This is a genomic window from Breznakia sp. PF5-3 (assembly GCF_029504745.1).
Taxonomy (GTDB): Bacteria; Bacillota_I; Bacilli_A; order Erysipelotrichales; family Erysipelotrichaceae; genus Breznakia.
Window position 1 is genome coordinate 1 of the sequence record NZ_JAQFIQ010000017.1, and the last position, 45,599, is coordinate 45,599.

At 33.4% G+C, this 45,599-nt stretch carries 42 protein-coding genes, 1 rRNA gene, 1 other RNA gene and 1 pseudogene; 42 read left to right on the forward strand and 3 right to left on the reverse strand.

All coding sequences use genetic code 11. The annotated features are described in order from the left end of the window. From rrf to M2475_RS05485, 9 genes are all read left to right on the forward strand, one after another. Positions 1 to 98, forward strand: a 5S ribosomal RNA gene (gene rrf, locus M2475_RS05445); the annotation flags it as partial. Positions 99 to 231: 133 nt separating this feature from the next. Beyond that, positions 232 to 1,608, forward strand: a complete 1,377-nt coding sequence (murF, locus tag M2475_RS05450) for a UDP-N-acetylmuramoyl-tripeptide--D-alanyl-D-alanine ligase (protein WP_277490121.1) — start codon at positions 232 to 234, stop codon at positions 1,606 to 1,608. Between the two features lie 4 nt (positions 1,609 to 1,612). Further along, complete coding sequence (locus M2475_RS05455) at positions 1,613 to 2,668, forward strand: D-alanine--D-alanine ligase family protein (RefSeq protein ID WP_277490122.1); 1,056 nt, start codon at positions 1,613 to 1,615, stop codon at positions 2,666 to 2,668. A 4-nt stretch (positions 2,669 to 2,672) separates the two neighbouring features. Continuing rightward, positions 2,673 to 3,821, forward strand: a complete 1,149-nt coding sequence (alr, locus tag M2475_RS05460) for an alanine racemase (protein ID WP_277490123.1) — start codon at positions 2,673 to 2,675, stop codon at positions 3,819 to 3,821. A gap of 21 nt (positions 3,822 to 3,842) precedes the next feature. Next, positions 3,843 to 4,880, forward strand: coding sequence for an acyltransferase (locus M2475_RS05465; protein ID WP_277490124.1), 1,038 nt, complete (start codon positions 3,843 to 3,845; stop codon positions 4,878 to 4,880). Then, positions 4,880 to 6,466 carry an FAD-dependent protein gene (locus tag M2475_RS05470; RefSeq protein WP_277490125.1) on the forward strand — a complete coding sequence of 529 codons (1,587 nt, stop codon included), beginning with the start codon at positions 4,880 to 4,882 and terminating at the stop codon, positions 6,464 to 6,466. The genes M2475_RS05465 and M2475_RS05470 overlap by 1 nt, the downstream gene beginning before the upstream one ends. A 150-nt stretch (positions 6,467 to 6,616) precedes the next feature. Beyond that, positions 6,617 to 7,534 (forward strand): aspartate carbamoyltransferase, encoded by a 918-nt coding sequence (gene pyrB / locus M2475_RS05475; protein WP_277490127.1) that lies wholly within the window; start codon positions 6,617 to 6,619, stop codon positions 7,532 to 7,534. 14 nt (positions 7,535 to 7,548) lie between these two features. Continuing rightward, positions 7,549 to 7,968, forward strand: coding sequence for an aspartate carbamoyltransferase regulatory subunit (locus tag M2475_RS05480; RefSeq protein WP_277490128.1), 420 nt, complete (start codon positions 7,549 to 7,551; stop codon positions 7,966 to 7,968). Positions 7,969 to 8,104: 136 nt separating this feature from the next. After that, positions 8,105 to 9,703 (forward strand): DEAD/DEAH box helicase, encoded by a 1,599-nt coding sequence (locus M2475_RS05485; protein WP_277490129.1) that lies wholly within the window; start codon positions 8,105 to 8,107, stop codon positions 9,701 to 9,703. A 44-nt stretch (positions 9,704 to 9,747) separates the two neighbouring features. Here the strand turns inward: M2475_RS05485 and M2475_RS05490 are convergent, their stop codons facing one another. Continuing rightward, complete coding sequence (locus M2475_RS05490; protein ID WP_277490132.1) at positions 9,748 to 10,713, reverse strand: helix-turn-helix transcriptional regulator; 966 nt, start codon at positions 10,711 to 10,713, stop codon at positions 9,748 to 9,750. Positions 10,714 to 11,090: 377 nt separating this feature from the next. Between M2475_RS05490 and ptcA the strand changes: the two genes are divergently transcribed. The 11 genes from ptcA (at position 11,091) to pyrE (ending at position 24,586) form a co-directional block, all read left to right on the forward strand. Further along, on the forward strand, positions 11,091 to 12,116 hold the full coding sequence (gene ptcA, locus M2475_RS05495; protein WP_277490133.1) for a putrescine carbamoyltransferase: 1,026 nt from the start codon (positions 11,091 to 11,093) through the stop codon (positions 12,114 to 12,116). Positions 12,117 to 12,331: 215 nt separating this feature from the next. Next, positions 12,332 to 13,708: an APC family permease gene (locus tag M2475_RS05500; protein ID WP_277490134.1), complete on the forward strand. Its 1,377-nt coding sequence runs from the start codon at positions 12,332 to 12,334 to the stop codon at positions 13,706 to 13,708. Next, positions 13,708 to 14,805 (forward strand): agmatine deiminase, encoded by a 1,098-nt coding sequence (gene aguA / locus M2475_RS05505; protein WP_277490135.1) that lies wholly within the window; start codon positions 13,708 to 13,710, stop codon positions 14,803 to 14,805. The genes M2475_RS05500 and aguA overlap by 1 nt, the downstream gene beginning before the upstream one ends. A 56-nt stretch (positions 14,806 to 14,861) precedes the next feature. Beyond that, entirely contained in the window at positions 14,862 to 15,800 is a 939-nt protein-coding gene (gene arcC / locus M2475_RS05510) for a carbamate kinase (protein WP_277490136.1), read from the forward strand. Positions 15,801 to 16,073: 273 nt separating this feature from the next. Further along, the gene (locus M2475_RS05515) at positions 16,074 to 17,357 is read left to right on the forward strand and encodes a dihydroorotase (protein ID WP_277490138.1); all 1,284 of its coding nucleotides are present in this window, start codon (positions 16,074 to 16,076) and stop codon (positions 17,355 to 17,357) included. Then, positions 17,347 to 18,438 (forward strand): carbamoyl phosphate synthase small subunit, encoded by a 1,092-nt coding sequence (locus tag M2475_RS05520; protein ID WP_277490139.1) that lies wholly within the window; start codon positions 17,347 to 17,349, stop codon positions 18,436 to 18,438. Before M2475_RS05515 ends, M2475_RS05520 begins: the two co-directional genes overlap by 11 nt. Then, positions 18,425 to 21,625 (forward strand): carbamoyl-phosphate synthase large subunit, encoded by a 3,201-nt coding sequence (gene carB / locus M2475_RS05525; protein WP_277490140.1) that lies wholly within the window; start codon positions 18,425 to 18,427, stop codon positions 21,623 to 21,625. The genes M2475_RS05520 and carB overlap by 14 nt, the downstream gene beginning before the upstream one ends. Then, entirely contained in the window at positions 21,615 to 22,364 is a 750-nt protein-coding gene (locus tag M2475_RS05530) for a dihydroorotate dehydrogenase electron transfer subunit (RefSeq protein ID WP_277490141.1), read from the forward strand. The genes carB and M2475_RS05530 overlap by 11 nt, the downstream gene beginning before the upstream one ends. Beyond that, the gene (locus M2475_RS05535) at positions 22,358 to 23,266 is read left to right on the forward strand and encodes a dihydroorotate dehydrogenase (RefSeq protein WP_277490142.1); all 909 of its coding nucleotides are present in this window, start codon (positions 22,358 to 22,360) and stop codon (positions 23,264 to 23,266) included. Before M2475_RS05530 ends, M2475_RS05535 begins: the two co-directional genes overlap by 7 nt. After that, the gene (gene pyrF, locus M2475_RS05540) at positions 23,259 to 23,954 is read left to right on the forward strand and encodes an orotidine-5'-phosphate decarboxylase (protein ID WP_277490143.1); all 696 of its coding nucleotides are present in this window, start codon (positions 23,259 to 23,261) and stop codon (positions 23,952 to 23,954) included. The genes M2475_RS05535 and pyrF overlap by 8 nt, the downstream gene beginning before the upstream one ends. Further along, positions 23,954 to 24,586 (forward strand): orotate phosphoribosyltransferase, encoded by a 633-nt coding sequence (gene pyrE, locus M2475_RS05545; RefSeq protein ID WP_277490144.1) that lies wholly within the window; start codon positions 23,954 to 23,956, stop codon positions 24,584 to 24,586. Before pyrF ends, pyrE begins: the two co-directional genes overlap by 1 nt. Before the next feature lie 37 nt (positions 24,587 to 24,623). Here the strand turns inward: pyrE and M2475_RS05550 are convergent, their stop codons facing one another. Both M2475_RS05550 and recU read right to left on the reverse strand, forming a co-directional pair. After that, the gene (locus tag M2475_RS05550) at positions 24,624 to 27,464 is read right to left on the reverse strand and encodes a transglycosylase domain-containing protein (protein ID WP_277490145.1); all 2,841 of its coding nucleotides are present in this window, start codon (positions 27,462 to 27,464) and stop codon (positions 24,624 to 24,626) included. Next, positions 27,454 to 28,041 carry a Holliday junction resolvase RecU gene (gene recU / locus M2475_RS05555; protein WP_277490146.1) on the reverse strand — a complete coding sequence of 196 codons (588 nt, stop codon included), beginning with the start codon at positions 28,039 to 28,041 and terminating at the stop codon, positions 27,454 to 27,456. Before recU ends, M2475_RS05550 begins: the two co-directional genes overlap by 11 nt. A gap of 111 nt (positions 28,042 to 28,152) precedes the next feature. On the opposite strand from recU, the gene M2475_RS05560 reads away from it, so the two are divergent. The 22 genes and pseudogenes from M2475_RS05560 to M2475_RS05665 all read left to right on the forward strand — a co-directional run bounded on the left by M2475_RS05560 (position 28,153) and on the right by M2475_RS05665 (position 45,479). Next, positions 28,153 to 28,467, forward strand: coding sequence for a DivIVA domain-containing protein (locus tag M2475_RS05560; RefSeq protein ID WP_277490147.1), 315 nt, complete (start codon positions 28,153 to 28,155; stop codon positions 28,465 to 28,467). Further along, an RNA gene (gene rnpB / locus M2475_RS05565) (RNase P RNA component class B) lies at positions 28,466 to 28,812 on the forward strand. Before M2475_RS05560 ends, rnpB begins: the two co-directional genes overlap by 2 nt. A 100-nt stretch (positions 28,813 to 28,912) precedes the next feature. Further along, the gene (locus M2475_RS05570) at positions 28,913 to 29,869 is read left to right on the forward strand and encodes a helix-turn-helix domain-containing protein (protein WP_277490148.1); all 957 of its coding nucleotides are present in this window, start codon (positions 28,913 to 28,915) and stop codon (positions 29,867 to 29,869) included. Between the two features lies 1 nt (position 29,870). Continuing rightward, entirely contained in the window at positions 29,871 to 30,464 is a 594-nt protein-coding gene (pgsA, locus tag M2475_RS05575; RefSeq protein WP_277490150.1) for a CDP-diacylglycerol--glycerol-3-phosphate 3-phosphatidyltransferase, read from the forward strand. Between the two features lie 2 nt (positions 30,465 to 30,466). Continuing rightward, positions 30,467 to 30,922, forward strand: coding sequence for a CinA family protein (locus M2475_RS05580; RefSeq protein WP_277490151.1), 456 nt, complete (start codon positions 30,467 to 30,469; stop codon positions 30,920 to 30,922). A 42-nt stretch (positions 30,923 to 30,964) separates the two neighbouring features. Continuing rightward, positions 30,965 to 31,993: a recombinase RecA gene (gene recA, locus M2475_RS05585; protein WP_277490152.1), complete on the forward strand. Its 1,029-nt coding sequence runs from the start codon at positions 30,965 to 30,967 to the stop codon at positions 31,991 to 31,993. 114 nt (positions 31,994 to 32,107) lie between these two features. Further along, positions 32,108 to 33,658, forward strand: coding sequence for a ribonuclease Y (rny, locus tag M2475_RS05590; RefSeq protein ID WP_277490153.1), 1,551 nt, complete (start codon positions 32,108 to 32,110; stop codon positions 33,656 to 33,658). Further along, complete coding sequence (locus M2475_RS05595) at positions 33,658 to 34,428, forward strand: TIGR00282 family metallophosphoesterase (RefSeq protein ID WP_277490154.1); 771 nt, start codon at positions 33,658 to 33,660, stop codon at positions 34,426 to 34,428. Before rny ends, M2475_RS05595 begins: the two co-directional genes overlap by 1 nt. 57 nt (positions 34,429 to 34,485) lie before the next feature. Then, positions 34,486 to 34,659, forward strand: coding sequence for a 4Fe-4S binding protein (locus M2475_RS05600; protein WP_277490155.1), 174 nt, complete (start codon positions 34,486 to 34,488; stop codon positions 34,657 to 34,659). Positions 34,660 to 34,702: 43 nt separating this feature from the next. Next, on the forward strand, positions 34,703 to 36,142 hold the full coding sequence (gene miaB / locus M2475_RS05605) for a tRNA (N6-isopentenyl adenosine(37)-C2)-methylthiotransferase MiaB (protein WP_277490156.1): 1,440 nt from the start codon (positions 34,703 to 34,705) through the stop codon (positions 36,140 to 36,142). 243 nt (positions 36,143 to 36,385) lie between these two features. Then, positions 36,386 to 37,006, forward strand: a pseudogene (locus tag M2475_RS05610) (polymer-forming cytoskeletal protein); the annotation flags it as partial. Between the two features lie 82 nt (positions 37,007 to 37,088). Then, positions 37,089 to 37,898: a pyrroline-5-carboxylate reductase gene (gene proC, locus M2475_RS05615; protein ID WP_277490157.1), complete on the forward strand. Its 810-nt coding sequence runs from the start codon at positions 37,089 to 37,091 to the stop codon at positions 37,896 to 37,898. Position 37,899: 1 nt separating this feature from the next. Then, positions 37,900 to 38,766 carry a YitT family protein gene (locus M2475_RS05620; protein WP_277490158.1) on the forward strand — a complete coding sequence of 289 codons (867 nt, stop codon included), beginning with the start codon at positions 37,900 to 37,902 and terminating at the stop codon, positions 38,764 to 38,766. A gap of 8 nt (positions 38,767 to 38,774) precedes the next feature. Further along, positions 38,775 to 40,541, forward strand: coding sequence for a DUF885 domain-containing protein (locus M2475_RS05625; protein ID WP_277490159.1), 1,767 nt, complete (start codon positions 38,775 to 38,777; stop codon positions 40,539 to 40,541). Between the two features lie 189 nt (positions 40,542 to 40,730). Beyond that, a complete protein-coding gene (locus M2475_RS05630; RefSeq protein ID WP_277490161.1) occupies positions 40,731 to 41,033 on the forward strand; it encodes a PTS sugar transporter subunit IIB in 303 nt (100 codons plus the stop codon). Positions 41,034 to 41,061: 28 nt separating this feature from the next. Continuing rightward, positions 41,062 to 42,396 carry a PTS transporter subunit EIIC gene (locus tag M2475_RS05635; RefSeq protein ID WP_277490162.1) on the forward strand — a complete coding sequence of 445 codons (1,335 nt, stop codon included), beginning with the start codon at positions 41,062 to 41,064 and terminating at the stop codon, positions 42,394 to 42,396. Positions 42,397 to 42,454: 58 nt separating this feature from the next. Continuing rightward, complete coding sequence (locus M2475_RS05640; RefSeq protein WP_277490163.1) at positions 42,455 to 42,763, forward strand: PTS lactose/cellobiose transporter subunit IIA; 309 nt, start codon at positions 42,455 to 42,457, stop codon at positions 42,761 to 42,763. A gap of 15 nt (positions 42,764 to 42,778) precedes the next feature. Next, positions 42,779 to 42,994: a hypothetical protein gene (locus M2475_RS05645; protein ID WP_277490164.1), complete on the forward strand. Its 216-nt coding sequence runs from the start codon at positions 42,779 to 42,781 to the stop codon at positions 42,992 to 42,994. 18 nt (positions 42,995 to 43,012) lie between these two features. Beyond that, the gene (locus tag M2475_RS05650) at positions 43,013 to 43,168 is read left to right on the forward strand and encodes a hypothetical protein (protein WP_277490165.1); all 156 of its coding nucleotides are present in this window, start codon (positions 43,013 to 43,015) and stop codon (positions 43,166 to 43,168) included. Position 43,169: 1 nt separating this feature from the next. After that, the gene (locus tag M2475_RS05655; protein WP_277490166.1) at positions 43,170 to 43,604 is read left to right on the forward strand and encodes a DUF3284 domain-containing protein; all 435 of its coding nucleotides are present in this window, start codon (positions 43,170 to 43,172) and stop codon (positions 43,602 to 43,604) included. Between the two features lie 44 nt (positions 43,605 to 43,648). After that, positions 43,649 to 44,737: a MupG family TIM beta-alpha barrel fold protein gene (locus tag M2475_RS05660; protein WP_277490167.1), complete on the forward strand. Its 1,089-nt coding sequence runs from the start codon at positions 43,649 to 43,651 to the stop codon at positions 44,735 to 44,737. Positions 44,738 to 44,807: 70 nt separating this feature from the next. After that, positions 44,808 to 45,479: a GntR family transcriptional regulator gene (locus M2475_RS05665; RefSeq protein ID WP_277490168.1), complete on the forward strand. Its 672-nt coding sequence runs from the start codon at positions 44,808 to 44,810 to the stop codon at positions 45,477 to 45,479. Positions 45,480 to 45,599 lie beyond the last annotated feature (120 nt).

The following is a 45,599-nucleotide window of genomic DNA, read 5'->3' on the forward strand; positions in this document are numbered from 1 at the left end:
AAGTGGTCACACCTGTTCCCATTTCGAACACAGAAGTTAAGCACTTTTACGGCGACAATAGCTAGGCTTGCTCTAGTGAAGATAGCAAATTGCCAATTTATTGACATTCCAATGGAATGTCTTTTTTTGTATTATAGAATTGTCTTATTTAATATCATCTTACTTAATCCTTTATTTAAATGAGAAGCTGATTGTGCTATAATTATAAAGATATTGGAGGCGAGAGCAAGTATGATATCAATGACAATTCAGGACATAATAGATATGATTGGCGGAGTGTTTACACACAATGGAGGAAATCTAGATGATAAAATAAAGGGAGTGAGCATTGATTCCCGTCAAATATCTTTGAGTAATATATATTTTGCAATTCGTGGTGCTAGAGTAGATGGCCATGATTACTTAGATGATGTAGCCAGAAATGGTGCTGCATTAGCAATTATTGATAATAAAGACTATTGTGATTCTAATCTACCAACGTTACTAGTAGAAGATTCAATAGTAGCATTACAAATGTTAGCGAAACAGTATCGCTTACAATCAAAAACGAAAGTATTTGCAATTACAGGTAGTAATGGAAAAACTTCATGTAAAGACCTATTGGCAGCAGTGTTGGGTTTTAAATATAAAGTGATTAAAACCTTAGGAAATCAGAATAATGAAATTGGTGTTCCCTTGACATTGCTTAGAATGGATAAAGATACAGATTATGTAATATTAGAAATGGGTATGGAAAATCTTGAGGATATTCATTTTTTAAATGCAATTGCTAAACCTGATTTAGGAATTGTGACCAATGTAGGGATTGCTCATTTAGAAAATTTAAAAACAATTGAAAATATAGGAAGAGCAAAGTTAGAGCTAATGGATGGTTTAGATGATAGGTCGTTATTCATCTATAATGGAGATGACCCGATTTTGTCTAAAGTAATACAAGAAAAAGATATGCATTCACTGAAAATAGAAACTTTTGGATTGAGTAAAAAGAATTCTATATATTTGACTTCTTTTGAACAAGAAATGGATGTTATATCATTTAAAACTAATGTATCTTCTCATACTTTTAGAGTTAAGACATTAGGAAGACATCAGGCATTGAATACTCTTCCAGTACTTCTTTGTGCTTATTATGTTGGGTTGGATGATGAAGTAATTCAAAAAGGTTTAAATTCGTATGTTAGCACAGGCATGCGTAATGAACTTTTACAAGTTTGTAAGATGACAATCTTAAATGATGCATATAAATCCAATCCTCAAAGTGCAAAAGCAGCATTGGATACATTTGAAGGCATAGCCTCAGAATATAAAATTATCGTCTTAGGAGATATGCTAGATTTGGGACCAAATATGAATGATTTTCACTATGATGTTGGTGAGTATTTAAATGCTATTACATATGATGAATTAATTTGTTTTGGAGAATTATCTAAATTTATCATAGATGGTGCTAAAGCAAAAAAACCGGATAAAAAATATTTTCATGCAAAAACGCATGATGAAATATTTGCATATTTAGAGAAATTTAAAGATAAGGATTGTGCAGTTTTATTTAAAGGTTCAAGGGGAATGAAATTAGATGAAATTGTAGATCGATTGATAGGAGATTAAGAAGATGAAAAAAATACAATTAGGTGTTATTTTTGGGGGGAACTCTAGTGAATATCCTGTATCACTGCATTCAGTAGGTAGTGTATTACACCATATTGATAAGGATCGCTATGAGATTACTTTGATTGGTATTACACAAGATGGAATTTGGTATTATTATAATGGTGATATTGATACCTTAGAGCATGACAAGTGGCTACAGCATGGAACAACAAGGCGTGCAGCATTATCACCTTCTCAAAAAGAAGGATTGTTTGTGTTTGAAGAAGATGGCTCTTTTAAAACAATTACACTGGATTGCGTATTGCCGGTTTTACATGGTAAAAATGGTGAGGATGGTACGTTACAAGGACTATTAGAAATGGCACAAATACCATATGTTGGTTGTAATCATGTGAGCAGTGCGATTGCAATGGATAAAGAATATACACATATTATCTGTGAAGCTGCAGGAATTCAGATGGCACCGTATTTGTCTATAACAAATCGTGATGTTATTGATTATCAACATTTGCAACAAGAGGTTCAAACAAAGCTTACACTACCTTTGTTTGTGAAACCAGCAAATGCTGGATCTAGTTTTGGAATATCTAAGGTTGATGATATTCACGACTTAGAGAAAGCCGTGAAATTCGCCTTAGAATATGATGATAAGGTTGTTGTTGAAAATGGTATTGATGGATTTGAGGTAGGTTGTGCAGTTTTGGGTAATCATGAATTAACAATTGGTGAACCAGATGAAATTGATACCCATAATAACTTTTTTGACTATGAGGCAAAATACGAATTGGTAAACACAGAAATTGTTTGTCCTGCAAGAGTTGATGAAAAAATAACCAATGAAATAAAAGAAAATGCTAAACATATTTATAAGATTCTAGGATGTAAGGGATTGGCAAGAGTAGATATGTTTGTAAGTACAGACCAACAAATTTATTTCAATGAAATTAATACTATTCCAGGATTTACATCTGCAAGTCGTTATCCGACTATGATGAAAGCAGTAGGTATTGATTTTACTACGTTGATTAATAAGCTAATTGATTTAGCTATGGAGTAAAATGATGTTAGAAAGTAAAAGTCGTTGTTGGGTTGAAATAGATTTGTCTAAAATTGCAGAAAATCTGAAGCGAATTCAACATCATATTGGAAAGCAAAAAATCATGGCAGTTGTAAAGGCGAATGCTTATGGACATGGGGATGTTCAAGTAGCAAAAGTACTACAAGATGAAGGAATTGATTTTTTTGCAGTTTCTAGCATTGATGAGGCAGTTCGTTTACGAGAAGCAAAAATCGAAGGAGATATTCTTATATTAGGGTATACACCAGAAGAACATTTTCATTATTTATGCGAATATCACATAACTCAATGTATTATGAGTCTTGCCTATGCTAAAAAGCTCGATACTTATGCAAAAGCTCATAATTGTGAGATAATGGGACATGTGAAAGTGGATACTGGTATGGGAAGACTAGGAATACCATGTCAAGATGATAACTATCTAATTGATGAAGTTATAGAAGTATATAAATTAAAGAATTTAAATGTTACTGGGATTTTTTCGCATTTTAGCGTGGCAGATACCTATGAAGATCCAAATGATGAGGCATATACTCAGCATCAAATTGTTCTTTATGAAAAGGTATTAGCAGATTTAAAAACAGCGAAAATCATATATGGAGTTACACATTTGCAAAATAGTTATGGTGCGCTTAATTATCCTGAATTGACTTACGATTACGCAAGGGTTGGAATTTTGCTTGTAGGGAACACAAGCAATGATGAACAGCAATTAAAGCATCCAATTACCCTTATTCCATCACTGGAATGGAAAGCGAACATTTCTTGTATTAAAACGGTCCCTAAAGGAACTTATATTGGATATGGGAAAAATTACCTTACTAAAGGAAAAGAAAAGATAGTCACAGTGACCTGTGGTTATGCAGATGGGCTTAATCGACAAGCATCACATCATCATTTGCATGTTTTGATTAATGGAGAGCGTTGTGAGATTGTTGGTAATATATGCATGGATCAATTTATGGTAAATGCAACAGGTGTTAAAAATATCGAAATAGGGAATGTGGTTACGATTGTTGGAAACGATGGGAATGAAGTGATTAAAATTGATGAGTTGTCGAGAGCAGCGAATACAATTAATAATGAATCATTTTGTTTGATTTCTAAAAGAGTTCCACGATTTTATAAGTAAAAGATATGTGAGGGAGCGTTTATGGAACGAAAAAATTATTATTTGGTAGACATTGTGAAACTGATTTGTGCGGTCTTAGTTGTTGCTATTCATACAGGCCCATTCTTATCAGTGAATGAAACATTGAATTATTTTGTTGTACAGATTTTAGGGAGAATTGCAGTACCATTCTTTTTTGTCGCAAGTGCTTTTTTGTTCTTTCGAAAATTAGATTATGTTGCAGGATTGAAAAGTAAAGAGAACCTACGGATGTTACGTAAATATATCTTGAGGTTATTAAGAGTTTATGTAATATGGACAATTATTTATTTAATTCCTTTAGTATTTGAATGGATGCAAGGTGGAATTGATGGTTCTACAATTCCGCGATTTATTCGTAATTTTCTATTTACAGGTAGTTATTATCATCTATGGTTTTTACCAGCTATGATGTTTTCGACATGTCTTGTATATGCATTGTTAATGAAATTTAAAACGACTCGTGTAATTGAAGTTGGTTTGGTATTATATATAATTGGAATGCTAGTGAATGTGTATGGAAGTGTTTTGTTGAAGATACCATTACTTGGAGATGGAATTAATTTCTATTTAAAAATCTTTGAAACAACAAGAAATGGATTATTTTTTGGAATGATTTATACAACCATAGGTTTTTATATAGCTACAAGTCGTTTTGCTTTAAGTAAAAGTGATTTGTTGAAACGAACACTTGTATGCTTTGTTTTATTATTTATTGAAGGATTCTTTATCAAAGGTATTCAACTTGATACACCAAGAACGAGTATGTATCTTACATTATTACCATTTATGTTTTACTTCTTCTTGTATGTCATCTCATTTGATTTAAAGTTTAGTGAACGCTATATAACATTTCGTGCATGTAGTACGTTGATTTATTTCTCACATATCTTATTTAAATTAATTTTAGATATTTTACCATTTAACTATAACAGTCTTGTATATTTTATTATTGTTTTAGTACTGGCAGTTGATTTTGCATATATTGTGTATACATTATCAAAGAAAAGTAAATTTGCAATTTTGAGGTATCTAATTTAATGTTGCGGATTGATCAAATTCGAATTTCGATTCATGATAATCAAGTAGAATTGAAAAATAAAATTCTTAAAATTTTGCATATTGATGAAACAGAAATGCTAGAATATTCTATTCATAGGAAAAATGTTGATGCTCGCCAGCAACCAATATTTTTTATTTATAGTGTGAATGTGGAAGTGAAAGATGAAAAAAGAATTTTGCGAAAAAAAATTAAAAATGTACGTTCAATTGCAAATGTTCAATATTCATATCCAAATTCAGGGATAATAGAGATGAAACATCGGCCTATTATCGTAGGTTTTGGTCCAGCGGGAATGTTTTGTGCATTAACGTTAGCTAAATGTGGATATCGTCCAATTGTTTTTGAACAAGGGAGTGCTGTTGAGCAAAGAGTAAAGGACGTTGATGAATTCATTCGTACAGGTACTTTAAATGAATGGAGTAACATTCAATTTGGTGAAGGCGGAGCAGGGACTTTTTCTGATGGAAAACTTACAGCAAGAACAAAAGATTTACGCGTTCATAAAATATATGAAGAGTTTGTTGCATATGGTGCACCAGAAGAAATTCTTTATGAAGCTTATCCTCATATTGGGAGCGATAAGCTGATAGAAGTTGTTAGAAATGTTCGTGAAGCGATTATTGAATTTGGTGGAGAAATTCATTTCAACTGTAAAGTGGAAGAATTAATATCTCATAATGATCGCGTTTGTGGAGTAGTTACTGATAATAAAAAATATGAAAGTGATGTTGTTGTTTTAGCACTTGGAAATAGTGCACGTGATAGCTTTATAAAGTTTTATGACCAGGGATTACAAATGGAAGCAAAGCCTTTTGCAGTTGGATTACGAATTGAACATCCACAAAAGAGTATTAATGAGGCCCTATATCATAGTGAATGGAATAATCCTAGCTTACCAATAGCAAGTTATCGCTTACAACATCAATGGGAAGGAAAAGGTGTATATACTTTTTGCATGTGTCCTGGTGGAGAAGTGGTGGCAGCAACGTCTAGACGTGGTCATGTTGTTGTCAATGGAATGAGTAATTATGCAAGGGATAAACAAAATGCAAATGCAGCAATTTTAGTACAAGTAGATCAAACTGATTATGGAATCGATACTTTTTCAGGAATGCAATTTCAAGAACGGCTTGAAAAAGATGCATTTATATTAGGTGGTGAAAATTATAAAGCACCAGCGCAAAAAGTATATGATTTTTTGGGGAATGAACCTTCTAATCAAGAAGTGATTCAACCTTCTTATCCATTGGGAGTTACCTACATTGATTTTCATCATTTGTTTTCTCCTAAAATTTGTGCAGCACTTCAACAGGGAATTAAAGATTTTCAGAAAAAAAACAAAGCATTCAGAAATGAAAATGCTGTATTAACAGGTGTTGAAACAAGGTCTTCAAGTCCGCTTCGAATTATAAGGGATAAAGAAATGCAATCTATTTCATTGGCGAAAGTATATCCAATTGGTGAAGGAAGTGGATATTCTGGAGGAATTGTCTCGAGTGCAATCGATGGATTGAAATGTGCAGAAAAGATAATTGAAATCTATGATAATCAACGTGTTTTATAAAAACACGTTTTATTTTTTGTTTTTTTGTTGAAATTCATATCCGGTATGATATGATAAATGCAGTGAAATGACCCTTTAAAATAATCCTGAGAGATTAAAAAGGAAAAAAATAGGGCCTCTCACTATTTATGAAATAGGAGGAGCATAAAAATGAAAAATTTAATTGATCCAATGGATCTAAGTGTTAAGGAAATTGATAATTTATTAAATCTTGCAGATAAGATTACAGCAAATCCTAGCGCTTATGAAGATGTATGTAATCATAAAACCTTAGCGACTTTGTTCTTTGAACCAAGTACGAGAACAAGACTTAGTTTTGAAGCTGCTATGTTGGAGTTGGGTGGAAATGTATTAGGATTTTCGTCTGCTAATTCGTCGAGTGCAGCAAAAGGAGAAAGTATCTCAGATACGATACAAACAGTATCATGTTATTCGCATATTATCGCAATGCGTCATCCCAAAGAAGGAGCACCGCTTGCAGGGGCTACTAGAGCAAGTGTGCCAATCATTAACGCTGGAGATGGCGGACATAACCATCCTACACAAACGCTCACAGATTTGCTTACTATACGCCGTGAGAAGGGAAGACTTGATAACCTTACAATAGGGCTTTGTGGTGATTTAAAATTTGGAAGAACCGTACATTCTTTGATGAAGGCAATGTCTCGCTATAAGAACATTCGCTTTATTTGTGTATCTCCAGAGGAGTTGCGAATTCCAGAATATTTAAAACGTGATGTTGTAGAGAAATATAATATAGAATTCATCGAAGTAGAGAAGATGGAAGATGTCATCGATGAGTTAGATGTTATTTATATGACCAGAGTGCAAAAAGAAAGATTTTTTAATGAAGCTGATTATATTCGTTTAAAAGATAGTTATATATTAGATTTGGATAAATTGAAAACCGCAAAAAAAGATTTATCAATCCTGCATCCGCTACCTAGAGTGAATGAAATCGCAGTAGAAGTGGATGATGATCCAAGGGCTTGTTATTTTAGACAGGTGAAGAATGGAAAGTATGTTCGAATGGCATTGATTATGACAATGCTAGGTTTACATAAGTAACAGGAGGAAAATATATGAATATCGATAGTATCAAAAATGGCATTGTTTTAGATCATATCAGTGCAGGAAAAAGTATGCGTGTTTATGATAGTTTAAATCTAGATGAATTAGATTGCAGTGTAGCAATTATTAAAAATGTAAAAAGTCAGAAGATGGGAAGAAAAGATATAATTAAGATTGATAACGATTTTGAAATTGATTTAGATGTACTAGGATATATTGATCCTAATATTACAGTTAGCTATATAAAAGACGGAATTACTGTAGAAAAGAAGAAATTAGCATTACCAGAAACAATTACCAATGTGGAAGTGTGTAAGAATCCACGATGTATCACATCAGTAGAAACAAGTTTACCCCAAACGTTTAAATTGGTGGATAAAGAAAATCATGTATATCGTTGTGTTTATTGTGAAAGTAGAATTGCAAAATAGCAGATAGAATATCCAAAACTGTTCAGCATAATAGCTAACAGTTTTTTTTGTGAAAGAAAAAAAAGATGTTTTTATTGTGGTTTTTCATTATTTGTTATACAATTGAAACATTGCGAAAGTAAAGAAAGAAGAAAAAATGACACAATTCAAAGAAATTATTAAGAATGAAAAATTGCTTCGTGCAATTGATGAAATGGGGTATCATACTCCGACCGAAATACAAGAAAAAGCGATTCCATTGGTTTTGGATGGCAAAGATATAATTGCAAAATCAAATACAGGTACAGGAAAAACAGCTTCTTTTGGCTTACCTTTGTTACAACGTTTATGCGATGGTGAAATTCATCAAGTATTAATTGTTTGTCCCACAAGAGAGTTAGTAACCCAGGTAGAAGATGAACTACGTAAGTTTAGCAAGTTTACAGAGATGATTAAAATTGCTAGTGTTTTTGGTGGAACACCAATTGATCGCCAAATCCGAACACTAAAAAAAGGTGTACAAATCATAGTGGGAACACCAGGAAGGATTTTAGATCACATTCGTAGAAGAACAATCAAATTAAAAAATTATGATTGTGTGGTGTTAGACGAAGCAGATGAAATGTTGAATATGGGATTTCGAGATGATATTGAAACAATCTTAAATAAAATAGAAGGGAAACACCAGACAATTTTATTTAGTGCAACAATGCCGAAAGCAATTCGTGAAATTGCAACTGGATATTTGCATGAGCAAACAGAGATAGAGATTAAATCGCAATATAAAACAGTTGAAACAATCAATCAAGTATATTACGACTTAAAAAGAGATGATAAAAAAATGACAGTGATAAAACAATTGTTATCGTTTTATGCACCTAACCTTACCCTTATCTTCTGTAATACAAAAGCAGCAGTTGATGATTTGGTAGATGATTTAAATAGAAATGATATCAAGGCAATTGGCTTACATGGTGATGTTAAACAAGATAAGCGTATGAAAATTATGGCAAATTTCAAAAAATCAAAAAAAGCCATTTTAGTTGCTAGTGATGTGGCAGCAAGAGGTATTGATGTAAATAATATCGATTTGGTTATTAATCATGATTTACCACAAGATAATGAAGTGTATGTACACCGAATTGGAAGAACAGGAAGAGCTGGTAAGAATGGGTTGGCTATCACATTAATTAAGGGACGCAAGCAATACCAACGCTTACAAAGTATTATGAAATTTACAAAGGCAAAAGTGGAATGTAAAGAAATACCTTCAAAGCAGGATATTCACGAGATGAAAAAGCAACAATTCAAAGAGCAGTTAATTAATGTAATTGATACACAAGGAATTGTTCCTAACCATATGAAAATCGTTGATGATTTGCTGCTGGCAGGTCATGAAAAAGATGCAATTATCAGTGCGTTGATCACGATTTTACAAGGAGATGTGGCTGCTTCACCAGCACCAGTATCAAAAAGAAGGAAAAAGAAAATAAAAGATGGAGTAGAGTTAAAACTTACCATTGGTTCAGAAAATCAAATTTCAGTTAGGGATATTGAAAAATCAATAATAAATGAAGCAGATATTTCAATGGAACAAATTGGGACGATTGATATTCGCAAACGCTATAGTATAGTAGTTGTGGAAAAAAAGGCAGCAACGCAAGTCTTAAACAAAATGATTAGTTCACAAATCAACAATCATTCATTCCATGTGCGTTTTTATAAAAAGGAAAAATTAAAAGATTTATATAGTTAATAACCAAATAAAAAGGGATTCATCTTATTTTGAATCCCTTTTTACTATTTATTTTCGGTTTGAATTTTATTAGTTTCTATGACGTCGTTTACTTTTTTAATTAATTCATTACGATGTGTCACATTTGCTTTGGCGTAGATATTGTGGATATGCGCTTTTAGTGTACCTGATGAAATACATAATTTATCTGCTATTTCCATATTACCATAGTGTTCTAAAATTAAAAGAAAGATTTCTTTTTCTCTTTTGGTGAGTTGTATTTCATTTACAAAGGCGTCCGTATTTAAAGATGTCTTTTTTTCTTTAGTAGGAAATACTAAATTGTTAATAATTGAAAAAGTGCTAATAAAAATCAAAGAAGTGATAACCATCCAATATAGGTTTTCAGTAAAATTACGTTCCTTGAAAATCAATCCTGAAGATGAAAATGCTTGTTGTTGTGAAGACACTAATGCATCTTCAATACAAATGATAAAGTTTAATAAGATAAATAAAGCAAAAATACTTATGAATTTTTTCGCATAGGATTTAATCTGTGAATCTTTACAACGTATATAAGCATAGTAGAAATATACACAAAGAACAATGGTAAAGAATTGTCGAGTTGTATAAAATAACCAGATTGTTAAATTGTTTTCATTCATAGTTTTAAAAATAATCTCTAAAGCGATGAATATGATAATGATAATAAAATATTTTACTTTTATCTGCTTTTGAAAAATATTTAGAATGATCAACATTTCAATACTTAACATTACAGAGAATAATACAATCTTAAACGGTGCAAGACTTATAAAGGTATCAGGTAAGACCGTTGTTGAAGAGTGATAAAAATCTGTATAGTGAAGAAATACGGCATCTATTATAAATGTAATGAGTAACAATGTTGTATATAAATATAACTTATTCTTGGTTTTTGAGTAAACAAGATATGAAGGTGCCATTGTCAGCACAGGAAACATAATAACCACAAGGCTGAAAAAGAAAATTAATACATTGAGCGTATCCATAGTACACCTCCTATAGTCCCTTATTCAAATGATAACAAAACATAAAAATAGTGTCAAAGTTTATTGTTCAAACAAAGTAGGGGTTAGATAAAACATAACTTAAGTTATAGGTAAAATATAACCTTTTTCCTAATGTAAACCCTTACATTTTGTATTACGTTATAGATGAAGAAAGCAGCGATACATATTTGTAGGTGTAGATTTAGATATATACTGGCATTAAAAGTATCCTTCAATTGATGTTTATATATAACTTATATGCGATTTCTAACAATTTATTTAATTTAAATTTGCACTTATAAGTATGTATCGCTTCTTTCGTCTATAAGAACTGTTTATTAACAGTAGACCATAAAGTCAGAAAAGGAGATAACATTATGGAATTAAGACATTTTATTGACACAAACGATTTTACAAAGGAAGAGTTATTGGATATCATTGATCTTTCATTAAAAATTAAGAAATGTATTAAAAATGGATATTATCCACCACTATTGAAAGATAAGACATTAGGAATGATTTTCCAACAATCTTCAACTCGTACAAGAGTATCATTTGAAACAGCAATGACACAACTTGGTGGTCATGCACAATATTTGGGGCCTGGAATGATTCAATTGGGAGGTCACGAAACAATTGAAGACACAGGACGTGTATTATCAAATTTGATTGATATTGTTATGGCAAGAGTAATTGAACATGATACAGTTGTGAAATTAGCTAATGCTAGTACAATTCCTGTTCTTAATGGGATGTCTGACTATAATCACCCTACACAAGAAATTGGTGATTTATGTACAATTATTGAAAACTTACCGAAAGGAAAAACATTAGAAGAATGTAAAGTTGTATTTGTTGGTGATGGTACACAAGTTTGTGCTTCGCTTGGATTTATAACAACAAAGTTAGGGATGAATTTTGTTCATTATGGACCAAAAACACATCAATTGAATGCAGATCATAAAGCGATTATGGAAGAAAACTGTAAAATATCTGGTGGTACATGGGATGTTACAGATGATAAAGAATCAGCAATGAAAGGTGCAGATTTTGTTTATACTGATGTATGGTATGGATTATATGAAAACGAAATGCCAGAAGAAGAAAGAAAAAGAGTTTTCCATGATTATCAAGTAAATCGTGATTTGATGCAAATGGCAAACCTAGGTGCTAAATTTATGCACTGTTTACCAGCTACACGTGGTGAAGATGTTACAGATGAAGTATTGGATAGTGATATATCAGTTGCTTTTGAAGAAGCTGGTAATCGTTTAACAGCAATGCGTGGGTTATTAGTATACTTTACTAGATATCAAAAAGATCCTACAGAACTTCAAAAATTAGAAGCAAAAGAAGAATTAGATACTTTTATGGATGAAAGATTAGAATACTTAAACGACTAAATTTAAGTGTTAAACATAATAGTTGCATAGAGGAAGCTTGCGCAATATGCAGAAGACAGTGGTATTGGTTTTTAAGCGCTTCCCAAACTCACAACTGCAAATACTTGTGGAAAAGTGGTAAAGAAATAGTTAAATTGCCTCTTGGTGAAGGCACCTCTTGCGATAAAAAAGTAAAGTTTATTATTTACTATTTAACGAAATGAAAGGGGCAGACTATGTCAAAGAAGAAAAAATTTAGAATGATAGATGCAATTTTACTGGTTATCTGTGTTGTATTCGTTGCAGAAGCAGCAGCACCAGTTGCAGCAATAGGGAACTCACAGTATTTTTGGTGGATCTTGCTGATGTTGATCTTTCTATTACCTTATGGACTGATTTCATCAGAATTAGGTACTACATATGATGGAGATGGTGGACTTTATGATTGGGTACGAAAAGCTTTCGGTTCACGTATGGGAAGCCGTGCTTCTTGGTATTATTGGATAAATTTCCCGTTGTGGATGGCATCATTAGCAGTTGTATTTCCAGATATGATTACCTTGATTACAGGAATTGAAATTGGAACTGTTGATGCATTAATTATCGAACTGATATTTATTTGGATTATTGTATTTATTAGCTTTTTCCCAGTATCAGATTCTGTTTGGATCTTAAATGGAGCGGCAGTTATTAAAGTATTTTTAGCAGTATTATTGGGTGGATTAGGTATTTATGTTGCATTAACACAAGGCGTAGCTAACGAGATTACAGCATCGTCATTATTACCATCGTTTGATTTGGATAGTTTATCTTATGTATCAGTAATTCTATTTAATATGTTAGGATTTGAAGTTATTTGTACATTATCTGGTGATATGGAGAATCCAAATAAACAAATTCCAAAAGCAATCATCATTGGAGGATTCGTAATTGCAGGTATTTATATGTTCTCTGCGTTTGGTATTGGGGTAGCAATACCGACTTCAGAAATTAGTACAAGTAGTGGATTGGTTGATGCGATTATCTTAATGACGAATGAACCAACAGGACTATTAGTAAAAGTTTCAGCTGTCTTGTTCTTATTGACACTATTCGGAAATATGATTTCATGGTCATTAGGTGTAAATAGCGTAGCATGCTACGCAGCTAAAAATGGAGATATGCCAAAGGTTTTCGCGAAAGAATCAAAAAAGAATGGGATGCCAACTGGAACAGCGATTATGAATGGAGTAATTGCTAGTATTGTTGTACTCTTAGCACCATTGATTCCGAATCAAGATTTATTTTGGAGTTTCTTTGCTTTAAATTTAGTTATGTTCTTATTAGCTTATATCCCAATTTTCCCAGCTTTTTTAAAGCTTAGAAAAATTGATCCAGATACAGAACGTCCATTCAGAGTAAAAGGGAGCGACTTGTTTTTGAAAGTATTGGCACTTTGTCCAATGGTAGTAATCATTGTCGCACTTATTTTCACAGCAGTGCCGTTATCATTTGATAGTGCAACATTGGAAGCAACCTTACCGATTACAATAGGAGCAATAATATTTATTCTGATTGGCGAATTTATATGTCGTAGAAATAAAACAGGGCAACCTGAGGAGGAAAAACAATAATGAAAGTATTAAGAGAAAGTACACCTAAAAAAGATGGATTTAGAATGCCTGGTGAATTTGAACACCACGACGGATGTTGGATGATTTGGCCAGAACGTCCTGATAATTGGCGTAATGGTGGAAAACCAGCACAACATGTATTTTGTAAAGTAGCAGAAGCAATTGCAGAGTTTGAACCAGTTACAATGTGTGTAAGCAATGCACAATACGATAATGCTCGCTCTATGCTATCAGATAATATTCGCGTTGTAGAAATGAGTAATGATGACTCATGGATGCGTGATTGTGGAGCAACCTTTGTTGTAAATGGTAAAGAAGTGCGTGGTGTTGATTGGCGCTTTAATGCATGGGGTGGTTTGTATGATGGATTATATTTTCCATGGGACAAAGATGATCATGTAGCTAAAAAAATGTGTGATATGGAGAGTAAAACTTGCTATTCATTAGAAGACTTTGTTTTAGAAGGTGGTTCTATTCATGTGGATGGCGAAGGTACTTTAATTGTTACAGAAGAATGTTTGTTAAGTGAAGGAAGAAATCCGCAACTTTCAAAAGAAGAAATTGAAGATGTATTGAAACAATATTTAAATTTAGAGAAAATCATTTGGATTCCTTATGGAATTTACAATGATGAAACAAATGGACATGTGGATAATATTTTACACTATGTTGCACCTGGAAAAGTTGTATTGGCTTGGACAGAAGATAAAGCAGATCCACAATATGAAATTTGCCAAAAAGCTTATGAAATCTTAAGTAAGGAAAAAGATGCAAAAGGAAGAAACTTAGAAATTATAAAATTGATGCTTCCTGCCAATGTATTGATTACAAAAGAAGAGAGCGAAGGGGTAGATGCAGTAGATGGAACTTTACCTAGAATGGAAGGTGATCGTCTTGCAGCATCATATGCGAACTTCTATATTGCGAATGGTGGAGTGGTTGTACCAATGTTTGATGACCCTAATGATGAAAAAGCGATTGAAACATTACAATCAGTTTTCCCTGATCGTAAAGTCGTAGGGTTGTATGCTCGTGAAATTTTACTGGGTGGAGGAAATATTCACTGTATTACACAACAACAACCATCAGGTAAATAATGTAATTGGGGATAACGAAGGTTTATCCCCTTCTTAATTGATAAAGGAGAGTATTTATGTCTAGAATTGTAATTGCACTTGGTGGTAACGCCTTGGGGAATACCCCAGAAGAACAATTGGAAAAAATTGATCAAGCTACAAAATCGCTTGTTGGTTTGATTACGCAAGGAAATGAAATTATCATCAGCCATGGAAATGGACCGCAGGTAGGAATGATAAAATTGGCGTTGGACATGGCACATGAAGAGAGTGATAAAATAGCGCAGTTTGAATTGCCAGAGTGTACTGCTATGAGTCAAGGGTATATAGGATACCATTTACAACAAGGAATCATGAAAGAAATTCATCGTTTGGGATTGCCATGGCATTGTGCCAGTGTTGTTACTCAAATGGAAGTAGATGAACAAGATCCTGCATTCTCAAATCCAACCAAGCCTATTGGTGCATTTTATAGCAAAGAAGATGCAGAGGCAATGATGAAAAAGGATCCAAGTTTAGTGTTTAAGGAAGATGCAGGTAGAGGATATCGACAAATGGTAGCGAGTCCAAAACCTTTAGATATTGTAGAAAAGGATTCTATTTTAAATTTATTAGATAATGAATTTATTGTTATTGCTTGTGGAGGAGGAGGTATTCCAGTAATCAAAGATGAGAACGGAGATCATCATGGAATCCCTGCTGTGATTGATAAGGATTTTGCAAGCGCAAAATTAGCAGAATTAGTAGATGCAGATTATTTATTTGTTTTAACTGCTGTTGATCGTGTAATGGTTAATTTTGGTAAGCCAGATCAAAAAGAAATTATTGAAATGAGTATTGAAGAGGCTAAACAATACATAGAAGAAGGGCATTTTGCACCTGGTAGTATGTTGCCAAAAGTAGAAGCAGCAATGCAGTTTGCAGAAAGTAAAGCAGGAAGAAAATCAATTATTGCTTCACTTGAAAAAGCACCACTGGCAATGAAAGGGGAAAGTGGTACTTTAATCAAATTATAATTACAAAAAAACAGTTGCAATTTCTTTTTGATATGATAATATTATTAAGAAAAGTCCTTTAAGGCGATCCGTGAGGTTGCTAAGGTTCATGAGTGTTTTTATAAAGGTCTTTTTCGTGCAAAAAGGCCTTTTTTTGAGAAATGGAGCGATAATGATGAAAACAAGTAACCAAATAAAAATTCCATTCATTCAAAAGACAGATATTATGAGTTGTATATAAACGCATACATTTTTATGTATTGCGTTTTTTTTAGAAAGAAAGGAAATGGTAAGATGATTATAAAAAATGCAAAACTTGTCACAGAAGAAAATAAGACAAAAATACAGGATATTTTGATTAAAGATGGTAAAATTAAACGTATTGCTGATTATATTGAGGTTATTGATGAAGAAGTTATTGATGCAAATGATAAACTCATTTTGCCAGGTGGTATAGATGTTCATGTTCATTTGCGTGAGCCAGGGTTTACGCATAAGGAAACAATTAAAACAGGCTCATTAGCAGCTTTGCATGGAGGATATACGACAATTATGCCAATGCCTAATATCAATCCATTTCCAGATAATGTAGAAGTTATCAAAGCGTATCAAGCATTATTACAAAAAGATGGTGCATGTAACATTTATCCTTATGCTTGTATTACTAGAGGAGAGATTGGAAAACATTTGGTAGATATGAAAGCAATCAAAGAATTAGGGATTTCATGGTTTAGTGATGATGGTGTCGGTGTGCAAAGAGAAGATATGATGTATAAAGCGATGCAATCAGCCCATGAAAATGATGTGATGATTGTGGCTCATACAGAAGATATGCGATATCGTAAAGTAAAGGCCTGTATGCATGAAGGAAAACGAAATAAAGAATTGGATTTAATCGGCATTCCTAGTGCTTGTGAATTTAAACAGATTGAGCGTGATTTACAACTTGCATATGAAACAAAAGCAAAATATCATATTTGTCATATGAGTAGTAAAGAAAGTGTAGAGCTTTTGAAAAAATATAAACAGATGGGTGCTGATGTCAGTGGTGAAGTTACAACACATCATTTATTATTAAATGAACATGATGTGGAAAATACGAATCATAAAATGAACCCACCACTACGATCAAAAGAAGATCAGCAAGCATTAATTAATGGCTTATTAGAGGGAGTGATTGATTTCGTTGCCAATGATCACGCACCACATAGTGAAGAAGAAAAAAAGGCTCCAATGGACAGTGCTCCATTTGGAATAGTAGCACTAGAAACTAGCATTCCTCTTATTTATACAAAATTTGTGAAAAAAGGGATATTTACTTTGGAACAGTTTCAAAAATTTATTAGCACCAACCCTGCCAAACGGTTTGGTTTTGATACAAAAGGAAGCATACAAGAAGGGTATGATGCTGATATAATATGTATAGCAGAAAAAGTAGGGAAAATAGATAAAAAAGCATTTATATCATTGGGAAAGAATACACCATTTGATCAATATGATGTTGCTTGTGAAATCAACTTCAGCATGGTGAATGGAATTATAAAATATACATCTAAGGAGGTACAAAATGAAGCGTAAGTTAATATTAGAAGATGGCTCAGTATATATAGGAGAAGCAATCGGGGGAGATACTTTCCAGATTGGGGAAATTGTATTTAATACTGGAATGAGTGGTTACCAAGAGGAGCTTAGTGATCCTTCTTATTGTGGACAAATCATTTTAATGACATATCCAATGGTTGGTAATTATGGAATCAACCGCGATGATTTTGAAAGTTTAAATCCAGCGGTGTTTGGAATTGTTGTAAATGAACTTTGTGATTATCCATCAAACTGGCGCTCAGCTATGAGTTTAGATGAATTTTTAAAACAAAAGAAGATTCCTGGAATCAGTGGTGTTGATACACGAGCAATCACTAAAAAATTACGTGATGTAGGATCTATGAAGGCTACTTTAGCGGATATGTATGCAGAAGAAAAAAATATTGTTAAGCATTTGAAGAATGCGCCAACAATGAATGGGCAAGTAGCAAAGGTTTCTACACAAAAACCATATTTGATTCCAAGTCGAGGAAAAAAAGTTGTCTTGATTGATTTTGGGGCAAAACAAGGAATTGTTCGCGAACTTAGTAAACGTGGTTGTGATTTGACAGTTGTACCATATAACACAGATAGTGAAACGATATTGGGATTGAGTCCTGATGGGATTATGCTTTCTAATGGGCCTGGAAATCCAAAGGATGTTGAAGTTGCAGTAAAGACAGTAAAAGAATTGATAGGAAAAGTACCAATCTTTGGAATTTGTCTTGGTCATCAAATTTTAAGTCTTGCATGTGGTGCTGATACATCAAAGCTGAAATTTGGTCATCATGGAAGCAATCATCCAGTGATTGATCTTAAAACGAAAAAAGTAGCTATCACTTCGCAAAATCATAATTTTGCAGTCGATGAAAAGAGTTTGAAAAATACCGATTTAGAAGCGACACATGTAAACTTAAATGATAAGAGTGTAGAGGGAGTGCGTCATAAAAAGTATCCAGCATTTAGTGTGCAATATCATCCAGAAGCATCTCCAGGACCAGAAGATACAAACTATTTGTTTGATCAATTTATGGAGATGATGGAAACTACAGGAGGTAAAAACAATGCCAAAGCGTAAGGATATAAAAAAGATATTAGTAATTGGTTCAGGTCCAATTATTATAGGGCAAGCAGCAGAGTTTGATTATGCAGGAACCCAAGCTTGTCAGGCACTTCGTGAAGAAGGGTATGAAGTTGTTTTGATTAACTCCAACCCAGCAACGATTATGACAGATACGACAGTAGCTGATAAAGTATATATTGAACCATTGACAGCGGAATTTGCATCTAAGATTATCCACAAAGAAAAACCAGATGCAATTTTAGGAACACTAGGTGGTCAAACAGGATTGAACTTGGTAGTTGAATTAGCTAATATTGGTGTTTTAGAGAAAGAAAACGTAGAAATACTAGGAACCAAATTAGATGCTATTGAAAAAGCAGAGGATAGAGAAAAATTCAAACAATTGATGGAAGAGTTAGGACAACCAATTCCTGAGAGTTTAATCGTACACAGTGTTGATGAAGCACTATCATTTGCAAAAGAAATAGGCTATCCAGTCGTTGTTCGTCCAGCATTTACACTGGGAGGAACAGGGGGAGGATTTGCTCAAAGTGATGAAGAATTGGCAGATATTACAAAGAATGGATTAAAATTATCACCAGTGAATCAATGTTTGATTGAAAAAAGTATTGCTGGATATAAAGAAATAGAATATGAGGTAATGCGTGATAATAACGATAATGCAATTGTCGTTTGTAATATGGAAAATGTGGATCCAGTAGGGATTCATACAGGTGATTCCATTGTTGTTGCTCCAGTGCAGACGCTGAGTGATCGTGAAAATCAAATGTTAAGAAATGCTTCTTTAGATATTATTCGGGCTTTAAAGATTTGTGGTGGCTGTAATGTACAATTAGCATTAGATCCAAAATCATTTAATTATTATGTAATTGAGGTAAATCCTAGGGTTTCACGCTCTAGTGCACTTGCGAGTAAAGCAACTGGTTATCCAATTGCGAAATTGGCAGCAAAGACAGCAGTAGGGTTAACGATGGATGAAATTATGAATCCAGTTACGAAGACTTCTTATGCTTGTTTTGAACCAACAATTGATTATATTGTAACGAAGATTCCAAGATTTCCCTTTGATAAATTCCCGAGTGCTGATCGCCGCTTAGGAACACAGATGAAAGCTACTGGGGAAGTGATGTCAATCGGACGTAATTTTGAAGAAAGCTTATTAAAAGCAATTCGTTCAATTGAAATGAAAGTAGATCATATTTTTATGGCTGATTTTGTGGAATTCTCAGTAGATGATTTGTGGCTAAAAGTAAAACAACATGATGATGAGCGTTTATACGCTATTATGGAACTAATTCGTCGTGGTGTAGATATTCAAGATATTTATGAGTTTACAATGATTGATCCATTCTTCTTATATAAATTGAAAAAGATATATGATATGGAAATAAAATTAAAAGAAAATAGAAAAGATGTTGAAACTTTGGAATTAGTAAAACGTAATGGTTTCTCAGATTCTTATATTGCTAAAGTTTGGGAAATGGAAGAAGATGATATTTATCATATGCGTAAAGAAAATAAATTGATTCCAGTTTATAAAATGGTGGATACTTGTGCAGGTGAATTTGAATCGAATACACCATACTTTTATTCAAGTTATTTGCAAGAAAATGAATCGCTTCGAAGTGATAAGAAAAAAGTAATCGTTTTAGGTTCAGGTCCAATTCGAATTGGACAAGGGGTAGAATTCGATTATGCAACGGTACACTGTGTATTAGCGCTTCGTGAAGCAGGTTATGAAGCAATCGTAGTGAATAATAATCCAGAAACAGTATCAACGGATTTTTCAATCTCTGATAAATTGTATTTTGAACCATTAACATTGGAAGATGTGATGCATATTGTGGATTTAGAAGATCCATTAGGAGTAATTGTACAATTTGGTGGTCAAACAGCAATCAATTTGGCAGATGGATTAGAAAAACGGGGTGTGAAAATTTTAGGGACTTCAGTAAAGAATATCAATCTTGCAGAAGATCGCTATGAGTTTGAAGCTATGTTGCATAAATTGAATATTCCTCAACCAAAAGGAGAAACGGCTTTTGAGGTGGAAGAGTCGATTGCGATAGCGAATCGGATTGGATATCCAGTACTAGTAAGACCTTCTTATGTGTTAGGTGGAAGAGCAATGGAAATTGTACATAATGATGATGACTTACGAAAATATATGACGAATGCAATTAAGGAAATATCACATGATTCACCAATCTTAGTAGATAAATATATTGTTGGTAAAGAAGTCGAAACAGATGCAATTTGTGATGGAGAAAATGTTTATATCCCTGGAATCATGGAACATATTGAACGTGCAGGTGTTCATTCAGGAGATTCAATCAGTGTATATCCAACACAGACCTTAAGCAAGGATGTAAAATATAAAATTATTGAGTATACAACAAAAATAGGAAAAGGATTTAATTTTATTGGTTTGTTTAATATTCAATTTATTATTGATCGAAATGATGAAGTATATGTCTTAGAAGTAAATCCAAGGAGCAGTAGAACAATACCATTCTTGTCAAAGATTACAAATGTACCAATGGCTAATATTGCAACGAAAGCAATAATGGGTGAGCATTTAATCAAGCAAGGATACTTAGAAGGTATCAAGCGTGAACCAGATCGAGTTTATGTGAAAGCACCAGTGTTCTCATTTGCGAAATTACGTAGTGTAGATACAACCTTAGGTCCTGAAATGAAAAGTACGGGAGAATCTTTAGGTGCTGATCAAACCATTGATAAAGCATTGTATAAAGCGATGATAGCTTCTGGAATAAAAATCCCATTACATGGTTCTGTGTTGATGACAATTGCAGATACGAATAAAGAAGAAGCACTTTCGCTTGCGAAGCGATTTGAGGAAATCGGATATGGAATTTTTGCTACTAGTGGAACTTGTAAGTTTTTGAAAAAACATAATGTAAATGTACAAGAAGTTGCAAAAGTTGATCAGGAAGATTTTGATGTTTTAGATTTAATAATCAAAGGAAAAGTGGACTATGTTGTAAATACGATGTCACAGGAAAAATCTTCACGCGATGATGGTTTCATGATTCGTCGTGTTGCTGCAGAAAATGGAATTTCATGTTTAACATCTTTAGATACAGCAGATGCAATCTTGAAAGTTATTGAGGCTCAAAGTTTTTCATCTATACCAATGGGGGATATTCATGAAAATTAGCAACGATAAAATTATTTCAAATGAAAAAATTGCAAATGATACATATAAAATGGTGTTACAACCAGAAACAATACCAATAATTTTACCAGGACAGTTTGTTAATATAAAAGTGGATGGAAATATGTTACGTCGTCCAATCAGTGTGGCTAGTGTAGATCAAAATACTTATACGATTATTTATAAAGTAGTGGGGGTTGGCACAAAGAAACTCAGTAAATTATCAAAAGGACATATCCTTGATATTATGGGACCATTAGGAAGTTCTTTCCCAATTCATGAAACGCTTGATGAGGTATTGTTAATTGGTGGAGGAGTAGGAGTTCCACCATTATATGAAGTAGCAAAGCAATATCGTCAACAAGGAATAGAAGTATATGTTGTTTTGGGGTTTAATGATAAAGATGCCATTTTCTATGAAGATGATTTTAAACAGTTGGGTTGTAAAGTGTATACTTCTACAATGGATGGCAGCTATGGTATTAAAGGGACAGTTATGGATTGTATAAAAGAACATAATATCACTTGTGATACAGTATATAGTTGTGGACCATTACGAATGTTAGAAGCAGTAGATAAGAATTATAAAAAGGGTTATCTTTCCTTTGAGGCACGCATGGCGTGTGGAATAGGTGCTTGCATGGGTTGTGTGTGTAAAGACAAAGAAGATAAAGAGATGTATTATCGAATTTGTAAAGAAGGACCTGTGTTTGAAATTGGGAAGGTGGAAATCGTATGTTAGAAATAAAGTTACCAGGATTGGATTTGAAAAATCCAATTATTCCTGCAAGTGGATGTTTTGGATTTGGAAGAGAGTATGCTGAACTTTATGATTTAAGTGTATTAGGAGGTATTGCAATTAAAAGTGCTACCTTAGAAAAACGTTATGGAAATCCAACCCCACGAATTGCAGAAACACCAGAAGGAATGTTGAATGCAATCGGTTTACAAAATCCTGGAGTAGATGCAATCATTGCAAATGAATTGCCATGGTTAGCAACTTTTGATACACAAATTATCGCAAATGTTGCTGGTGCCAGCGAGGAAGAATATATTGAAGTAATTAAGCGATTAAACGCGAATGAGACGGTGAAAGCTTATGAGCTCAACATTAGTTGTCCAAATGTAAAACATGGCGGTATTGGCTTAGGAACAGATCCTACACTAGCTGCTAATATTACCCGAATGGCAAAAGAAGTAGCAACAAAGCCAGTGTATGTAAAGCTATCTCCCAATGTAAGTAATATTGTTGAAATTGCGAAGGCAGTAGAGGCTGCAGGAGCGGATGGTTTAGTATTAATTAATACCTTGCTAGGGATGCGTTTTGATTTGCATACAGGTAAACCTATTCTTGCCAATTTGACAGGTGGGTTAAGTGGACCAGCGATAAAACCGATAGCCCTTCGTATGGTGTATCAAGTTTATAAAGAAGTTAAGATACCAATTATTGGTGTTGGAGGTATTTGTAGTGCAGAGGATGTATTGGAATTCTTATATGCAGGAGCAAGTGCAGTACAAGTCGGAATGTATAATTTTGTAGATCCTTATATTTGTCCAAAGATTATTGAAGATTTACCAAAGACATTAAAAAAATATGGAATTAAAAATATTCAAGAAGCGATAGGGAGGAGTCATCATGAATAAAACAATCGTAGCATTAGATTTTTCCACAAAAACAGAGACAATTGAATTTTTAAAAAAATTTGATGAACCGATTTTTGTGAAGATTGGAATGGAATTAACCTATGCATGTGGATTAGAGATTATTGAAGCGGTTAAAGAGATGGGACATCAAATATTCTTAGATCTTAAATTGCATGATATTCCTAATACGGTAAAAGGTGGAATGAAAAACTTAGCTTCATTAGGTGTAGATATTGTAAATCTACACTGTGCAGGAGGTAGCACAATGATGAAAGCGGCAATGGAAGGTCTAGAAGAAGGGGCTGTAAATGGGAAACCTCCACTTTGTATAGGTGTAACACAACTTACTAGTACTTCAAAAGAAATGATGAATGATGAGCTTTTAATTGATGGTGAAGTGTTGGATGTAGTATTACATTATGCAAAGAATGCAAAAGATTCGGGACTTGATGGTGTTGTTTGTTCAGTGCATGAGGCAAATGCAATTCATAAATTGTGTGGAGATGACTTTTTGACGGTTACACCAGGAATTCGGTTGAGCACAGATTCAGTGGATGATCAAAAACGAGTTGCGACACCGGAATATGCCAAAGAACAAGGATGTGACTATATTGTGGTTGGACGTTCAATTACAAAAAGTGAGAATCCAAAGCAAACATATATAAATATTGAAGGGATGATGAGATAATGGAAAAGCAAATAGCAAAAAATTTATTAGAAGCTGAAGCAGTGTTTTTAAGACCAAATGATCCATTTACTTGGGCAAGTGGTATAAAGAGTCCGATTTATTGTGATAATCGCTTAATCTTATCGTATCCAGATAAACGACGCATGGTTGTAGATGGGTTTGTAAAGCTTATCAAAAGTGAATATCCAGATGTGGATATGATCATGGGAACAGCTACGGCAGGGATTCCATGGGCGGCACTTGTAGCGGATCAAATGGATTTACCTATGGGGTATGTTAGAAGTTCTAATAAATCGCATGGGAAAGAAAATAAGATTGAAGGAAAAGTAACTTCTGGAATGAAAGTTGTAATTATTGAAGACTTAATTTCAACAGGTGGTAGTGTAAAAGGGGTAGTTGAAGCATTAAGAGATACAGGATGTGAAGTATTGAGTGTTGTAGCGATATTCACATATCTGTTACCAAAAGCACAAGCTGCATTTGATGAAATGAGGTGTCAATTAAAGACATTGAGCAATTATGATTATTTGTTGGAAGCTGCTTTGGAAATGGATTACATTAAGGATGAAGACTTAAGTAAATTACAGGCATTTAAGCAAAACCCATCCGATGATTCATGGATGAAAAAATAACAAAAAAAGTTGGCGATTGACCAACTTTTCTTTTGCATTAATTTCCAATATAGATTACATAAGAATCTGTATCGTTTACTTTTGCTCCACTATAAATGGTACTTTTTGAAAGATCCAATTCACCTGTTGAAACACTAGAGCTTTTTTCAAATGAATATTTCACTTCAGGATAATATGTTTTCATATAATTGTTTACTTTGTTAACAGCAGCATTGTAACTAAGGCCTCCAGTAAACAAGGCATCAAATCCACTATCTATTGTATATTCTTTTTCATCTTTAATATCACTGGCTTTAACGCTTTGACAACGCTTATCACTGCTTACATCCGTTTTCGCATATTTGTAGTAACCACATACTTTTATTTCATCACCATTTTTCAATGCAGAAGGCCAAGCGGAGAATTTTCCACTACCACTACCAGGTGTTTGGGTTGTTACTACCGTACCATTTACGGATATATCCGCTTTGTATTGTACAGCTCCAAACAAGAAAGACTTATCAAAGAAACGTTCCCCAGAAGCAGAAACTCCATTTGCACTCATACTTTTTGAATTTGAGGCTTCTTTTAGTTTTTCGCTATCTGGGAATGCAGCAATCTTATAATTAACAGTTCCATCTTTGAAACTAACACTAATATTTTCAGGTGTTGATAACGCATCTGGTGATACGGTTTTCAAATTACCTGAATATTTCTTTAAGATGTAACCAGTTACCATTAAGTCACTTTGATTTGCAGTAGCTGTTGCATAAGGGAATAATCCCTTGATATGTGTAATAGATGTTACATCATCTGGTTGTGGAAATATCTCTTTTGAAGCAGTATTTCCATTATCTGTAAGATTATCTAGCATAGATCTAGTAATTCTACCTTCAAGATTCCAGTTGAGTAATTGATCAGGTGTTAAATAATTTTCTTCACCAGCTGCTGGTTTATCGTAACCAGCCCATGTTGCAACCGTATATGTATCTGTATACCCAACAATCCATTTATCTCTGGCACTTCCTTTTGGATAGTTATACTTTAAAGCTTCTTCATCATCATAATCGGTTGTTCCAGTTTTACCATAGATACGATATCCAGAATCTTTAAGACTGATAATGTTTCCCCAACCTTTATCTACAGCTCCAGCTAACATATATGATGTTAACCATGCAGCTCCTTCTGAAAAGACTCTTTGTTCTTCTTGGTCAGCTTTATAATCTTTTTTACTTTCATCTTGATATTTAATTTGTTTTACAGAGTATGGCTCAATGTAATTCCCTTTGTTTGCTAATGTTGCATATGCTCCTGCAAGTTGTAAAGGGGTTACTCTAAGGTCACTACCACCAATTGAGTAGTTTATGGAGAAGCGTTCAACCGCAGTTTCACTAAACCCTAATTTCTTAAGGTAACTTTTCATTCCATCTTCACCAATGGTATCCACAAGGCTTAGCATGGTTCTATAAGCTGGTACATTATATGAATAGTTGATGGCATCTTCTAAAAGCACATCTCCTCGCCATTGACGATCAGCATTATACATTACGCTTCCATTCCCATATGCAAGTGGTCCATCTTCAAGTGTATGCTTTGTGGAATAACCAAGTTCATCAAATGCTTCTGCATAATCAACAATTGGTTTTGCCGTAGATCCAATTTGTTGAGTTTCATTCCATGCGCGGTTCATCGATATGTCACTACCTCGACCTCCACCAAGAGCTTCAATTGCACCGGTTTGATTATTAATTGCTGCAAATCCAGTTTGATAGCGATCATCGTAGTTTACTGTGATATCAAATGGAACACCATAACTATCTATTGCATCATCATTACAAATCGCATCTGCATATTCTTGTGCATCACGATTCATTGTCGTATAGATATCCATTGAGACTACATAAGGGTTATCCCCTGTTTTTCTTTCAACTTCTTTTACTACATAAGCGACAAAACTCTCATATTTATCAACAGTGAAGTTTGTTTCACCATTTAAAGCAAACGCCAATTCTGTTGATTTTGCTAGTTCATATTCTTTATCAGTAATATATCCATGATAATTCATAAGTTCTAATGTCGTATTTCTTCTACTTACTGCTTCATCGTAATGGTTTACATACACCGTACCATTTTCATCAACTTCTGATTTATAATAGGGGTTATAAACACCTGGTGCATTAATAACACCAGCTAAGAAAGCAGCTTCGCTTAAATTTAAATCTTCTACATTTTTTCCAAAATAATATTGAGCACCTTTTTGAATTCCTCTTGCCGGACCACCAAAATTAATCTTATTTAAATAATTTTCAATAATTTTTTCTTTTGATAGTTCTGATTCAATTTCCATCGATTTAAAAATTTCTTGAACTTTTTGCTCAACTTTTCCTAATGTAGAAGCTTCTTGTTTTGCTTCTTCTGAGAATAAAGCAACATCAACCAATTGCATAGTTAATGTAGAACCACCTTGTCGAATTCCACCAGATGTTACATTCACAAAACCAGACTTGATAAATCTAGGTAAATCAAATCCATTGTGTGTGAAAAATCTTGAATCCTCAACAGATAGAAAAGCATCAATTACAACTTGTGGAATTTGTTCATATTTAATATTTTCACGAACTCCACTCTCACCTGATAGAGTAGTTATTAATTCACCATTCGCATCATAGATTCGAGATGAATTCTCTGCTGTAAGTCCATCGATTCCAGCAACGATTTCTGATTTGTTTAAAATGTTTTGTAAAACAACAAAACCTACAATACTAACAACTAAGACAGTAGATAAAAATACAATACAGATGCTGTTTACAATTTGTCTTCTGGTTAATTTCCCCTTAGGTTTTGGGGTGCTATTGGTATTAGTGCTTTTCTTTGATTTGTTTTTTAACTTAAAAGCCATATGTATCCTCCTTAAAATACAAAGTATCTACAATATTTAGATATTTTAATCGCGGAGAAAATGATTCTGCAATTAAATATCCACACTCTTTTACTTTTTTATAACTAATCGATTTTTGTGAATGATCCAAATAAGCGTTTACAATAATTGAACCATCTATTAAGTAGGTTTCATTATAAGCACTAAATCGAATAATCACAAAAGCGATTCCTCCATGAAGGGCAACATCTCGTAAATGTTGAATCTGATGTTCATGGATGTTTTTAAAGGTGAATGATACTTTTGATTTTGTTTCTTTTGCTTCAAAATCAATGTATTTTCCTCGATAAATCCCATTGTAGTCAGTGGTACTAGGGGTTTTGTAATACCCTTCAACAATTTTTGCACTACTACGATTTGGGTAATCGACACGGACAACTTGAACAGGCGTAGGTTTCTTATATATAAGAGCCTGTTTTGTATCTCGATAAAATCGATTACTATCATTGATGTCTTTTTCGAGTCCCATTCCTCTTTGGTTAGAGTAATTTGAACTGCTTTGAAGATTTGGTTTTTTCTTGTTTGGATAGTTAATCATATATTCACCTAGTTTATATTATACTACAATCAGATATGTGATTTCCATAAATTTCATTATTATACTTGCTTTTTTTATAATAATTTGCGAAACTTAGATTGGTGATTAGAAATGAATCAAAAATATAATTTAAATACTAAAAAAATTCTTGAAAAAGAATTCCATGTTGATATGAAAGGGTATTCTACTCATGAGGTAGATGTTTTTTTAGATTTGGTTATTGAAGATTATGAAGCCTATGATCAATATGTTGAAGAATTAGGTACACATCTACAAAACTATGAAGCAGAGATAAAGAAACTTCATGGAGTAATTGCTGAGTTAGAAGCGACGTTGAAATATGAGAGTGGTAAGCAACAAAGTGTTGATCAAGTTGATTTGTTGAAGCGTATTTCTAATCTAGAGAAGACAGTTTTTAAAAAATAGTACATGGCAATCGCTGCTTATTTTGTAAGTAGAGGAAAGTCCATGCTCGCATAGTCTGTGATGATTATAGTGTTTGTGCTAGATGAAAAAATAAATCTAGGTAGCTTTGGCTAACGGCTGAAAAAGTCCTAAGGAATATATATTCTATGGAGGATTTCTTTAAAAGTGCCACAGAGACGAGCTTTTATAGAAATATAAAAGATGGAACGGGTAAACCCCACAAGCGAGAAACCCAAATTTTGGTAGGGGAACTTCTGCGTGTGAAACGAAACACAAAGAGGACACATATACGTGTAGATAAATGGTTGCCACCTTTTATAAAGGTACAGAACATGGCTTATATGTACTATTTTTAGAAAAATGAGACAATGGTTTCATTTTTTTGTTTTACATACATTTTCAATATTGGTATAATATTAGTGGTATGTCTTACATGAGGTGAAGAATGAAAGATATAGGAAAAAAATTACAAGAAAAAAGAAGTGAGCTAAAGTTGTCATATGAAGATGTTTCAAAGATGACAAAAATGCCAACAGACAACATTCGCGCAATTGAGAGTGGGAATATAGAATATTTCCAAAATGACATTACTTATTTGCGTTTTTATGTACGTGCTTATTGTAAAGCTTTGGGGATTCCCTTTGAAGATCTTCGTGAGCAATTTGATGATAGCATTGAAGAATTTACCCAAACAATGTCTTTGAAGGCGATTAAAGATCGTGAAAATATCGAAGATAATATAGCATCTAGAACAGAAATAAAAAAAGCGGACACTTATAAAGAACCGCCAATTGAAACGGTGAAAGATCGAAGTTCAATTCGTCAAAATGCAAGCCAAACAAACCGATTTCGCAAGAAAGGAAAATTGGATATATCACTTATATCTCTTTTAGTGATTGTTGCAATTGTTATTGGTGTTATTGTTTATGTGATGTTTAGTAATGGACTAAATCCAAATTCTAGTGGGTCAGAAGAACCACCAGTAAGTGACACAAATACACCAACTCCAGAGAAAGAAAAAGAGAAAGAGAAAGAAAAGGAAAAAGAGAAGGAAAAAGAGCCTTCATACACAGTAAAAGAAGTAACGGCTGATAGTTATGAAATCAATGGTCTTAAAACAGGGGATCCATTGAAAATTGACATTACTTTTAGCGAAAGCTGTTGGGTTGTTGGAACATTGAATGGAACTGAAGAAATGATAGTATCGGATACATATACAGTAGAAAAACCTGTCAACTATGAAGGTGTAGTAGGCACTAACGATGTATATAGTATTACTTTTGGTAACTATAAACCAGATGTTGTTACCGTAAAAATCAATGGGCAAAAAATGACAATAAACCCTGAAATTACAGGTGGTACAAACTATGCTGTATTAACGATTACAGTGAAAGGCAATTAATATGAATTTGCCAAATAAAATATCTATTTTTCGAATTTTGTTGATACCAGTAATTGTATTTTTATATTTGTTTCCTTTTGGTGATTATGGGATTGTTTTTCCCGTTTATATGGTTAATGAAATAGCAATATCAGCATTAAATATAATTATTTTAATTCTTTTTGCAATTGCATCTATAACTGATTTTATTGATGGGTATATTGCTCGGAAATATAATCTTATAACATCTTTTGGGAAATTTATTGATCCGATTGCAGATAAATTATTAGTGAATACATTATTTATTTTACTAGCATCATCTGGCACTGTTTCAATTGTGCCAGTTTTATTGATGATTTGGCGTGATACAATGGTAGATGCAATGCGCATGATGAGTGCCAATAAAGGAATTGTGGTTGCTGCTGGAATATGGGGGAAGATGAAAACCGTTTTTCAGATGGTAACCATTATTGTTATATTATTAAATAATATCCCATTTGCATTTTTTGATATCCCAGCTGCTGATATTTTAGTATGGGTATCTGCCATTATCTCTGTATATAGTGGAATTGTTTATTTCATGCAGGCAAAAGATGTTATTATGGAGAGCAAGTAGAGATGAATCAATTAGTTGGCTTATTGAAAAGTAAGAATATGACAATTGCTAGCATTGAAAGCTTAACGGCAGGTTTATTTGCAGCAAAAGTAGCAAGCGTTTCAGGAGCATCAACGGTTTTAAAAGGTGGGATGATTACCTATCAAACAAGTGCTAAACAAGATGTTTTACACATTGATGAGCAAATTCTAAAAACATATGGTGTTGTTTCTAAGGAATGTGCAGAAGCGATGGCTATATGTGGAGAAAAGATATTTAAGACCGATATTATTGTATCTTGTACAGGAAATGCAGGTCCAGATGTAATGGAAGAAAAACCTGTTGGTTTAGTCTTCATGGGAATTAGGATTTATGGTAAAATCTATACATATCAAAATGTGTTTAGAGGGTCGCGCAATGAAATTCGTGAACAAGTATGTACATATTTAGAAAATAAACTTATAGAACATCTAAGTTAGGGGTTTTCAAAGTTTAAGCATACAAAATATAAGGAGGAAGCTATGGCTGATAAAAAAGAGATGGAAAAAAAGGATGCACTATTAGAAGATGCATTAAAATCTATAGAAAAACAATTTGGTAAAGGTTCGATTATGAAATTGGGTGATCGTAGTGCAGTTGCAATTGATGCAATTAGCTCAGGTAGTATCAAAATCGATGATGCTTTGGGTATTGGTGGATATCCTCGAGGAAGAATTATTGAAGTATATGGACCAGAATCAAGTGGGAAAACAACGTTGGCATTACATGCTATTGCCGAGGTACAAAAAGCTGGCGGACGCGCAGCGTTTATTGATGCAGAGAATGCTATTGATCCACTTTATGCGAAAAATTTGGGTGTGGATATTGATGAATTGGTATTATCACAGCCAGACTCTGGAGAACAAGCGCTTGAAATTTGTGAAATGTTAATTCGTAGTGGAGCAATTGATTTGGTTGTTGTCGATTCTGTTGCTGCATTGGTGCCACAAGCTGAATTAGATGGTGAAATGGGAGATGCACAAGTTGGTCTTCAAGCACGTTTGATGTCAAAGGCAATGCGTAAATTATCTGGTGTAATGAACAAAAGTGAATGTACAGCAATATTTATTAACCAATTAAGAGAAAAAGTGGGAATTTTATTTGGAAATCCAGAGACAACACCTGGTGGTAGAGCATTAAAATTCTATTCATCTGTTCGTTTAGATATTCGTCGTAGTGAAGCAATTAAAGTTGGAACGGATGTAGTAGGGAATAAGGTAAATGTTAAGGTGGTAAAAAACAAGGTTGCACCACCATTCAAAGTAGCAAGTGTAGAAATTATGTATGGAGAAGGAATCTCATATGTTGCTGAAGTACTTGACCTTTGTGTTGATTACGAAATCATTCAAAAAAGTGGTGCGTGGTTCTCGTATGGTGACGAAAAAATTGGTCAAGGAAAAGAAGCTGCTAAGAACTATTTAAAGGAAAATCCTAAGTTTTTAGAAGAAATATCAGCAAAACTAAAAGATAAGATGTATCCAAAAGAAGAAGAAGTGCAAAAAGAAGCTTAAGCTTCTTTTTTTTGGAATATATTTTAATTGAAAAAAAGTTAAAATTTATGTATTATATACGTAGGTGAAAAAAACGCCAAAAGTATGAAATAAAAAGAAATAAGGAGGATTTTTATGGATATAAGTACAATCCTCTTGTCTGGTGTAATTGGTGTTGTTTTAGGGGTTGTCATTATGATGATAGTCGCTAAAATGGGAATTACAAAAAGTAAACATCAAGCAAAAATTACAATACAGGAAGCTGAGTCTAAAGCTGATAACATTGTTAAACAAGCAGTGTTGGAAGGTAAGACCCAAGCTCATGAAATGAAACTTAATGCAGAAAAAGAAGTAAAGAAGAGAAATGAGGAACTCCAAGATAAGGAGAGCCAACTTTTACGTAGGGAAGATAATCTCAATTTTAGAGATGAGTCTTTAACGAGCAAAGAAGCTCAAGTGGATAAGAAAAATACGCAATTAAGTGAAAAACTGTCAGCATTAGACAAGAAAGAAGAAGAATTGGATCGTCATATTGATGCTCAAGTAGATGAACTTGAAAGAATCGCGACGATGTCAAGCCAACAGGCAAAAACAGAATTATTTAGTATTGTTGAGAAACGAATGGATAAAGAAGTCGTTTCTTATATTAAAGAAAGAGAAGAAGAAGCCAAAGATATTGCGGATGAAAAAGCACGTAATATCATTGCTTTATCAGTACAACGTTTATCGCAAGAGGAAGCGTCAGATCGAATGGTTTCAGTGGTAACTTTACCTTCAGAAGAAATGAAAGGTAGAATTATCGGACGTGAAGGACGTAACATCAAAGCAATTGAACAAGCAACAGGGGTAGATTTAAATATTGATGATACACCTGAAGTAATAACTTTATCTTGCTTTGATCCAATTCGTCGTGAAATCGCACGTCAAGCACTTGAAAGCTTGATCAAGGATGGAAGAATCCAACCTGGAAGAATTGAAGAAGTGGTACGTAAAGTGAAAAAAGAAATGGATACGACAATTTTAAAAGCTGGAGAAGATGCAATTTTCAAATTGGGTATCGGTAAAATGGATAAAGATATCATACGTTTAGTAGGAAAATTGAAATATCGTTATAGTTATGGACAAAATGCTTTACAGCATTCTATGGAAGTAGCACATTTAACAGGTATGATGGCAGCTGAACTTGGACTTAATCAAGCGTTAGCGAAGCGAGCTGGATTATTGCATGATATTGGGAAATCAATTGATTACGAAGTGGATGGAAGTCATGTTGAATTGGGATACAAATTTGCTAAGAAGCATGGAGAAGATCCAGTTGTTTTAAATGCTATTCAATCTCATCATGGTGAAGTAGAAGCGAAGTATTTGATTTCCAATCTAGTATACGCAGCAGACACTTTAAGTGCAGCTCGTCCTGGAGCTCGTAAAGAGCAAATGCAAAATTACATTAAACGATTAGAAGATCTTGAGCAGATTTCAAAATCATTTGATGGTGTAGAAAGTACATATGCAATTCAAGCAGGACGTGAAATTAGAGTTATGGTTTCGCCAAATAAATTGGATGATACAGCGTGTACAAAATTGGCACGTGAATTAAAAGATAAAATTGAAGCAGAATTAACATATCCAGGACAAATAAAAGTTACCGTTATTCGTGAAACACGGGCTAATGAAGTGGCAAAATAATGCGAATTTTATTTGTTGGTGATGTTGTCGGAGCTGTTGGTCGTAAAATGGTTGGTGAACATGTGAGGAGAATCAAAGCTGAACAAGCGATTGATTTGGTGATTGCTAATGGAGAGAATGCAGCTCATGGAAAAGGATTGACTTACAAGATTTATAATCAACTCTTAGATTATGGAGTGGATGTGATTACGATGGGTAATCACACATTTTCCAAAGATGTAATTTTGAATTTTATTGATGATGCAGAATACTTGGTTCGCCCAATGAATTTAGAACCATTGGAATATGGTCAATATTATAAAGTAGTAGAAGTGAATGGGAAAAAGGTTTGCGTATGTAATATTATGTGTGAGGTATTCATGCACAATGTAAGTGAATCTCCCTTCGCTTGTATGGAGATGATTCTAGAAGATGTAGAAGCAGATATTTATTTTGTTGACTTACATGGTGAGGCGACAAGCGAGAAAGCAGCATTTGCAAATGTTTTCAAAAACCAAGTACAGGTGATTGTGGGAACCCATACACATGTGCAAACGGCAGATGAACGACTGATTGAGCAAACGGCATTTATCAGTGATGTGGGAATGTGCGGTGCTTATGATAGTATTATTGGACGTGATGTTTCTGAAGTTTTGACACGGTTTCTAACAAGTGAAAAAACCCGATTTACAGTTGCAGAGGGTGATGGAATGTTCTGTGCAGCGGTTATTGAAATTGATGATAACAATCATGCAGTTTCGATTGAAAGGATTCAAATACGTCCAAATTGAAGATTGTAATTTATAGTGAAAGTGATATAATAAGAATGTCATAAAGGAGGACTTACAATGCCAGTAAAAGTTAATTTAGATACTTGTATTGGGTGTGGAGCTTGTGTTGGATCTTGTCCGGTTGAAGCTTTGTCAATGAATGATGAAGGTAAAGCGGTTGTTGATGAGGCAACATGTATTGATTGTGGAGCATGTTTAGGAACTTGCCCTACAGAAGCTATTACACAATAAACCGAGCCTAGCTTGGTTTTTTTAATGAAATGAGAGGTTTTCAATGGAAGCAAAAGATAAATATGTTTTACCAAGTTTAAAACATGCACAAAAAAGAAGTCAAACAAAGAGTAATATTGAAAAGGATTTATTTAAAATTCCTCATGAAGTGAGAAATTTAGGGATTAATCGAACTTTTTATTTGCGTACATATGGTTGTCAGGCGAATGAACGTGATGGGGAAACCATTGCAGGGATTTTAGAGCAATTACATTTTACACAAGTAGATACCCCAGAAGCCGCAGATTTGATTATGTTGAATACATGTGCAGTACGAAAAAATGCAGAAGACAAGGTACTTGGAGAACTAGGGCAATTAAAGCGATTGAAGAATACAAATCCTGATTTACTTTTTGCGATGTGTGGTTGTATGGCTCAGGAAGAAGAAATCGTCTCTTTGATTATGAAAAAATATCCCCATGTAGATTTAGTTTTTGGTACTCATAATATCCATCGATTACCTCAATTGCTTTATCAAGCAATGATGAATAAAGAGCGTACAATTGAAGTTTTTTCTAAAGAAGGGGAAGTAATAGAAAATTTACCAGTGAAGCGATTTGGTACACATAAAGCATGGGTAAATATTATGTATGGATGTGATAAATTCTGTACATATTGTATTGTTCCTTATACTCGTGGAAAAGAACGTTCACGGACTGTTGAAGACATTTTAATAGAAGTACAAGAACTTAAAGAAACGGGATTTAAGGAAATTACACTATTGGGTCAGAATGTAAACTCATATGGGAAAGATTTACAAATAGATGGTGGGTTTGCGCACTTATTGAAAGAGGTTGCCAAAACAGGGATTGAAAGAATTCGATTTACAACTTCACATCCATGGGATTTTAGTGATGAGATGGTAGATATGATTGCAAAATACGATAATATTATGCCGTTTATTCATCTTCCTGTTCAATCTGGAGATAATGAGATGCTTAAGATTATGGGGCGACGTTATACGATAGAGGATTATAAAGCAACTTTTGATAAATTAAAAAACAAGGTTAAAAATTGCGCATTTTCAACTGATATCATTGTAGGGTTTCCAAATGAGAGTGAAGAGCAATTTCAACGTACATTAGATATTGTTGATTATTGTCAGTTTGATAATGCTTTCACTTTTATTTATTCACCAAGAGAGGGGACACCCGCAGCGAAGATGAAAGATAATGTTAGCTTTGAAGTGAAACAAGATCGTTTGAATAGATTAATGGAAAAAACAAACAAATATGCGAAGATGCAAAATGATAAGTACGTTGGTAAAGTGTGTAAAGTACTTGTGGATGGGCCAAGTAAAAAGAATAAGGATATCTATAGTGGATATACGGAACAGAACAAGCTTGTAAACTTTGTAAGAACAACGGATATTACTCCTGGAGAAATTGTGGAAGTGAAAATTATGGAAGCGAAAACATGGACATTAAAGGGAGAGCAAATATAGCGGTAAGAAATAACGGATCATGTATTTAAGAGATGAAGTGAAATTCGTTCAATATTTATGAAAAGTGATACAATGAAAGAGTAGGGAACTACTCTTTCATTTATATTATTAAGTAAATGTACTGATTTTATTACACTGCAATGATAAAATATATAGTATACAAATTCACATAGTATAATTTAAAAATATGAAAAAGTATATATATAAAATATTGAATAAAACTTACTACTACAAGGAGGATATAAAATGCAAAATGAAGACATTAGAATCAATGGCAATGCCAAGTTGGATGGCGGAAGATATGAAGATATTATTGTAAGTGGAAATGCTAAATTTATGGGCGATGTAGTTTGTCATAAGGCATATGTAAGTGGAATGGCAAGGTTTGAGGGCAGTTTAGAGTGTGACAAGCTTGATGTGAGTGGAAATATAAAATGTGAAGGTGATGTAAAATCAAAAGTGATTTCAATTACTGGAGTGTTTAAAGGTGAGCAAGGGATGATTTATGCTGATAAAATAGAAATCAATGGTATGATGAAAAGTGAAGCCACTATTCATGCTAGTAAAGTTGATGTCATTGGTGGTATAAAAGCGAATACTTTACAAAGTGAAGAAGTGTATATTTCTTTAGAGGGGATAGTAAATGGTTTGTTATCTAGAAGTTTATCATTGAATAAAGTGGAAAATATCGAATGTACAAAAATAGAAGCATCGTATTTAAAATGTAAGATGATTCATGCCAATGAAATTACATTAACAAAGAATTCAAAAGTAGATGTTGTAAACTGTGATGGTATTTTAACAGTTGATGCTAGTTGTCAAATCATGCAAATTAATGGTGATTGTCAAATTCGTAGAATTTAGATAAGGAAATATCCTTATCTTTTTTTGTGCACTTCTAGACTTTGATTGGGAAACAGGATAAAATAGATGTTAGGTGATAAAAATGGGTAAAAAAATAGGTTTTATCGGTGCTGGGAATATGGGGGGAGCGATTCTTGCGGGTGCTTTAAAAGCGAACGCTTTTGCGGCTTCTGACACCTATGTATACAGCATAGATGAAGAAAGATTAAAGCATATGGAGAAGGAATATGGAATCCAGGTTTGCAAAAATAATCAAGAAGTATATCAGAAGAGTGATGTTATTATTCTTGCAGTAAAACCAAATCTTTTTGAAACAATTATTGAAGAACTTCGTGTTAATTATGTAAAGGAAAAAGTTATTGTAAGCATTGCAGCAGGAATAACACTTAAAAAGTTGGATAATTTCTTCCAAAAAGAAAATGTAAATGCGATTCGAATTATGCCGAATACTCCAGCTTTAGTTAATGAAGGGGCAAGTGGTATTTGTAAGAGTGAATTTGTAAATGAAGATGATTTTACATTCGTTAAGGATATTTTTTCAGCAATAGGAATTGTAGAAGAAATTGATGAATCACAAATGGATGCAGTTGTTGCAACAAGTGGTTCGAGTCCTGCATATGCTTTTATGTTTATTGATGCAATCATAAAAGAATCAATGGTGCTGGGATTGTCATACGATGTTGCTAAAAAATTAGCTGCACAATCGGTTTTAGGTGCTGCCAAAATGGTTTTGGAATCAGAATTAACCCCAGATCAATTAAAGCAAAATGTATGTAGTCCAAATGGAACGACAATTGAAGCTGTAGGCGTTTTAGAAACGTTAGGTTTAACAGAGATTGTAGCAAAAGCGATGCAAGCTTGTGCAGAAAAATCTAAACAAATGAGTGAGTAAGATGAAAAAATCAGTAAAGATATATTCTAGAAATACATTGTTTGTAATCCTTGGAAGCTTTATATTTAGCTTAGGAATTAGTTTGTTTATTACACCAATTCACATTTATAGTGGTGGTGTAATGGGATTTTCACAAATTATGCGTACATTATTGGTGAATGCAGGAAATGTTTTTCCTTTTGAAATTAGTGGATTAATCAACTTTGCTATTAACATACCATTGATGTTTATAGCATATCGAAGTATTTCAAAACGATTTTTTTATTTAACTTTTGTAAGTATTCTTGCTCAAACTCTTTTCTTTACCCTGATGCCAATTCCAAAGAATCCTATCTTAGATGATATGTTGGCTTCTTGTTTAGTTGGTGGAATCATTTCAGGCTTTGGTGTGGGGTTTATTCTTCGCTCAAGAGGATCTGGAGGAGGTTTGGATATCTTAGGTGTATTTATATCACGTAAGGCGGCTAACTTTAGTGTTGGAAAACTTTCTTTAATTGTTAATACATGTTTGTTTACAATGTGTGCTGTATTATTCACTCTAGAGACTGCAATTTATTCTATGATTTATTTGGTTGTATTTACCTTTGTTGTGGATAAGGTCCATTACCAAAACATTAATATGACAGCAATGATTTTTACAAAACATGAAGAAGTAATGGATTATATTATAAACCATATGCACCGTGGTGTTACCTATTGGGAAGGCGCTGGAGGGTATACAAAAGAAGGGACTTATATCATGATTACAGCAATCTCTAAATACGAGATTCATCTTTTAAAAAATCGTGTTAAGAAAATCGATGCTAATGCCTTTATTATCTTTAGTGAAGGACTTAGTGTTAGTGGCAATTTTGAAAAAAGGCTATAGGAGGAACCATGAAAAAAATAGCAAAATTATTATTCGTTGTACTACTAGCAGTTACATTAGTAGCTTGTGGTGATGATGGTGGGGTAGCAAGTGAGCCCAACAAAGATTTTGATAAGTTTGTAGACGAACTTCCAGGGAAGATGTTTGAAGAAACAGATTATGAGTTGAATTTTTTCTTTGAGGATAAAGAAGCAGTTGGATACAAGGATGTAACATATGAATTTTCACTTCCATCAAAGAAAAAATATGATAAGGATCTTAAAGACACAAAAGAATTCTATGAAAAAGTAAAAGATTTTAAGCGTAGCTCATTAAGCGAAGATCAACAATTAACATATGATGTTTTACTAGATGCATTTGATACAGAATCAGATGTTAGTGATAAGGCAAATTATTACTTAAGTACAAACTACCTTGATTCAGTATATGGAGAGCCTGGTAATTTACCTTTGAATCTTTATTTTTATAAGTTTAGAACGAAAAATGATATCGATTCATATATTAATTTACTAAAAACAAGTCCAGAATATTTCGTGGGACTTGCGAAACATGAACAAGAACGTCAAGATAAAGGCTATGGTATGACACCATCACAAATAGAGGCGGTTATTAAGCAATGTGATGATTTTATTAAAGCGGATCATGCATTTCTAATAGAATCATTCAATGAAAAAATCAATTCTTTTGAAGGTTTAGAAGATGCGAAGAAAAAAGAATATATAGAAACAAATAAAAAATATGTGAAAGAAGGTATCGTTAAAGCATATAGTGATTTAAAAACAGAATTAGAAAAATTAGATGTTAAGACTAAGAAAGATGAAGGATATGCTTCTGTTTATAAAGATGGTAAAGAATATTATGAAGAATTGATTTATGCAAATACTGGGTTTGATGATGTAGAAGACTATCGTGAATATTTAGAAGATAAGAGTAAAGAATTGCTGAAGAAAGCAAGAGAAGCAGTAAATGCTAGTGAAGAAGTATATAACAAAGTATTTGCTGAAAGTGCAGAAAATGGTGTGATTTATACAAAGGCAACTTCACCACAAGAAACAATTGAACAATTAGAAAATGATATTAAAGAAGATTTCCCAGAAATTAGAAAAGTTGAATATCAAATGGAAATCGTTCCAAAATCAATGCAAAGTATTTTCAGTGCTGCCGCGGCTTACTTTACAAGTCCAGTGGATTCTTTGGATGCAAAAGAAATGATGGTGTTGAATGGAGAATATAAGCAAGATGAATTTTTAACAATCGCTCATGAAGGTTTTCCAGGTCATATGTATCAAATTCAATATTACAAAGAATTTGGTGACGCTCCTATGATTCGTCAATTGTTAGGATACAGTGGTTATACAGAAGGATATGCTAATTATGTTGAGCAGTATTCCGCAAAATATGCAATTGATGCAGAAGCAGCAGAAGCATATACATATTTACAACAATATTCTTATGCTGAAATTTTATTGTTAGATATTCGTATTCATTATGATGGAATAAGTGAAGAAAAAGCGAAAAAGGAATTTAATAAATTGTATAGTGGTCAATTATCAGAAGAAGATTTGAAATCAGCTTATGAGCAATTGCTTCATACGCCAGGTATTTTCTCTAAATACTATGGAGCAGGATTTAGACTTACAGATTTAAGAGAAAGTATAAAAAGTGAAATGGGTGATGATTATACAGATAAAAAATATCATAAAGCATTGTTAGATGTTGGACCAGCATCTTATAAAATTGTAGAAGAATATATTCAAAATCAATTATTAGATTAATATACGCTAAAGAAATATAAAATAAACTCAATTAATTAGGTTTAATGATTAAATAATTAAAGTTACTAAGGACTGATTCCTGAATCATACAGGAGTTAGTCCTTTTTATGAAAACGCTTGCATTATGTGGAAACTATGGTATATTAGAATTATGAAATGTGGTATATACCACGAAAGGAGGGAAAATTCATGACAAATATTTTGCTTGTTTGTTCGGCTGGAATGTCTACAAGTGCGCTTGTTAAGAAAATGCAAGAAGCAGCTGAAGAAAAAGGAATTGAAGCAAATATCTGGGCAGTAGGAGATGCGGAATCTGAAAATCACATTGGAAAAGCAGATGTTATTTGTCTAGGTCCACAAGTTCGTTATCTTGAATCTAAGATGAAAGAGCGCGTGAACAATGAAAAACCTGTGATGGTCATTGATATGGCTAGTTACGGTACTATGAATGGAGCTAAAGTATTAGAAGAAGCACTTTCATTAATTGCTTAGAAGGGTGAATAGGGAAAAAGGAGAACATATGAAAAGTTTTACAAATTGGATGGAACAGCATTTTGTTCCAGTAGCGGCGAAGATTGGATCACAAAAGCACTTAGTTGCAATTCGTGATGCATTCATCGCAATTATGCCAGTTACAATGGCAGGGGCGGTAGCTACATTATTAAATGTATTTTTTAGAGATTTACCAAATGAATGGTGGGGGTTAGAAAATAGTTTCGTATCCTCTGATATTGTATCGGGTATCATTGGGGTAAATGGAAATGTTTGGTGGGGTACACTAGCAATCATTTCTCTAGTATTTATTTTTGCTTTAGGTTATTATATTGCGAAAGCTTATAAAGCACCTGCATTAGCAGGTGGTGTAATCGCTGTGGCTGCTTTTATTGCAGTAACACCACAAGCAATTACGGTTGTTAGTGAAGCAGGTGAAGAAATAGGTGCTTGGGGACATATTAACTATACATATTTAAATTCAAGTGGATTATTTACAGCACTGATTGTTGGATTGTTAGCATCAATTGTTTATTCAAAATTAATTAATGCTAATATTACAATCAAATTACCAGATTCAGTGCCTCCTGCAGTTTCAAAAGCATTTACAGCAATTATTCCTGGATTGATATCTATTTATCTTTGTGCAATTATTGCATATCTTATTAATTTGGGTACAGGAAAAGCTATTGGAGATTTGATTTTGGAATATATTCAACAGCCATTCTTATCGTTGTCACAAGGCTTTGGAGCAGTTATTATCGTTATTATCGCTGTACAGTTGTTTTGGTTCTTTGGGATTCATGGTACGAATGTTTTGGCGCCTGTATTGGATGGAGTTTATCTTACAGCGACAAACTCAAACAATGCAGCCTATACAGCAGGTACAGCAGTGAGTGAGTTACCTTATTTATGGACACGTGGATCATTTGATGCATATGTTTGGATGGGTGGAGCAGGATGTACGATTGCATTGATTATTGCGATTTTCATCTTCTCGAAAAAAGATGATGCAAGAGCAATTGCTAAATTAAGTGCCCCAATGGGAGCATTCAATATCAATGAACCAGTAATGTTTGGTATGCCAATTGTACTTAATCCAATATATTTTATTCCATGGATGATTGTACCAGTGATTCTAACTATCATCGCTTATGCAGCAACGGCAATGGGGGTTGTTCCGCCTGTATTTACACCAGTTCCTTGGGTAATGCCACCAATCATCTATGCTTTCCTTGCAACAGGTGGTAGCATTGCGGCAGCAATCTTAGCATTAATAAACTTAGTTATTGCAGTAGTTATATGGGGTGCATTTGTATTAATTGGAAATAAAGTAGAATTAGAAGAAGCAGATGCCGAATAAGTAAAGCTTTTGATAACGGGAAGAATTCTCTTCCCGTTATAAAGATAAAGGAGATAATATGGAAGGATTAGAATTAACTTGCTTTCAAATCATATCAAATGTTGGTGGTGCAAGGAGTTGTTTCATTGAAGCAATTCAACAAGCTAAAGCAAAAGATTTTGAGAAAGCACAAAAATCTATTGAAGAAGGTGAAGCTTTTTTCACTGAAGGACATCATGCTCATGCACAATTGATTCAAAGCGAAGCAAATGGAGAATTGAGTAATATTACATTATTATTAATTCATGCTGAAGATCAATTGATGAGTGCTGAAGCTTTTAAAATTTTGGCAAATGAGTTTATTGATGTATACAAGCAAATTGGTTAGAATAGAGGTGTGAACATGATTATAATTTCTTGTCCAATAAAACAGGATTTTGTTATAGAAACAGTAGAAGCAATTGATACATTTCAATACAAGTATGAAGGAAAGAATGGGATTAATTTATCTTTTTCAGTAAATACAGAAGATATTGAAGATGCAATTAAAGTAGCGAAAGCGGCAATTAAATCTACTGAGGTAGGAGCTGTTCTATATTTTCAAGTAAAGGCAGCTTAATTAAATAGGAGTGCTTATATGAAAGAATGGTCATTATTTATGATTAGCATGGGTTGTTTATTAATTTTATTATCATCGACAGTAGTAAAAGGTCTTGGCATAATGGTTAGTGGAATTTTACTGACAGCAGTTGGCGTCTACCTTTTACTGAAAAAGAAGAAAGGAAGTTTATAAAATGGAAGTATCGAGAATAATCAGGGGATCAGAAGAAAAATGTTTTTCTATTTTGATGGCATCGTTATTGGAAGATATTGAAGCGGCAGAAGGTAAAAAAGTGAAGTTGGAAGATATTGGAAAGGGATATAACTATACAAAACAATTACAGAATAAACTTGGAAAAGCTGGGACAATAAGGGTTACGATAGTAGAAATAGATTCACCAAGTGTTTATAAAGCTTCTTTTGAAAGTGCACAAGGTGTAAATACATTATCTTATATTTTGGAGAAGGTTGATGATACACATTTTAAGCTAACTTATAATGAAGAATTTTTGTCTGATAAAAAAAGTAATAATTTAAACTATGGACTTATGTCAAAGTTATATAAGCGCTCAAATAAAAAGAAAGCGAATTTAGTGTTGAATCAAATTGAAACACTCGTACAAGAGTAAACGGAGAATGGTTATCATTCTCTTTTTTGGTAAGGAGGACAAAAATGGCAAGATTAGGAATATCAGTATATCCCGAACATGCATCACTAGAGGCTAATAAGGACTATATAAAACGTGCTGCGAATTGTGGGTTTAAAAGAATTTTCACATGTTTATTAAGTGTGGAAGGAAAATCAAAGGATGAAATATTAAAAGAATTTAGAGATATGATTAATTATGCACATGAGTTTCACATGGAAGTAATCTTAGATGTAGCACCATTTGTATTTGATAAGCTTGGTGTTAGTTATGAAAATTTATCATTTTTTAAGGAAATGCATGCAGATGGAATTCGTTTAGATGAAGGTTTTGATGGGTTGAAAGAAAGTTTGATGACCTATAATAAAGAAAATTTGAAAATTGAGATTAATGCAAGTTTTGGAAATGGGTATATTGATAATATCATTTCACATTATCCTAATAAAGATGCAATGATTACATGTCATAATTTTTATCCACAACGTTATACAGGGTTAAGCGAAAAGCATTTTAACTTATGTAATACTATGATAAAAGAACATGGTTTACAAATTGCTGCTTTTGTATCATCACAAAATGTAGATACATTTGGGCCGTGGCCTGTAAACGAAGGGTTATGTACTTTAGAGATACATAGGGATTTACCAATTGATGTACAAATGCGTCATCTGTGTGCTACACAAATGGTTGACGATGTATTAATAGGAAATGCTTTTGCTTCTCAAGAAGAATTAGAAATATGTGCAAAAATCAACCCAAATGTATTAACTTTCAAGATTGATTATGAGAAAGAATTACATCCAACAGAAGAAAAAATTATTTTCGAACACAGACATTTTGTAAGGGGTGATATGAGTGAATACATGGCTCGTTCCACATTCCCTAGAGTAACTCATGCCAAAGAGAGTGTTCCTCCTGCAAATACGCGTGATTTGAAGCGTGGGGATGTGATTATTGTGAATGATGAGTATTCACGATACAAAGGTGAATTGCATATTGTTTTAAAAGATATGCCAAATGATGGAAGAAAGAATGTAATTGGTAGCATTCCAGAAAATGAGAGGATATTATTGGACTATATTGAACCATGGAGAACATTTGCATTTATGCGATAAATACATCTTGTCATTTTCTAAACTGTAACATATAATTGTTATAACAATAGGCAAAATGGAGGAAAATTTAGTGAGCATACCAATTTATTTGCAAATAAAGGAAAAGATGATTGATACGATTCGTGAGTTACCAGCGAATGCACCTATTCCAAGTGAAAGAGATCTAGCAATTCAATATGATGCGAGTCGTATGACTGTTCGCAAATCAATTAATGCCCTAGTAGATGAAGGATATTTATATCGTGATTCTAATAAAGGTACATTTGTTGCTGATAAGGTTTTACATAAAAAAAATACTACCCTAGAAAAAAAGGATGATAATCGAAAAATAAGTTATAAAACGATATATTTTGATGTGAAAGCCTCCTCTTCTGAGGAAGTTCAAGAACGGTTAAATATTGGACCAGAGGATTCTGTAGTTAGGATGATTCGTTTGATGCTTTCGGATGATCGTCCGCAAGCAATTGAAGAAATTTATATTAATCGTTTAAATCTTTCAGATGAAGAATTTAGAAACTTGCCAAAGTGGCAAGATTTTAATGCATTCATATCAAAAGGTGGATTGACACAACGATTTGTACCAACGCTCGTTCCCATGCAGTATGCACATATGTTAGAACTTAAAATCCATGAGCCAATCATCATGGTTGAAAATATAGTCAATCAAAAAAGTGGAAAACCTTTAATTTATATGAAAGTATTCAATAATCCAAAAGAAAAAGTTATAGAAATAACATCGTAGAGTATATCTTTTAAAGATATACTCTCAGACTGTTGACATAAAGGGTGTTCCATTACGGAGCACCCTTTTAATTATGTATGTTTTTAATATTTTTCGTATGCTATCAATTATGTGTGTAAA

Bases quoted from the DNA above. Each gene is read 5' to 3' on its own strand.
- murF (WP_277490121.1), top strand. From the start codon at position 232: ATGATATCAATGACAATTCAGGACATAATAGATATGATTGGCGGAGTG.
- M2475_RS05455 (WP_277490122.1), top strand. From the start codon at position 1,613: ATGAAAAAAATACAATTAGGTGTTATTTTTGGGGGGAACTCTAGTGAA.
- alr (WP_277490123.1), top strand. From the start codon at position 2,673: ATGTTAGAAAGTAAAAGTCGTTGTTGGGTTGAAATAGATTTGTCTAAA.
- M2475_RS05465 (WP_277490124.1), top strand. From the start codon at position 3,843: ATGGAACGAAAAAATTATTATTTGGTAGACATTGTGAAACTGATTTGT.
- M2475_RS05470 (WP_277490125.1), top strand. From the start codon at position 4,880: ATGTTGCGGATTGATCAAATTCGAATTTCGATTCATGATAATCAAGTA.
- pyrB (WP_277490127.1), top strand. From the start codon at position 6,617: ATGAAAAATTTAATTGATCCAATGGATCTAAGTGTTAAGGAAATTGAT.
- M2475_RS05480 (WP_277490128.1), top strand. From the start codon at position 7,549: ATGAATATCGATAGTATCAAAAATGGCATTGTTTTAGATCATATCAGT.
- M2475_RS05485 (WP_277490129.1), top strand. From the start codon at position 8,105: ATGACACAATTCAAAGAAATTATTAAGAATGAAAAATTGCTTCGTGCA.
- M2475_RS05490 (WP_277490132.1), bottom strand. From the start codon at position 10,713: ATGGATACGCTCAATGTATTAATTTTCTTTTTCAGCCTTGTGGTTATT.
- ptcA (WP_277490133.1), top strand. From the start codon at position 11,091: ATGGAATTAAGACATTTTATTGACACAAACGATTTTACAAAGGAAGAG.
- M2475_RS05500 (WP_277490134.1), top strand. From the start codon at position 12,332: ATGTCAAAGAAGAAAAAATTTAGAATGATAGATGCAATTTTACTGGTT.
- aguA (WP_277490135.1), top strand. From the start codon at position 13,708: ATGAAAGTATTAAGAGAAAGTACACCTAAAAAAGATGGATTTAGAATG.
- arcC (WP_277490136.1), top strand. From the start codon at position 14,862: ATGTCTAGAATTGTAATTGCACTTGGTGGTAACGCCTTGGGGAATACC.
- M2475_RS05515 (WP_277490138.1), top strand. From the start codon at position 16,074: ATGATTATAAAAAATGCAAAACTTGTCACAGAAGAAAATAAGACAAAA.
- M2475_RS05520 (WP_277490139.1), top strand. From the start codon at position 17,347: ATGAAGCGTAAGTTAATATTAGAAGATGGCTCAGTATATATAGGAGAA.
- carB (WP_277490140.1), top strand. From the start codon at position 18,425: ATGCCAAAGCGTAAGGATATAAAAAAGATATTAGTAATTGGTTCAGGT.
- M2475_RS05530 (WP_277490141.1), top strand. From the start codon at position 21,615: ATGAAAATTAGCAACGATAAAATTATTTCAAATGAAAAAATTGCAAAT.
- M2475_RS05535 (WP_277490142.1), top strand. From the start codon at position 22,358: ATGTTAGAAATAAAGTTACCAGGATTGGATTTGAAAAATCCAATTATT.
- pyrF (WP_277490143.1), top strand. From the start codon at position 23,259: ATGAATAAAACAATCGTAGCATTAGATTTTTCCACAAAAACAGAGACA.
- pyrE (WP_277490144.1), top strand. From the start codon at position 23,954: ATGGAAAAGCAAATAGCAAAAAATTTATTAGAAGCTGAAGCAGTGTTT.
- M2475_RS05550 (WP_277490145.1), bottom strand. From the start codon at position 27,464: ATGGCTTTTAAGTTAAAAAACAAATCAAAGAAAAGCACTAATACCAAT.
- recU (WP_277490146.1), bottom strand. From the start codon at position 28,041: ATGATTAACTATCCAAACAAGAAAAAACCAAATCTTCAAAGCAGTTCA.
- M2475_RS05560 (WP_277490147.1), top strand. From the start codon at position 28,153: ATGAATCAAAAATATAATTTAAATACTAAAAAAATTCTTGAAAAAGAA.
- M2475_RS05570 (WP_277490148.1), top strand. From the start codon at position 28,913: ATGAAAGATATAGGAAAAAAATTACAAGAAAAAAGAAGTGAGCTAAAG.
- pgsA (WP_277490150.1), top strand. From the start codon at position 29,871: ATGAATTTGCCAAATAAAATATCTATTTTTCGAATTTTGTTGATACCA.
- M2475_RS05580 (WP_277490151.1), top strand. From the start codon at position 30,467: ATGAATCAATTAGTTGGCTTATTGAAAAGTAAGAATATGACAATTGCT.
- recA (WP_277490152.1), top strand. From the start codon at position 30,965: ATGGCTGATAAAAAAGAGATGGAAAAAAAGGATGCACTATTAGAAGAT.
- rny (WP_277490153.1), top strand. From the start codon at position 32,108: ATGGATATAAGTACAATCCTCTTGTCTGGTGTAATTGGTGTTGTTTTA.
- M2475_RS05595 (WP_277490154.1), top strand. From the start codon at position 33,658: ATGCGAATTTTATTTGTTGGTGATGTTGTCGGAGCTGTTGGTCGTAAA.
- M2475_RS05600 (WP_277490155.1), top strand. From the start codon at position 34,486: ATGCCAGTAAAAGTTAATTTAGATACTTGTATTGGGTGTGGAGCTTGT.
- miaB (WP_277490156.1), top strand. From the start codon at position 34,703: ATGGAAGCAAAAGATAAATATGTTTTACCAAGTTTAAAACATGCACAA.
- proC (WP_277490157.1), top strand. From the start codon at position 37,089: ATGGGTAAAAAAATAGGTTTTATCGGTGCTGGGAATATGGGGGGAGCG.
- M2475_RS05620 (WP_277490158.1), top strand. From the start codon at position 37,900: ATGAAAAAATCAGTAAAGATATATTCTAGAAATACATTGTTTGTAATC.
- M2475_RS05625 (WP_277490159.1), top strand. From the start codon at position 38,775: ATGAAAAAAATAGCAAAATTATTATTCGTTGTACTACTAGCAGTTACA.
- M2475_RS05630 (WP_277490161.1), top strand. From the start codon at position 40,731: ATGACAAATATTTTGCTTGTTTGTTCGGCTGGAATGTCTACAAGTGCG.
- M2475_RS05635 (WP_277490162.1), top strand. From the start codon at position 41,062: ATGAAAAGTTTTACAAATTGGATGGAACAGCATTTTGTTCCAGTAGCG.
- M2475_RS05640 (WP_277490163.1), top strand. From the start codon at position 42,455: ATGGAAGGATTAGAATTAACTTGCTTTCAAATCATATCAAATGTTGGT.
- M2475_RS05645 (WP_277490164.1), top strand. From the start codon at position 42,779: ATGATTATAATTTCTTGTCCAATAAAACAGGATTTTGTTATAGAAACA.
- M2475_RS05650 (WP_277490165.1), top strand. From the start codon at position 43,013: ATGAAAGAATGGTCATTATTTATGATTAGCATGGGTTGTTTATTAATT.
- M2475_RS05655 (WP_277490166.1), top strand. From the start codon at position 43,170: ATGGAAGTATCGAGAATAATCAGGGGATCAGAAGAAAAATGTTTTTCT.
- M2475_RS05660 (WP_277490167.1), top strand. From the start codon at position 43,649: ATGGCAAGATTAGGAATATCAGTATATCCCGAACATGCATCACTAGAG.